Here is a 54,117-nt window from a genome sequence, read left to right on the forward strand (position 1 = left end):
TGATCCGGTGGGCGATACTGGGTTCGAACCAGTGACCTCTTCGGTGTGAACGAAGCGCTCTCCCACTGAGCTAATCGCCCGGACGCAGGCAGAACATTACCCCATGTCAGGGGGTACCCGTGACCGGCGGGGAGCGGTGCGCCCACCCCCCGCCGCACATCACTGCTCCTCGATCTTCCAGGGCATCACGAGGCCGAACTTCCACAGATAGACCCCGGCCAGCGCGACCACGATCACCAGACCGACCGAGGTCAGGATGATGTTCCGCCGCCGCACCTTGGGGTCCAGGGCCCGCTGGGCCGCCTCGGTGACCTTGCGCTTGGTCCAGCGCAGCACCAGCTGGGCCCAGACGAACTCGGTCGCCCAGATCGCCATACCGCCGAAGATCACGACCCAGCCCGGGCCGGGCAGCACCAGCATCGCGGCACCGGCCGCCACGACCGCGAGGCCGACGACGAAGACGCCGACCTGCCAGCTCAAGTGCAGCGCGCGGCGCGCCCTGACGAACTCAGGTGCGCGCGATCCGAGCCCTCGCTCTTCCCGGCTCTCGCTCTCGTCCACCGTCACCCCGTGGGCCGCCACCGCGGCCTCGCCAGACTTGTTACTCCCCGTGTCCATACAGCCAAACACTACCCGAGCAAAACGCATCACCGGAATGGGCGCAGGGCGCGAACGATCTCTCGGCCGGAAGGGTTACGTAAACCCACGCAAAACACTCAGAGGGGTTTACAACGGCACCGTAGGTGGCATGTCGATTTGGCCGACGTGCGAATCCCCGAGCGCACACTGAGCGAAAGGCCCTGGCGCTTATGAACACCACGGTCAGCTGCGAGCTGCACCTGCGCCTCGTTGTGTCGAGCGAGTCCTCCCTGCCTGTCCCCGCAGGCCTGCGGTACGACACGGCCGACCCCTACGCCGTGCACGCCACCTTCCACACCGGAGCCGAGGAAACCGTCGAGTGGGTGTTCGCCCGTGACCTCCTCGCCGAGGGACTTCACCGCCCCACGGGCACCGGCGACGTCCGCGTCTGGCCGTCGCGCAGTCACGGTCAGGGCGTCGTCTGCATCGCCCTGAGCTCGCCGGAGGGGGAGGCCCTGCTCGAGGCCCCGGCGCGGGCTCTGGAGTCCTTCCTGAAGCGCACCGACGCCGCCGTGCCGCCCGGCACGGAACACCGGCACTTCGATCTCGACCAGGAGCTCTCGCACATCCTGGCGGAAAGCTAGGCGAGGCTCGCGAAGCCGCCCGGCGCCGTCGACTCGGGGAGACGGCTCGGGCCCGGACAGCCGCATACGGCTCACACACAACGGCGCCGACACCGCGGGGTTCCGCGGGCGGCGCCGTCGTGCTGCGCGCACGCCGGGCCGGTATCGGCCGAACGGGTGATCGGGAACGACGGCCGGTGTTCGCGCGTTGCACTCGAAGCCATGTGCGGAGCGGGGAGGTGCGGGGTGCGCCGGAGCCACTACCATCGGCCAGCATCGGCGGGCGCCCGCCCGACCCCCAGGCCAGGGAGCGAACTGTGCTGATCACCCACGACACCCGGTGCGCACTCGACACCGTGGTGGATCTGGTGAACTCCGCGCCGGAGGACGACACGACACCGGAGGGGCTGCCGGACGTCGCGGCTCTCGCGGAGTTCGTGCGGCAGCACCAGGTCAGCGAGGTCGGGGTGCTCACGGAGTTCGACCTGGCCGCGGTGCGCAAGATCCGCGGCCGGTTCGCGGCGGTCTTCGCCGCTCCGGACGCCCGCGCGGCCGCCACGCTGATCAACGAACTGATCGCGGCCGCGGGCACCACGCCCCGGCTCACCGACCACGACGGCTACGACTGGCACGTGCACTACTTCGCGCCCGGCGCCTCCGTGGCCGACCACCTGGCCGCCGACTGCGGGATGGCGCTGGCGTTCTTCGTGGTCGCCGGGGAGCAGGAGCGGCTGCGGCGCTGCGAGGCGCCGGACTGCCGGCACGCCTTCGTCGATCTCTCCCGCAACCGCTCGCGCCGCTACTGCGACAGCCGTACCTGCGGCAACCGTCTGCATGTGGCCGCCTACCGGGCGCGGCGCAAGGAGGCCGCAGGCTGAACCGCCCGGGCCGCCCCGCGGCCGGCGGAGCAGCCGCTCGATGCCGTGCCGACGCGGTCCCGACGGGTGACGCCGGGTACCGCGGGTACGGCTCACAGCCACAGCAGGTCGTGCAGGGCAGCCGTGAGCAGCAGACACCCGATCACCGCCAGGAAGATCATCAGCGGTGGCTGGGAAAGGGCGAAGAGGCATCCACGCGGCTCGTCCTGCTGCGGCGCGGCATCGCTCTGTTTCGTGTCCAGCATCTCGCGGCGATGATGACGCATCGGGAGCACCCGACGCGATCAACGCTCACGGAGTGAGTACGAGTTCGCCGATTCCGCGATCTACGGTTCGGGTTGTGACCGCTTCCGGGCGCTCCGGGACGCCCTGTGACGTTTCCGCCGGTCACGCGCGCCTTCACCCGCGGTGCGCCACCGTCATATGCCGTGCTTCTTGAGGATGGCCTCGATATCGCTGAAGTCGTCCCCGCCCCGGGACGCGGGAGCGGGACGGGCCGCCGGGCGGGCTCCCTGGCCCAGGGAGGGCGCGGAAGCCCCGGGTGCCACCGCCTCGGGTCGCGCGGCCTTGCGCTCCTTACGGGTGCCGCCACGCCGGCGCTCCACGGTGCGGGTGGTCGCGAACAGCACCCAGGACAGGCCGAGCACTCCGAAACCGGCCCATGCCGTCGGGCTGAAGGCGGTGTCGGCCAGCCAGTCCACGACGCCGGCCATCACCAGGCCGAGGGGCACGAGCGAGTAGGCGGCGATACGGGCGGCCGCGAGGAAGCGTCTGCGGTAGGCCGTGACCACCGCGATGCCCAGGCCTGCCGCGGAGACGGCGGAGCAGACGGTCTCGGCAATCATCCGGTCCTCCAGGCAGGTGCGGACGCTGTGGCACTTCGTCCCTTCCATCCTGCACCTGCGGGGCCCCGCCGGGCCATGCTCCGGCCGGACATCAGGGACATCTCCGGGTCGGTACTCCTCCGCAGGTGCCGGTGAGCCCTCCTCTTCGCCCTTCGACGCCGGACGGGCCGGAAGGCGGGCCCCGGCCTCGGGCCCCGGCCTCGGGCCCGGGCCTGCTCCGGAGCGTCCTGCGTCCGATTGGGTGGTCGACGGCCCGGCTGGGAGACTGTGACCATGAGTGACTCCTCCCCCGCCCGTCCCGTCGCCCCCGTCCTCGACGTCTGGTGCGAGCTGCAGTGCCCGGACTGCCGAAGCGCCCTCGACGACCTCCGTGCCCTGCGGGCCCGCTACGGCGACCGCCTGGAGCTGCGGCTGCGGCACTTCCCGCTGGAGAAGCACAAGCACGCCTTCGCCGCCGCCCAGGCCGCCGAGGAGGCGCTGGAGCAGGGACGGGGATGGCCGTACGTCGAGGCCGTGCTGGGACGGGTCGAGGAGCTGGACCGCCGGGGAGAGGCCTTCCTCGTCGAGGTCGCCCAGGAACTCGGTCTGGACGCCGAGGAGTTCGACACCGCGCTGATCGACGGACGGCACATCCTGATCGTGGACGCGGACCAGGCCGAGGGCAAGGCGATCGGGGTGACGGGCACCCCGACGTACGTCATCGGCGGTGAGCGCCTCGACGGCGGCAAGAGCCAGGAGGGGCTGCGCGAGCGCGTCGAGGAGATCGCGGACCGGCTGCTGGCCGAGCAGGACGGCTGACCCCGGGTCCCCGGCTCCCGCCCACCGTCAAAGGAGCGGCTTGTACATCGAGTACTGCGTCGTGGCGTAGCCGAGTGAGTCGTAGAGCCGCTCGGCCGGGGTGTTCCCGGCGAACACGTTGAGGCCTATGAGCCGGTTGCCCGCGGCGACCGCCTGGGCCTCGGCGAGCAGCATGAGCGCACGTCCGTGCCCCCGGCCCCGGTGGGCGGCGTCGGCCTCGACGTCGAAGACGTAGGCCCGCTCCCCGCGCACCGACAGCCACAGAGTGCCCACGGGCGTGCCCTCATGTTCCAGGACGCTGAAAAGCATGCCCTCGGTGGCGTGGCCGTCGGGCAGCAGCGCGGCGTGGTCGTTCGCCGCCTTGGCCCGGGCCTCGGCCTCCGGCACCCCGCGCCGGATCCAGTCCCCGGCGTAGTCCTCCTGGCCCTTGGCCAGCCAGGGCCCGAACTCGCCCTCCGTCATGGGCCGGGCCACGCTGCCTTCCGGAAGCGCGGGCGGGGCCTCCGCGAGGGCCTTCTCCATGGTCCGGTTGCGCACGACGTAGCCGAGCGCCGTGGCGAGCCCGAGGGCGGCCCGGGGGCCGGCGGGGACCGTCGCCTCGATACGGCGGCACCCCCAGCCGCGCGCCACCTCCTCCGCGGCGAGCGCGGCCACCGTGCCCCGGCCGCGCCGGCGGTCCGGCTCCTCGATGCGCAGGCTCGTGATCCGGGCCACGGCATCGCCGAAGACGGGATGCGTGCCGAGATGGACCGTCCCGACGGGACGGCTGTTCACGCACACCTGATAGCGGCGCGAACGCGTGCCGTCGGGGTTCTGCTGAAGCGGCTCGGCCGGCCGCAGAGTGGTGGTCATCGAGGGTGTTCTACCCGCCCTCCCGTCACCCACCACCACCCTCAACCGAGGGCCCTGCGAGCCCGCCCCTTCCACTTTCCCGTCACCCACCACCACCCTCAACCGAGGACCCTGCGAGCCCGCCCCTTCTGTCCGCGCCCCGGATCGGCCGAATTCCGGGTCCGTCACGGATCGAGGTCGGCCCCGGAGCGCTCGTCGAAGATCCGCATGGCCTTGGCGGTCACCGGGCCGGGGGCGCCGGGCAGTTCGCGGTCGTCGACGCGGTGGACGGCCTGGACGTCGCGCAGGGTGGAGGTGAGGAAGACCTCCTCGGCCCGCTCCAGGACGTCCAGCGGCAGGTCGGTCTCCCTGGCACCGGTCCACTCGACGGCAAGGGCACGGGTGATGCCCGCGAGACAGCCGGAGGCGACCGGCGGGGTGTGGAGCTCACCGTCGAGCACGACGAAGACGTTCGACCCGGTGCCCTCACAGAGCTGTCCGACGGTATTGCCGAACAGCGCCTCGGAGGCGCCCTGTTCCCGGGCGCGGGCGAGGGCGACGACGTTCTCGGCGTACGAGGTGGTCTTCAGGCCGGTGAGCGCACCGCGCTCGTTGCGCGTCCAGGGGACGGTGACGACGGCGGTGGAGTCGGGGCGGCGGGTGGTCTCGCCGAGGGCGACCACGAGGGTCGGACCGTGCTCGCCGCGATCGGAGCCGAGCGGGCCCTGGCCGCCGGTGTAGGTGAGGCGCAGCCGGCCGAGCGGCATCGGATTGGCCTCCAGGACCGCGGCGCAGGCGCGGCGGACCTCGTCGAGGTCGGGGTCGGGCAGTCCGAGCCCCCGGGCCGACCTGGTCAGCCGGTCGAGATGCCGGGTGAGCGCGAACGGGCGTCCGTCCACGGCCTTCACCGTCTCGAAGATGCCGTCGCCCACCGTCAGTCCGTGGTCGAAGACGGAGACGCGGGCGGACTCGGTGTCCTGCAGCCCGCCGTCGAGCCAGATCTTCACCTCTGGGTCCCTTCACTCGTCTCGTACGTTCCCGACGCTACCGCGAGCAGCCGGGAGGCCTTCAGCTCGGTCTCCCGCCACTCCCCCTCGGGGTCGGAGCCCCAGGTGATCCCGGCGCCGGTGCCGAACCGCAGGACGGCGTCGCCGCCCGCCGTCCGGTCGATCCAGAAGGTGCGGATGCCCACCGCGAGCACGCCGGTGCCGCGGTCGGCGTCGACCCAGCCGACGCCTCCGCAGTACGGGCCGCGGGGCGCCGTCTCCAGCGCGTCGATGATCCGCAGCGCGCTGGACTTGGGCGCGCCGGTGACGGAACCGGGCGGGAAGGCGGCACCGAGCAGCTCGGGCCATCCCGCGCCGGCCCGCAGCTCGCCCCGCACGGTCGACACCAGGTGGACGAGACCCGGGTGCTTCTCGACGGCGCACAGGTCGGGCACGGTCACCGTGCCGGTGTCGCAGACCTGTCCGATGTCGTTGCGGACCAGGTCGACGATCATCACGTTCTCGGCGTAGTCCTTCTCCAGCAGGTCGGCCTCGGTGCGCCCGGTGCCCTTGATCGGCCCGGACTCGACCACGCGGCCCTCCCGCCGCAGGAACAGCTCGGGCGACGCGGTGGCGATCTCCACCCCGTGTCCGGGCAGGCGAATCGTTCCTGCATACGGGGCCGGGTTGCCCCGGGCGAGCAGAGCGGTGAGGGCGTCCACGTCGGCGCCGGACGGCACGGGCGCGGACAGGACGCGGCAGAGGTTCGCCTGGTAGACCTCGCCGGCGGCTATGTGGTCGCGGATCCGGCGCACGGCCGCCGTGTACGCGCCGTGGCCGAGCGAGGACGTCCAGTCGCCGGCCGCCGGCCCCCGCCAGGCCCCCGGCACAGGGGCGGGGACCGGCCGCTCCCGGACCTCCCGGAAGCGGGCGCAGGTCAGCCGGCCCTCGAAGCCGGCGGCGACGGCCCAGAACCCCCTGGAGTCCAGGGCTGCGGGGTCGTCGGTGACGTCGAGGAGTCCGGTGGCGACGCGGTCGCCGAAGCGGGCGAGAGGGGGCAGGTCCAGCACGCGACGAGTCTACGGCGGGCACGGTTCCGGTGACCTGGGCATGTCCGTGAGCAGGCGCGGCGCAGCACGCTGCACAAACGGGTTTTTGTACTGGCCCCGGAATCCGCTAGAGTTCAGTTCGTCGCCGGGACGCGCAAGCCGACCGAAACGACAGGCGGACGTAGCTCAGTTGGTAGAGCGCAACCTTGCCAAGGTTGAGGTCGCGAGTTCGAGCCTCGTCGTCCGCTCGCAGGAAGAGGGGGCTTCCCTGCCCCCTACACTCCTGGTGGAGTGGCCGAGAGGCGAGGCAACGGCCTGCAAAGCCGTCTACACGGGTTCAAATCCCGTCTCCACCTCCAAGGACGATTAGCTCAGCGGGAGAGCGCTTCCCTGACACGGAAGAGGTCACTGGTTCAATCCCAGTATCGTCCACTGGATCTTCGGATCCCGGATCTCCGGATCCTCCGCGCGATTAGCTCAGCGGGAGAGCGCTTCCCTGACACGGAAGAGGTCACTGGTTCAATCCCAGTATCGCGCACGCAGTGCACATGATCCGCTCCACGGAGCGATCGTGGTCCCGAGGACGATTAGCTCAGCGGGAGAGCGCTTCCCTGACACGGAAGAGGTCACTGGTTCAATCCCAGTATCGTCCACACCGTCCGAAGCCCCCCGGTCCTCCGACCGGGGGGCTTCGTCGTGCCTCCGTCAGCTGGAGAAGAGCATGTGCCCGAAGCTCTTGTTGCGGTGGTGACCGTGGTGGCCGTGGCCGGCGTGGGGGGCGCCCCAGGCGGGAGCCGGGGCGGCGGGGTAGGCCTGCGGAGCGGCGGGGTAGGCCTGCGGAGCGGCGGGCGGGGCCTGCGGCGCGGGCTGCGACCACTGGGACTCCAGCCGGGTCAGCGACTCCAGCTCGCCGTAGTCGAGGAAGATGCCTCGGCACCCGCTGCACTGTTCGATCTGGACACCGTTGCGGTTGTAGGTGTGCATCGGGGCACGGCACTTCGGACACTGCATGATCGGTTCAACTCCTCGCCGGTCGTTCCTGCTTCGCGTATCGCCAGGACAGACTCTGCCCGGCTGCAGGTCGGTTGCACCCTACGTCGCGAAACTTCGGCTCAGGCCGACGGGGCGGCGGGGCGGACGGAGCCCATGCGCGCGCAGGCGTCGACCAGCGACTGTTCCACCTCGTCCAGGGGCCGGCCGGCCGCGACGGCCTTGGTGACGGCGCGGGCGGCGGTCTGGGCCGTGAGGGCGCGGGCCGGAACGTCCAGCGCGCTCCAGGGGTCGCCGCCGGACGGTACGGCCGGGCCGCCGGCCGTGCGGTAGGCGGTCAGGAAGCGGTGCCACTCGTCGGGGGCGAGCAGTCCGCAGGCGTACCAGGCCGCCGGACGGGCCAGGTCCCACGCCGGTACGCCCGTGCCGAGGTCGTCGACGTCGATGAGCAGCCAGGGGCCGTTGTGTGCGGGATGGCGTATGAGCTGGCCGAGGTGGAGGTCGCCGTGGCAGAGGGTGGTGGTGTCCGGCATGGAGGCCTCACCGCGGGCCCAGGGCGGGAGGGCGGCCCAGGCCCGCAGGACGGGAGCGGTGGCGGGGTGGTGGGGGGCGGTGGCGCGGAGACGGGCGAGGGCGTGAGCGGCCTTGGCGGGGCCGCGCATGGGAGGCACGGCGGTGGGGGCGGGGGTTCGGTGGAGACGGGCGAGGAGGGCGGCCGCGGCCTCCCAGGGGGCGGCGTCCGGGTCGTCGGGGTCCACGGGAGTGCCGTACGGCCAGTGGGTGACGAGTCGTCCGTGCAGTTCGACGGGTGCCGGGGTGAGTGGGGGGAGGAGGACGCCGGGAAGTCGGGTGGCCACGGTGAGACGGAGGGTCAGCTCGGCGGGGTCGGCGTCGGAGGCGTGGGCCTTGGCGACGGTGCCGGCGTGTCGTACGACGGTGGCGTCCTCGCGGGCGGCGAGGGTGGCGGTGGTGCAGCGGCAGGTACGGGGGCCTGCGTGGGCCATCGCCGTGACGTGGGCGGTCAGGGCGGGGAGGAGGTCCGTGGTCACGGGGCGAGGGTAGCCGGGGGTGGGTTGCGCGGGCCGTGGGCGCCGCGTCGGTCCCCGCCGAAGCCGCAGGCGCAAGATGCGCACCCCGAGGACGCGCGGACAGAGCAATGCCGGCGCAGCTCCCCAGCTGCGCCGGCATTTTGCCGTCCGCCGTACCCCCGTCCCCACGGGGTTTCATGGGTGGATGTCCCCGCCCGGACCGCTCTTCCGGGCCTGGGGTCGCTGTTCAGCGCCCCAGCATCTCGCCCACGGACGACGCCTGTGTGGCCACCGTCTCCCACCCGTCGAAGACGAGGAGGAGCAGGACCGCCAGGGGAAGGGCCATCAGCGTCGCCACCAGCGGATGGCGACGCCCCTCGCCGCGTTCCCGCGTGCGGATCAGTGTCCGCGGTGCCGTGTATGCCATGGTCCCTCTCCTGGCCGTTTCTGTTGTCGTTGACAGCGGCGGGCGTCTGACCTCGGGGGACGAGTGCTGCACCCGCCGCTTGACCTCAAATCTAGGCGCCTGGCCCTCCCCCGGCGTCATGCCCTCGTACCGATTGCCGGGCCTCCCGGAGGATGAGCCACTCCCCGCGGTGTACTCCCCTGGGTGGAGACGGGGTGCTACGCCTCAGGGACATCCCCGAAGGGCCGCCCGCTCCGTCCCGTTTTCTCCGAGCCGTCCTCCCGCGGTACCGGCTGCTCCACCAGCGCGAGCACCCGATTCGCCATGAACCGGGCCGTCCGCACCACGGCCCCGGTTCGGGTGACTTCGCTCACTTCCACCACCCCCCGACGCACCGCCGTCTCCACCCGGCGCCCCGCCCTGCTCGCCACCACCTCGTACGTACGCGTCGTGTCCCCCGCGTCCACGACGATCTCCACACGGTCACCCTTCACGCGATCAATCCCCCTTCGCCTTCGGGTGGTTGGGACCACCGGCCGCGCGAACCAGGCTTGTCCGCACGCTCCCTGACCACTCTTCAAGTCTCCCACCCACCACTGACAATCCACCGCTTCGAGAGGGCGCGGCCTCTGCGCACGGGCGGCCGTGGAAACGTAAGCTGTGGCACGTCACAGGACCGGGCAGCGGGGATGAACATGGCGATGATGCGCCTGAGGCGCGAGGACCCGCGCGTCGTCGGCTCTTTCAGGCTCCACCGACGACTCGGCGCGGGCGGGATGGGCGTGGTCTACCTGGGCTCCGACAGGAAGGGGCAGCGGGTCGCGCTGAAGGTCATCCGGCCCGACCTGGCCGAGGACCAGGAGTTCCGTTCACGGTTCGCGCGCGAGGTCTCGGCGGCCCGTCGCATCCGCGGCGGCTGCACGGCCCGGCTGGTGGCCGCGGACCTCGACGCGGACCGTCCCTGGTTCGCCACGCAGTACGTGCCGGGGCCCTCGCTGCACGACAAGGTCGCCGACGAGGGGCCGCTCGGCGCGGCCGACGTCGCCGCCGTCGGCGCGGCCCTCTCCGAGGGGCTGGTCGCCGTGCACGAGGCCGGTGTGGTGCACCGGGACCTCAAGCCGTCCAACATCCTGCTGTCCCCGAAGGGGCCGCGGATCATCGACTTCGGCATCGCGTGGGCGACCGGCGCGTCGACGCTCACGCACGTCGGCACCGCGGTCGGCTCACCCGGTTTCCTCGCCCCGGAACAGGTGCGCGGCGCGGCCGTCACCCCGGCCACGGACGTGTTCTCGCTCGGTGCCACGCTCGCGTACGCGTCGATGGGCGACTCGCCCTTCGGGCACGGCAGTTCCGAGGTGATGCTGTACCGCGTGGTGCACGAGGAGGCCCAACTGCGCGGCGTCCCGGACGCCCTGGCCCCTCTCGTCCGCGCGTGCCTGGCGAAGGACCCCGAGGAGCGGCCCAGCACGCTCCAACTGTCGCTGCGGCTCAAGGAGATCGCCGCACGGGAGACCCAGGGCCTCGCCGACGTGCGTCCACCGGCCCCGCGCGACGCCGAGACGGAGCGGCCCACCGGACGCCTCGCGGACACCTACCCGGAGCGGGCGCGGCGCCGGCAGGGCGGTCAGGGAACTCCGCCGCCGCGCGGACGCGGTCCCGCGCCCAGGAACAGCGGTTCGTCCGCCTCTTCCGGACGAACCAACCGGAGCGTGCCCCCTTCACGGGGCGGATCACGCGACAGCTCCCCGCGCGGAGGCGCTCCGTCCCGGTCCGGTTCGCGTCCCACTCCGGCGTCCCGCAACACCACCCGGTCCGGTACCGGCGCCCGTCGTCCGGGGCCCCGGACGACCGGGACCGGCCTGCGGCCGGCCAATCCGCGACTGCTCAGGCAGCGGCTGTTCGTGTTCGTCGTCGTGACGCTGGTGGTGGCGCTGGGCATCGCGCTGGTGCAGGGCTGCCAGGGCCCCGGCCAGTGACTCGACGACGACGCCCGGGCCGCTACTCCTGCGGACGCCCCGTGGCCACCGCGTAGAAGGCGACCGCCGCGGCGGCTCCCACGTTGAGGGAGTCGACGCCGTGCGACATCGGGATGCGGACCCGTTCGTCGGCGGCGGCCAGGGCCCGGCCGGACAGGCCGGACCCTTCCGCGCCCAGCATCAGGGCCACCCGGTCCATACGGTGCGGTGCCACCTCGTCCAGGGCCCGGGCCTTCTCGTCGGGAGTGAGGGCGAGCAGCTCGAACCCGGCCTCGCGCACCGTCTCCAGTTCCTTGGGCCAGGTGTCGAGACGGGCGTACGGCACGGAGAAGACCGCGCCCATGGAGACCTTGACGCTGCGGCGGTAGAGGGGGTCGGCGCAGTCCGGGGAGAGCAGGACGGCGTCCATGCCGAGGGCCGCCGCGGAGCGGAAGATCGCGCCGATGTTGGTGTGGTCGTTGACCGACTCCATGACGACGACGCGGCGGGCGGTCCGGAGCACGTCAGCAGCCGTGGGCAGCGGTGTGCGCTGCATGGAGGCGAGCGCGCCGCGGTGCACGTGGTACCCGGTGACCTGTTCGGCGAGCGCGGGGTCGACGACGTACACCGGCGCGGTGGCCCGGTCGATGACGTCGCGCATGGTGTCGACCCACTTCGCCGACAGCAGCATCGACCGCATCGCGTAGCCCGCGTCCCCGGCGCGTCTGATGACCTTCTCGCCCTCGGCGATGAACAGGCCCTCGGCGGGTTCGCGGCGGCGGCGCAGTTCCACGTCGGTCAGGCCGGTGTAGTCGTGCAGCCGCGGGTCACCGGGGTCGTCGACGGTGATGAGTTCGGCCATGTCACGCCGTCCCGCGCGGGCCCACGGCGACGACCTCGCCGATGACGATGACGGCCGGCGGCCTGACCTCCTGGGCGACGACCGTTTCGGCGACCGTGGCGAGGGTGGCGTCGACCCGGCGCTGGGCGGCCGTGGTGCCCTCCTGGACGAGGGCGACCGGGGTGTCGGGGGACTTGCCGTGCGCCACCAGGGTCTCGGCGATCCGGCCGATCTTGTCGACGCCCATGAGGACGACGAGGGTGCCGGTCAGCTTCGCCAGGGCCGGCCAGTCGACCAGGGAGCGCTCGTCGTCGGGGGCGACATGGCCGCTGACCACGGTGAACTCGTGCGCCACACCGCGGTGGGTGACGGGGATGCCGGCCGCGCCCGGAACCGAGATGGAGCTGGAGATGCCGGGGACGACGGTGCAGGGGATGCCCGCTTCGGCGAGCGCGTGGAGTTCCTCCATGCCGCGGCCGAAGACGTACGGGTCGCCGCCCTTGAGCCGGACCACCGACTTGCCCTGCCCGGCGTGCTCGATCAGCGCGTTGTTGATGGCCTCCTGAGCCATGAACCGGCCATAGGGGATCTTCGCCGCGTCGATCACCTCGACGTGCGGCGGGAGCTCGGCGAGCAGGTCGCGCGGGCCGAGCCGGTCGGCGATGACGACGTCGGCCTCGGCGAGCAGGCGGCGGCCGCGCACGGTGATCAGGTCCGGGTCGCCGGGGCCGCCGCCCACGAGGGCGACGCCCGGGGTGCGGGTGCGGTGGTGCGGGGCGACCAGGGTGCCGTCGCGCAGGCCCTCGACCACGGCGTCGCGGATGGCCGCGGTGCGGCGGGGGTCGCGGCCGCGCGCCTGGGTCGTGAGGACGGCCACCGTGACGCCCTCGCTGGAGCCCGTGGCCGGGGTCCACGCCGTCGCCGCGTCGGCGTCGTCCGAGCGGACGCACCACACGCGGTGCGCCTCCGCCTCGGCGGAGGCACGGGTGTTCGCCCCGGTGTCACTGGTGGCGATGAGGGCGTACCAGGCGGTCGTGAGGTCGCCTTCGGCGTAGGGGCGCCGGTGCCAGGTGATCTCGCCGGCGTCCGCCATGGCCTCCACGGAGGGGGTGGCCTCGGGGGACACGAGGTGGATGTCGGCGCCGGCGGCGATCAGGGCGGGGAGGCGGCGCTGGGCGACCTGGCCGCCGCCGAGGACGACCACGCGGCGGCCGGTGAGGCGGAGGCCTACGGGGTAGGCGGGGTGTTCGGCCATGAGGGACGGCTCCTCTTGCGACGTGCGGTGGCCCTGACGTGCGAATTTTAAAGGGGGGTGGGGTTCTGGCGGGCCCGGTGTCCGGTGGGTGGGCAGGGGACGCCGGGTGCCGGCTGTGGGTGGTCGTGCCCACCCTCCCCCATGGCCCGCAGGGTATGGGGGGCGCCCCCATACCCTGCGGAACGACTGCCCACAACCACCGGCACGTCGATGGCGGCACCCGGCGCTGCCCACAGCCGGCCGGGCTACTTCTCGGTTACTCCCGCCGAATCGAAGGTCGCCACCTCGTGCATGGCCCGCGCCGTGCTCTGGACCAGGGGAAGCGCCAGCAGTGCGCCCGTGCCTTCGCCGAGGCGGAGGTCGAGGTCGACCAGGGGGCGCAGGCCCAGTTTGTTGAGGGCGGCGACATGGCCGGGTTCGGCACTGCGGTGGCCCGCGATGCAGGCGGCCAGGACCTCGGGGGCGACGGCCCGGGCCACCAGGGCGGCGGCACCGGCGCTGACGCCGTCCAGGATCACCGGCGTACGCAGCGACGCACCGCCGAGGAGCAGGCCGACCATGGCGGCGTGCTCGAAGCCGCCGACGGCGGCCAGGACGCCGATGGGGTCGGCCGGGTCCGGCTGGTGGAATTCGAGGGCGCGGCGCACGACCTCGGTCTTGCGGGCGAGGGTCTCGTCGTTGATGCCGGTGCCTCGGCCGGTGACCTCCGCCGGGTCGGCGCCGGTGAAGACGGAGATGAGGGCGGCGGACGCGGTGGTGTTCGCGATACCCATCTCGCCGGTGAGGAGGGCCTTGTTGCCGGCCGCGACCAGGTCGCGGGCGGTCTCGATGCCGACCTCGATGGCCTTCTTGGCCTCCTCACGGGTCATCGCGGGCCCGGTGGTCATGTCGGACGTACCGGCGCGGATCTTGCGCGGCAGCAGACCGGGGGTGGCCGGGAGGTCGGAGGAGACGCCCACGTCGACGACGCACACCTCCGCGCCGACCTGGGCGGCGAAGGCGTTGCAGACCGCTCCCCCGCCGAGGAAGTTGGCCACCATCTGCGCGGTGACCTCCTGCGGCCAGGGGGTGACGCCCTGGGCGTGCACCCCGTGGTCCCCGGCGAAGATCGCGACGGCCGCGGGCTCCGGGATCGGCGGCGGGCACTGGCGGGACAGGCCGGACAGCTGGGCGGAGATGATCTCCAGCATGCCGAGTGCCCCGGCCGGCTTGGTCATGCGCTTCTGGCGCTCCCACGCCTCGCCGAGAGCCTTGGCGTCCAGCGGGCGGATCTGTGCGACGGTCTCGGCGAGCAGGTCGTGGGGGTCCTCTCCGGGCAGGGCGCGACGGCCGTACGTCTCCTCGTGCACGACCCAGGACAGCGGGCGGCGCTTGGACCAGCCGGCCTGCATCAGCTCGGGCTCGTCCGGGAACTCGTCGACGTAGCCCACGCACAGGTAGGCGACGACCTCGAGGTGCTCGGGGAGGCCGAGGGCGCGAACCATCTCGCGCTCGTCGAAGAAGCTGACCCAGCCGACGCCGAGGCCCTCGGCGCGGGCGGCGAGCCAGAGGTTCTCGACGGCGAGCGCGGAGGAGTACGGCGCCATCTGCGGCTGGGTGTGCCGGCCGAGGGTGTGCCGGCCGCCGCGGGTCGGGTCCGCGGTGACGACGATGTTCACCGGGGTGTCGAGGATGGCCTCGATCTTCAGTTCCTTGAACTGCTTCGCCCGGCCCTTGGGCAGCGACTTGGCGTAGGCGTCGCGCTGGCGCATGGCCAGTTCGTGCATGCCGCGCCGGGTCTCGGCGGAGCGGATGACGACGAAGTCCCAGGGCTGCGAGTGGCCGACGGAGGGCGCGGTGTGGGCGGCCTCCAGGACGCGGAGCAGCACCTCGTGCGGGATGGGGTCGCTGCGGAAGCCGTTGCGGATGTCGCGGCGTTCGCGCATGACCTTCAGTACGGCCTCGCGCTCGGCGTCGTCGTAGCCGGGGGCGGCCGGGCCGGTGGGCTGTGCGGCTTCCGTGTCCACACCGGCGCCCTGGGTGTCGAGGTCGTCAGGGTTCTGCGCGAGTTCGGCGTCCGCCTCGCGGGGTTCCCCGGTGGGGACGGCCACGCCCTGGGCCGGGGTCGGCGCGAGGTGCGCGGTGGTGGGCACGGTGCCGTCCGCGGGGACGGACTCCCCCACGGGCCGGCCGGGCTCGGGCTCCGGGTGGACGGTGCCGGTCAGAAGGGTGGTGGAGGACTGCTGGGGGCCCTGGACCGGGGCCGCGCCGGGCTCGGACACGGCCGTGTCGATGGCGGGAACGGCGTCGGCGGCCTCGTCGGCAGCACGGGGGGCCGCCGGGCCGACGGCGGCCGGGACCTCGGGAGTGGGAGCCTCCGGGAGGGCTTCGTCGCCCGTCGCCGCGGCAGCGGGTGCGGCGGCTTCGGGCGCGGCGGCTTCGGGCGCGGTGCCGTCCGCTTCCGCGGCGGAGGTCCCGGGGAGTGCGGCGGTGTCGTCGGCGCCCGGCGCGGGGACGCCCGAGGAGGCTTCGGACATCCGGACGTGCTCCGGAGCAAGAGCCTCCGCACCTGGTACCGGAACGGCCCGGGCAGCCTCGGGCCCTTCGGCAGCGCCCGTGCCGACCGCCTCGGCAGCCTGCGGCGCGGCGGCCTCGGCACCCGGCACCTGAACGGTCTGAGATGCCTCAGCCGCCCCGGTGGCCTGCGCTTCGGTGGCCTCGGCACCCGGCAGGTGACCGGTCTGAGGAACCTCGGTCCCCTCGGGGGCCTGCGCGACGGCGGCATCGGCACCCGGCACGTGGCCGGCCGGAGATGCCTCAGCCGCCCCGGTGGCCTGCGCTTCGGTGGCCTCGGCACCCGGCAGGTGGCCGGTCTGAGACCCCTCGGCCTGCTGCGCGAACTCCGGCGCGGCGGCCTCCGGTCCGGGCGGCTGAACAGTCTGCGGAGCCTCGGTCTCCCGGACGTGGTCCGGAGCGGCGGCCACCGCATCTGGTGCCTGGGCGTCCTGTGGCGCCTCCGCCGCCGGGGCCTGCGCCGGCACGGCGGCCTCCGCGCCCGCCGCCTCGTCGGCCTGCAGTGCTGCGGGGGCGAGACCCGGTACCTGGGCGCCGTGGGAGGCATTCGTTCCCGGGGCGTACTCGGAGACGGCAGCCCACGGTGCCTCGGCGACCTGGGCGGGGTCCGGCGCGGCGGGCACGGCGGCCGGTACCCCACCTGCCTGCGGCACCTCGGCCGCCCGTGCGTACTCCGGCGCCGCGGGCTCGGCGGAGGGCGCCTCGGCGGCCGGGGACGCCTCCGGTTCCCGGGTGTGCTCCGGAGCAGCGGGTTCGGCGGACGGTGCGGGCCCGGGTGCGGGTACCTGGGCCGTCTCGGTGGTCTGCGGCGTCCCCGCCCCCTGGGCGGGCTCGGCGGCGGAGGCGCCGGGCAGGCCGTGATCCGCGGACGGAACCGGGACGGGCCCCGGTTCCCCGCCCCCGGCCGGAACGCTCGCCGCAGCCTCGGTGCCGCCGACAGCGGCACCCCCGGTGTCCTGCGCGGCGACCGCGACAGCGGCACCCTCCGTGTCCTGTTGCACCGCCCCCGCCTCCGTGGTGACGCGGGCCACGACCGCCTGGGCCGCGTCCATCGGCTCCGGAGCCGGAACAAGCGTTTCCGCGGCCACCGCCCCCGCGCCCACCGTGGGCTGCGCGCCCCAGGGCGCCGCGGCCTGCGGTACCGCCGCCTCGCGCGCGCGGGGGACGTCGAGGTACTCGGGACCGAGGGTCGGCGGACCGGCCTGGCGGGCCGGCACGTCGGCGGGACCACGGTCGGCGAGGGAGCGCACCGGGCCGGCGTTGACGTGGGGAATGGGCGGGCCGAGGTGCAGCGGGCGGCGCGGCGCGGACTGCTCGGGGAGCCGGACGCCGCCGAGGTCGACCGAGCCGCTGTCGCGGCCGGCCGTCTCGTGCGGGCCCGGCTGATGCACGGTCTCGACGACCGGCTCGGGCGCGGGCGGGGCGATCTCGTTGCCCCATGCGCTCTGCGCGCCGGGCAGCAGCAGGTCTTCGTCCTCGGCGGGGCTGTCGGAGAGGTAGGTGTACGCGTCGGGCGCGGCGACGCCCGGCTGCTCCACCATGCCTGCGCTCTCCGGCAGTCCCTCGCCCGGGACCTGGCCGGTGTCGGTCATGCGTACCCCTCGCCCATCGGTTGGTGCTCCTACGACCAGCTCACCCGGAACGGCGCGCCGACCGCCCCACACTGAAGAACGAGCGTGCGTCCCCAGCGGCACGAACGACCCGTCCGGAAAAGGCGACAAAGCCATTCACCGGCATTGTCGCGGCTGCACGGCCGTCGCGTCAGCTTGATCGGCGACGGTTCCGCTGTGGACTGCGCCACGTTGCGCGTCCTCCGGTCCTGCCGTACCACGACCCACCCCAAAACGGGCGCGTTTTCCGGACATTGACCGACGAAGCGCCGGGCGTCCGGGAGCGGTACAACGATCGGCCAGCCTACCTCGCGTGGTCGGACAATCCGATCACGGGGACGGCAATCGGATCAGTTGCCGCGCGCGGGCAGCACCCCGCTGAGCAGGAACGCGACGCTCCGCTCCTTCTCCGTCCAGGCTCTCGTGTCGAGTTCGACGGACTGCAGCAGGGCGCACTCGACCTGATAGCCGTGCTCCGCCAGGTTCCGCCCGACGAGTTCGGCCCCGTCGCGGGTGGCGGCGTGCGTGACGATGCGCTGCGGACGGCGGTCGGCGACCGCGGAGACGACGGCCGCTCCCCCGCCGCCGACCCGGACGACATCCGGCTCGGGGAGGTTCTCCAGGACGCGCGGGGCGGTGCCGTGCACGATCTGGAGCTGGACCCCGTACCGGCGTGCGGCGGACTCGGTGCGGGTGCAGGCGCGCGGGTCGCTGTCGACGGCGATGACGGCGGCGCCCGCGCGGGCCGCCTCGGTGGCGAAGGCACCGCTTCCGCAGCCGATGTCCCAGACGAGGTCGCCGACCCGCGGTCCGAGCCGGGCGAGTTGGGAGACGCGCAGCGGTTCCCGCTCGCCCTCGCCGAGGTCGCCGCCGTACTCCTCGGCGGGCAGCGACCAGCCGCGGGGACCGGCGGAGGGGTCGCGTCCGGCGAACCAGCCGCCGGACTCACCGGCGCCGGCCCGGCCGCCGACGACGATGACGACATTGGGGTCGCGCCAGGTGTGGTCGGCGGCCTTGTCGGAGGTGACCACGCTGACCTGCTCGCGCCCGGTGCCGAGTTCCTCACAGATGACGAAGGTGCGGTGGACGCCCTCCATGAGCAGACCCAGTTCGGCGGGACCGGCACCGGGTGAGGTGAGAACGGCCACCTTGGTGTGGGCTCGGCATACGTTCACCGCGCGTCGCAGGGTGCGCGGGTGTGCGACGACCACGTGGGCGTCGTCCCAGGGCATGCCGGCGCGGGCGAAGGCCGCGGCGACGGAGGAGACGCCGGGGACGACCTCGACCTCGAGACCGAACTCGGGGGCGCGCAGGGTCCGCACGACGCCGAAGAAGCCGGGGTCGCCGTCGGCGAGGACGACGGCCGTGCCGCGGTGGGCGGCGATGCGGCGGGCGGCGAGGGCGACGGAGCCGAGCCGGATGCGCTCGGCGCCGGGGGGCACCTCGGGGAGTGCCAGATGGTGGGCGGCGCCGGCCACCAGTGTGGCGGCACCCAGCGCGGCGCGGGCCGCTGCGGTCAGCGGCGAACCGTCCCAGCCGATCACCGTGACCCGGTCGGCCATCGTCGTCAGTCTCCTGGGGTTTGCGCAGGTCGTCGTCGGCTGTCCCGCCACGGGGCGGGCTCCGTGAGACTACCCGGTGCGGCCGGGGACCGTGCCGCCGGTACCTCGTGCGAAGGTCAGTTCCAGTCCGTGTACTGGGTGAATTCGCCGGTGTCGGTCAGTTGTCCGTCCGCGCCCTCGATGTCCTCGGGCAGCAGGCTCCATACGATGAAGTCGGTGCGTACGTCGCTCCAGCCGCCGTCCTCGGTGCGGACGTGGGCTATGCAGGCGCCTCTCAGCACGCCCTCACTGATGCAGCCGATCTTCTGGGCGACCTGCTGCGAGGCGGTGTTGTCGGCGGCGGTGCGCAGTTCGACGCGTTCGAACTTCTGGTCGCCGAAGAGCCACTGCGCGGTGGCGAGCGCGGCCTCGGAGGCGTAGCCCTCGCCGCGCGCCCAGGGGGCGACGATGTAGGACATCTCGGTGGACCGTACGTGCCAGTCGGTCCTGGTGAGCTGGATGAGGCCGACCAGGCGCTGGGTGAGGAACTCGGTGACGGCGAGGTCGAGTCCGTGGCCGGCCGCGCGTTCGGCGGGGGCGTACTCGGTGATCCGGGCGCGGGCGGCCTCCTCGGTGAAGGGCCGGGGGACGTCGGTCCAGGCGGCGACCTGCTCGTCGTTCATCATCTCGGCGAGGGCGGGGACGTCGTCCGTGTCGAGGGGGCGCAGCACCAACCGCTCCGTGCTGATGGAGATGTTGGGGAAGGTGCTCGTCATGCGCCGCTCCGTAACCTGAGAGACCGTCGGGTGCTGCTGAACTGCCCAGCATGCAGCATGAAAGCACTGAACCGCACCACGGGGCCCTCCCCTTGCAAGGGAGTGGACCCCGTGGGTGGCGCGGGACCGGATCAGAAGGAGGCGAGGACGGAACCGGCGTACTTGTCCTCGATGAACTTCTTCACCTCGGGGGAGGTCAGGAGCTCCGCGAGCTTCTTCACGCGCGGGTCGTCCTCCTGGCCCTCCTTGACGGCGAGGAGGTTGTTGTTCGGGTTGCCCTCGGCGGCCTCCAGGACGAGGGCGTCCTTCGCGGGCTCGAGGTCGGCCTCGATGGCGTAGTTGCCGTTGACCACCGCGGCGTCGACGTCGTCCAGGGAACGCGGGGTCTGGGCCGCCTCCAGCTCCTTGAACGTGAGCTTCTTCGGGTTCTCGGTGATGTCGGCGGGAGTCGCCGCGGTGCCGACGCCGTCCTTGAGGGTGAGGAGGCCGTTGGCTGCGAGCAACTGCAGGGCGCGGCCCTCGTTGACGGTGTCGTTGGGGATGGCGATCGTCGCGCCGCTCTTCAGCTCGTCGGCCTTCTTCACCTTGTGGGAGTAGAGGCCGAGCGGCTCCAGGTGCACGTCGACGACGGACACGATGTGGGTGCCGTTCTTCTTGTTGAAGTCGTCGAGGTAGGGCTGGGTCTGGAAGAAGTTGGCGCCGACGGAGCCGTCCTCGGTCGCCGTGTTCGGCGTGACGTAGTCGGTGAACTCCTTGACCTCGAGGTCGAGGCCGGCCTTCTCGGCCAGGTTGTCCTTGACGAAGGTGAGGATCTCGGCGTGCGGCACGGGGCTCGCGGCGACGACCAGCGGGCCGGAGGTGTCGGAGGCGGCGTCCTTGTCCGAGCCACAGGCGGTGAGCCCGAGGGTGAGGGCTCCGGCGGCGAGGACGGCGGTGGTGATCTTGGCGGTGTTACGCACGAAAAGTGCCTTTCCTTGGGTGGTGCGACCCCGTGTCGGGTATTACGGGGAGTCTTCGGGGGGTTACGCGACCTTGCTGATGTCGGCCGCGGCGGGCTCCTTGGCCTTCAGCAGCCGGAGCCTGGGCGAGGGGCCGGAGCGGCCACCGCGGCGGTGCAGGGCACGGGCCGCGTGGTCGCCGGCGAACTGGATGAGCGAGATGACCGCGGCGAGGATCGCGACGGTGATCCACATCAGGCCGGTCTCGAAGCGCTGGTAGCCATAGCGGACGGCGAGGTCGCCGAGGCCGCCGCCGCCGACGGTGCCGGCCATGGCCGAGTAGCCGATGAGGGCGATGACCGTGGTGGTGGTGCTGGCGATCAGCGAGGGCAGCGCCTCGGGGACGAGGACCTTGCGGACGATCGTCCAGGTGTTGCCGCCCATGGCCTGCACGGCCTCGACGAGCCCGTGGTCCACCTCGCGTACGGCGGTCTCGACGAGGCGGGCGAAGAAGGGGATGCCGCCGATGGCGAGCGGCACGATCGCGGCCTCGCTGCCGATGGTGGTGCCGGTGACCCAGCGGGTGAAGTTCATCAGGGCGACCATGAGGATGATGAACGGCAGCGAGCGGCCGATGTTCACGATCTGCCCGATGACCTTGTTCACCAGGGTGTTCTGGAGCAGTCCGCCCCTGTCGGTGAGGACGAGCAGGATGCCCAGCGGAAGGCCGCCGACGACGGCGATCAGGGTGGACCAGCCGACCATGACCAGCGTCTCGGTACAGGCCTGTTCGAGCAGCGGCTGCATCTCGGACCAGGTCACTTGGCCCCCTCCTTCACCAGCGCGGGCTGTTCCCGGTCCACGACGTCGATCTGCAGGCCCTGTTCACGCAGGAAGCCGACGGGGACGACGTTGTCCTCGTAGCGGCCGGGCAGTTCGATGCGCATCCGGCCGACCTGGAGGCCGCCGACGGTGTCGATGGCGGCGCCGAGGATCGATATGTCGATGTTGTAGGTACGTGAGAGCTGGGAGATGACCGGCCGGGTCGCGCTCTCGCCGTGGAAGGTGACGTCGAGGACGGTGCGGTCGTCGCCGGAGGCCTCGCCGCCGACCGGGAACAGCGCGGCGGCCAGTTCGGAGCCGGGGGTGGCGAGGAGTCCGGTGACCGTGCCGGACTCGACGATGCGGCCGTTCTCCATGAGGGCGGCCGAGTCGCAGATCGACTTCACGACGTCCATCTCGTGGGTGATGAGCAGGACGGTGAGGCCGAGCCGGCGGTTCAGGTCGCGCAGGAGGTGCAGGATCGAGCGGGTGGTCTCCGGGTCCAGGGCGCTGGTGGCCTCGTCGGAGAGCAGCACCTTGGGATCGCCGGTGAGGGCACGGGCGATGCCGACGCGCTGCTTCTGGCCGCCGGAGAGCTGGGCGGGGTAGGCCTTGGCCTTGTCGGCGAGGCCGACCAGGTCGAGCAGTTCCAGCGCCTTGCGGGAACGTTCCTTCCCCGACTTCCCGAGGATCTCCAGCGGCAGTTCGACGTTGTCCTGCACGGTGCGCGAGGACAGCAGGTTGAAGTGCTGGAAGACCATGCCGATACGGCTGCGCGCCTGCCGCAGTTCCCGGCCGGCCCGGGGTCCGCGGCCGGCGAGCGCGGTGAGGTCCCGGCCGGCCACGGTCACGGTGCCCGAGGTGGGGCGTTCGAGCAGATTGACGCAGCGGATGAGGGAGGACTTGCCGGCGCCGGACTGGCCGATGACGCCGTAGACCTCGCCCTCGCGGACATGCAGGTCGACGCCGTCGAGGGCGGTGACCTCGCGGCCGCGTGAGCGGTAGACCTTGGTCAGGCCCGAGGTGGTGATCACGTGGGTATCCGTCACTGTCGAGTGCGCGGCGCGTCGTGGGCGCCGGGCACGAGGCATTCAGGGTCGAAAGCAGCCGGGCGGCACGGATCTCGGTGTGGCGTGGCGGTGGAGACCGTGGAGAAACGTGCGCGCGGGGACGTGACTCAGTCGCACATGCGGGGCATGCGGGCGGACATGAGCGGGCTCTCGCTTCGGGGCGCGAGGCTCGGATGGTGCGGGGCCCTCTGTCAGGCGCACATTCGACGACACATACACCGAGCACCGGGCGTCAGGGTCGCCTCGGTCGCAGGGATGCGGTCGCTCGTCGTGGTCATGCGATCAGTAAAGCAGACGTTCGCTCCTGACCGGACACGGCTGTCCGTATTCTGGACAGCCGTGGACAGCGGTGCGCGCGCGTCAGGGACGTACGGAGATCTCCACTCCCCCGTCCGTGACCAGTGCGGACAGGGCCGAGAGGTCCTCGACGACGAGGTCGGCGGTCAGTTCGTGGGCCCGGTGGGTTGTGGCCAAGGCCACGGTGGTCATGCCGGCGGCGCGGCCGGCCTGGAGTCCGGCGGGGGCGTCCTCGAAAACGACGCAGTGCGCGGGGTCGACGCCGAGGGTGCGGGCGGCGAGGAGGTAGGGCTCGGGGTCGGGCTTGCCGCGGGTGATGTCGTCGGCGGCGATCAGGGTCTTGGGCAGGATGCCGACGGCCTCCAGGCGGGCCTCGGCCAGGCGCCGGGTGGCGGAGGTGACGACGGCCCAGCGCTCGGCGGGCAGCGCGGCGAGGAGGTCCCTGGTCCCCGGCAGCAGTTCCACACCGCCATGGGGTACGTCCTCGACCTCCAGGTCCTCGATCCGCGCGACGGCCTCCGGCACGACGTGGGCGGGCAGCAGATCGGCGGCTATCTCCGCGGCCGGCCGCCCGTGCAGTTCGACCCGCCCGAACTCCTCGGCCGTGATCCCGTACTCGACGGCCCACCGCGTCCAGCAGCGGTTCACGGAGGCGAGGGAGGAGACGAGGGTTCCGTCGTTGTCGAACAGCAGGGCCTGCGCATGGATGGTCATGCCACCGACCTTACGGGCCCGCCGGACCTTGCCGGATTCCCCGGCCGTGGCGATCATCACGGCATGAGACCCGAGGTGAGCGCCTTCGTGGCGGACGGACCGCTGCCCGACGAAGAGACCGGGGAGGAAGAGGAGATCGATCGCAGGGCGCGGCAGCTCGAGGCGATGTCGCGCCCGCTGAGCCTCGCCGAGGCGGAGGCCCTGGCCGGCTGCTTCGGGCCGGACGACTGCTACGGGCTCGCCTGGACGATGGCCCACCTGATCGAGACCGCCCCGGGTCCGGTGTACACGCCCGCGCCGGCGCTCGAAGTGAGCGCGCACGCGCGGATCCGCGGGTGGGCGGTCGCCGCCGGGCTGGTCGCTCAGGACGCCGGGCCCGATGCTCCCGGGGGCGAGGACGCCGGGGGTTTTCCGGCGTAATAGGGTCGCTGGCATGCTTGATGTCCTGACGGTGGTGACCGGTGTCGCCGCGTTGCTGCTCGGCGCCTGGTGCGGGTGGGCCGCCTACCGTGACCAGCCGACGAAGGACTGGCACTTCATCGGGATGGCCGTGGTCACGCTGCTGGCGCTGGTGCAGCTGGTCGTCGGGATCGCGCAGCTGGCCCGGGGCGAGAAGCCGGAGCAGGGCACGACGGTCTTCGTGGCGTATCTGCTCGGCTCGTTCGCGTGCGTCCCGGCGGCCGGCTTCATGTCGCTGGGCGAGCGCTCCCGCTGGGGATCGCTGACGGTCGCCGCGAGCGGTGTCGTGCTGGCCGTGCTCGAGGTGCGCCTCTATGACATCTGGGGAGGCTGAGATGGCCGCGACGCAGGACGAGCCGACCAGGACGCGGCTGATCGGCGGTCCCGGACTGCTGCTGGTGTGGCTGTACGGGGTGATGGTCGTCGGCGCGGTGTCGCGCTCCGCGTACCAGATCGCCACCGAGTTCGACCGGGCGCCGCTCGCCTACGCGCTGTCGGCGGCGGCCGGCGTGGTCTACGGCTTCATCACCTACACCCTGGTGCGCGGCGGGGAGACGGCCCGCAGGGCGGCGCTGGTGTGCTGCGCCGCCGAGCTCGTGGGCGTACTGACCGTGGGGACCTGGACGCTGGTGGAGCCGTCCGCGTTCCCCGACGCCACCGTGTGGTCGGACTACGGGATGGGGTACCTCTTCATCCCCGTGCTGCTGCCCCTCACGGCCGTGTACTGGCTGCGCACGGCGCGGCCGGGGCAGCGGCCCGCGTCCTGATCAGGCGGTCGTCGCGTAGGCCTGCGCCTGCTTCTCCAGGACGATCATCGGTACGCCGTCGGCGCCCTGGGACGTGCCCACCCGCTGGTAACCGACCTTGCTGTACAGGCTCAGATTGCTCTCGCTGCGGTGCCCGGCGTGCAGACGGAACGTCCTGGCGCCGCGCTCGTCGGCGAGCGCCGACTCCGCGGCCTGAAGGAGACGCGCGCCGATGCCGTGTCCCTGGAGGCGGGGGTGGACGCAGAGCTTGCCGATCGCGGCGGCGCCCTCCTCGGTGATCCTGCCGTGCACCGAGCCGACGATCTCGTCGCCGAGGCGGGCGACGAAGACGCAGTCGGCGGCGACCTCCTCGCGGACCGAGTCGAGGGTCTGGACGAGCGGATCGATGCGGTAGTTGCCGTAGAGCGCCGCCTCGCTCTGGAAGCACAGGTACTGCAACCTGAAGATCTGCTCCGCGTCCTGCCCGGCCGCCGCAGAGATGGTCACGCTCATGCCCATGTGCGCACGCCTCCCGCTCACCTGATCACCTGTCGTCCCCCACTCCTATCCCCGTCCTCAGCGCGCCGCAACCTCCCGTGTGAGCAAACGACGCAGACATCCCAGGCATCTGGAACGTTCCGGGCCGAGACTGCCCTGTGAGATACCCAACTCCCCCGCGATCTCCCGGTATGTCGGGTCGCGCGGGGACAGCAGCGCCTCCATCAGCTCCGGGCAGCGGCCGGGCAGCCGTCGCACGGCGTCCCGCAGGGCGCGGCGACGGGCGGCGGCGAGCACGAGACCTGCGGGGTCGTGGTGGCCGGTGTCGGCGGGATCGCCGGTCAACGCCGCTTCCCGGCGGGCCCTGCGGCGGGTGCGGCGGACCTCCGTACGGACGGCCCGGCGAAGCCAGCCCGGGGGGTCGGGCGGCGGACCGCAGGTGCCGAGGCGCTCCAGGAGGCGGAGCCACACCGCCTGTTCCAGGTCGTCCGGTTCGGCCCCGGAGCCGGGCGCCTCGGCGGCGGCCTCCGCGGTGAGCAGCGGACGCAGGGAGACGACCAGCTCGTACGCCATGACCGGCTCGTGTGTCATACGCACAACGACCCGGCCGCCCCGGACAGGGTTGCCCGGAGCGGCCCGGGATCCCCCTGCCGGGGCAAAGCAGGTCAGCCGTTGACGAAGTCCTCGCGGGCCAGCAGTCCGGTGTCCGGGTTGTCCGTGAAGACACCGTCGATGCCGGTGGCGAAGTACGCCCGGTAGGCGCCGAAGACGTCGCCGTAGGCGTCGGGGTCGGTGCCCTTGCGGAAGTCGGCGGGCAGGAAGGGGTTCTCGTTGCGCAGGGTGTAGGGGTGCAGGATCAGGCCCGCCCGGTGGGCGTCACGGACCAGCGTGGTCGGCTCGGTGAGCCGGCCTGCCGCGTCGCGCGGGATGACCAGGTCGAGGGTGGGGCCGATGCCCTGGGCGTAGGAGGCGATCTCCTTCAGGCCCTCGGGGGTGATGAGGTCGGCGACGGTGCGCGGGTCGCCGGTCTCGACGAAGTCCCAGGGGCGGCTGTTCGCGCCGGACAGGAGCACCACGAGCGGGTTGTCCACGAGCCGGCGCAGCCGCTGGATGCTGGTCGGCTCGAACGACTGCAGGATGACCGGCGAGTTGCGGCGGTCCTTGCCGTGCTTGCGCAGCAGCTTCGCCACCCGCTCCTCCAGGCCGAGGCCGAGGTCGCGGAAGTAGGTGGGGTGCTTGGTCTCGGGGTAGATCCAGACCTGCTTGCCGCGCTTGCGGGTCTGCTCGTCCTGCCAGCGCAGCACCTCCTCGAAGGTGGGGATCTCCCAGCGGCCGTCGTAGAGGGTGTTGTGCGGGCGGTTGGCGGGGATGCGTTCCACGGCGCGCAGCCGCTTCAGCTCGGCGAGGGTGAAGTCCTCGGTGAACCAGCCGGTGACGGAGGTGCCGTCCAGCGTCTTGGTGGTCCGGCGGCCGGCGAACTCGGGGTGGTCGGCGACGTCCGTGGTACCGCCGATCTCCGGCTCGTGCCGGCAGACGACGTGACCGTCCCTGGTGGGCACGAGGTCGCCGGCCTCGACGATGTCCGCGCCCATGTCGAGGGCGAGCTGGTAGGCGCCGAGGGTGTGCTCGGGCCGGTAGCCGCTGGCCCCGCGGTGGCCCACGACGGTGGGGACGGGCAGGCCCTTCAGCCCCCGGCCGCCGCCGTGCCGCGCGTCGGCGGCTCCCGCGGTGCCGCCCAGCCCCAGGACCGTTCCGCCCGCGCCGAGCACCGCCGCGCCGAGGAGGGCCCGCCGCCCGGTTGCGCCCGCCTGTTCGTTCGACTCCCGCGTTCCCATGAGGACCTCTCCTGCTGTCGGCTCGTCCGGTGCGGGGCGATCGTAGGTGCGTGTGGATGACGCACGGGAGACCTCGGGCCGAACACACGGGTGATGTTGCGTGGCGCACGCTCCTCATACGGATGACGTACGTCTGTCGTATTACGGCGGAGATATGACGGCTCGTCCGGTTGGGCCGGACGGACGGGGGCACGCGTGCGGTGTGCGGGTCCGGACGGCTTCCGTCACAGCGTGACCACCGTGTTGCGCGCAGGTCACCGCGGATGAACCCGGGTCAAGAGTGAGTAAGACCTCGGTGAACTCCGCCGAGCCCGGTGTGCGCAACCCCCTGGGCCGCGAGTAATGTCCTCACCTGCACAGACTCGTACGGCATCCGCAGACGTCCGTTTCCCACCGGAGGGCCCGTTGTCCCGCTTCGCGCTCATCAAGGCAGTGCTCGGTCCGATCATGCGCCTGATGTTCCGCCCACAGGTGGAGGGCGCGGAGAACATCCCGGGCGACGGTCCCGTCATCCTGGCCGGCAACCATCTGACGTTCATCGACTCGATGATCCTGCCGCTCGTCTGCGACCGCCAGGTCTTCTTCATCGGCAAGGACGAGTACGTCACCGGCAAGGGCCTCAAGGGCCGGCTGATGGCGTGGTTCTTCACCGGCACCGGCATGATCCCGGTGGACCGCGACGGCGGCCGGGGCGGGGTGGCGGCGCTGATGACGGGGCGCCGGGTGCTGGAGGAGGGCAACGTCTTCGGCATCTACCCGGAGGGCACCCGCTCCCCCGACGGCCGGCTGTACCGGGGCCGCACCGGCATCGCCCGGCTCACCCTGATGACCGGCGCGCCCGTCGTGCCGTTCGCCATGATCGGCACGGACAAGCTCCAGCCGGGCGGCGCGGGCCTGCCCCGGCCGGGCAAGGTGACGGTCCGTTTCGGTGAGGCGATGGAGTTCTCCCGTTACGACGGCATGGGCCGTGACCGGTACGTGCTGCGCGCGATCACCGACTCGGTGATGACCGAGGTGATGCGGCTGTCCGGGCAGGAGTACGTGGACATGTACGCCAGCAAGGCAAAGGCCGCGTAAGCGCTGCGCCGGTTCGGGCGGGGGCTGGGGCTGCGCTTCGACTGCGGGCCGGATGTGGCTGGTCGCGCCCACGCGGCGGAGCCGCACAGGGAAACAGCCCCGCGCCCCTTGGGCCGGCTGTCCAGCCGCCGGCTCACCGGCCCCGCGCTCCAGGGCCGGCTGTCCAGCCGCCGGCTCACCGGCCCCGCACTCTAGGGATGGCTGTCCAGCCGCTGGTCCCGGAGCACGAACCATGCCGCTGCCGCCGCTGCCAGCAGGACCGCCGCTCCTGTGCCCGCCGCCAGGGTGAGGCCGTCGACGAAGGCCTGTCGAGCCGCGTCCAGCATGGGCTCGGCGGTGTGGGCGGGCAGTGCGGACGCCGCTTCCACCGCGCCGCCCAGCGACTCGTGCGCCTCGGCCGGGGTGCCGGCCGGGCCGGTGAAGCCGCGGTAGACACCGGTGACGATGGAGCCGAGCACGGCGATGCCGAGGGCCGCGCCGAGTTCGTACGCCGTCTCGGAGACGGCTGAGGCCGCGCCCGCCTGTTCCTTGGGCACGCTGGAGAGGATCACGTCGGCGGTCACCGTGAAGGAGAAGCCGGCGCCCAGGCCGACCACCAGCAGCGCCGCCCCGAGCAGGGGGTAGCCGGTGGACTGTCCGATCACCGTCAGCGCGGCCAGGGAGAGACCGATGGCCGCCAGTCCCCCGGCGACGACCGTGCGCACCGAGTAGCGCCGGGCGGCCCTGCCCGCGAGCAGTCCGGCCGCCACCGCGCCGATCGCGGCGGGCAGTTCGGCCAGTCCCGCCTCGAGCGGGCGCCTGCCCTGTACGAGTTGCAGATACTGCGAGAGGAAGAACACCAGCCCGGACAGGCCGAGGATGGCCAGCAGATCGGCGAGTACGGCTCCGCTGAACCCACGGTGACGGAACAGCCGCATGTCCAGCAGCGGAACGGGAAGGGTGAGCTGACGGCGTACGAAGCCGTACAGGGCGCCCGCGCCCAGCAGCCCGGCGGCCAGGGCGGACCAAGCGAAGCCGTGGCTCGCGGCCTCCTTCACCGCGTACACGACGCCGACCATGCCGACCAGGGACAGGACGACACTGGTCAGGTCCCAGGGGCCGGGGTCCGGGGTGCGGGACTCGGGGAGCAGCTTGACGCCGACGGCCACCAGGACGGCCATCACGGGCAGGTTGATCAGGAAGACCGAGCCCCACCAGAAGTGTTCGAGGAGGAAGCCGCCGAGGACCGGCCCGACGGCGGTGCCCGCGGAAGCGGTCGCGCCCCAGATGCCGATGGCGAGGCTGCGTTCGCGCGGGTCGTGGAAGAGGTTGCGGATCAGGGCGAGGGTGGCCGGCATCAGGGTGGCGCCGGCGACACCGAGCAGGGCCCGCGCGAGGATCATCGACTCGGGCGTGCCGGCATAGGCGTTGAGCACGGATATCGCACCGAACGCGGTGGCGCCGCAGAGCAGGATCCGCTTGCGGCCGACGCGGTCGCCGAGGCTGCCCATGGAGACGAGCAGACCGGCGATCACGAACGAGTAGACGTCGCCGATCCACAGCAACTGGGTGCCGGTGGGGGCGAGGTCCTCACTGATGTACGGGGTGGCCAGGCCGAGGACGGTCGCGTCGACGGCCACCAGCAGCACGGCGAGCACCAGGACGGAGAGCGCGAGCCACCGGCCCGGCCGCTTCACCGCCTCGGTCGTGGTCTCCGGACGCGGGGCGCCGGTCGTGGTTCCTTCCTTCACGCCGGGCCGTCCTGGCGTCGTGCGCCGCCGAGCAGCAGCTCGGTGATCATGTGGGTGAAGTCCTTGGGGGCGACCCGGCCCTCGGCCACCGCCCAGGCGGCGGAGGCGAGCAGTCCGTAGAGCGCCTCGGTGAGCCAGGCCGGGGTGAGGTCGATGCGGAACTCCCCGCTCGACTGGCCGCGCCGGAACAGGGCGGCGACGCGCTCGTCGATCGCGGCCCAGCCCTCGTTCTGCTCCTCGCCCTCGAACAGCTGGTTCTCGCTGTAGAGGAAGGCGAGCAGCGGGGCGTGCGGTTCGATCGCGGCGACCAGGCGGCGCACGGCGTCGGCGGCGGGCCCCTCGTCGGGCCGGGCCGCGGTCAGGGCGGCCGCGCACTCGGCGATCCCGAGCGCCTCCAGCGCCCGGACCAGCGCGTCCCGCCCGGCGAACTGCCGGTGCAGCGTGGCGCGGCTGATGCCGGCGGCCTTGGCGACCTCGTCCATGGTCGCGGTGGATTTACGGGTCAGCAGGGCGGCGGCACTGCGCAGCACATGGTCACGATCGACAGCCATGAGACGACAGTACCCCATATGAGACATCAATGTCTCATTCAAGGCATGCGAGTCTCATGGTTGCCGAGTGGTGAACGGCCGGTCGGTCAGTGCCAGGGCAGCAGGCCGCGCCGCTCCCAGTAGGCCCCCGGCTCCTCGACCAGGGCGGCGAGGCGGGACAGGTGGTCGTCGGTGAGGTCGACGGCGGCGGCGTGCAGGTTGGAGGCGAGCTGGGCGGTGGTGGCCGCGCCGGAGAGGACCACGCCGGCCCACGGCTGCCGCAGGACCACCGCGAGGGCGACGGCGTCGCAGCCCAGCCCGGTCTCCTCGGCGACGGCCCGCAGCGCCTTCGGGGCGTTCGCGGCGGCGAGCCGGCCATTGGCCATGCCCTCCTTGACGATCACGGTGAGCCCGGCGTCGTGGGCCTCGGCGAGCGCGGGCCCGGCGGAGGTCTCCAGGGCGTTGTACGTCGACTGGACGGTGCGGAAGAGGGGCTCGCCGTCGACCGTGACGGCGAGGGCGGCGCGGATGGCGTCGGCCTGTGCCGGACCACTGGTGGAGAAGCCGACGGTGAGTCCCTGGGCCGCCGCCTCCGCGAGCCGGGCGTGCAGCTCCTTGTCGGTGAGTGCGGGGCTCTCGGGGGTCACCGAGTGGATCTGGTAGAGGTCGAGCCGGTCGCCGAGCAGCGCCTCGGTCTCGACGCGCTGACGCTCGTACGCCGCGAGGGAGTGGTCCTTGACCTCGTGCCGCTCGGCGTCGGTGGACCAGTCGGCGGTGTAGGTGTAGCCCCATTTGCTGCCGATGACGACGTCGTCGACGTCGGGGCGGGCCTTCAGCCAGTCGGCGAGGAATTCCTCGGAGCGGCCGTAGGAGCGGGCGGCGTCGAAGTAGCGGACGCCCTGGGCGTAGGCGGCGTCGAGGAGTTCGTGCGTGCGGGTGTGCAGCGTTTCCACGCTGCGGTTCTCTCCGAGGTCGTCGCTGCGGCCGAGGTTGATGTAACCGGGGCGGCCGACGGCGGCGAGGCCGAGGCCGATGTGGCAGGTGGGGGTTGTCGCTGTCGCCAGTCGGGCGAAGGGCATCGCGGGCTCCGTTCGGTCGGGTCCGGTACGGCTCCTGACCAACGTAACCCGCGATGACCTTGGCTTCGCCCAAGAGCCCGGGTCCTGCGGTTGTTTCGCGGGTGCGGCCGCGTCGTGGTTCTTCACGCGGTTCCCCGCGCCCCTGGGAAGCCGCCCTCAAGGGCGTTCGATCAGCTCTGTCGCTTCGCGTTCGCCCACTCGTGCTGGGCCGCCACGTCCGACTTCACTTCCGCCAGCTGGACCGCGACCGCGCTCGGGGCCGTGCCGCCCCGGCCGTCGCGGGAGGCGAGGGCACCCGGGACGTTCAGGACCGACCGCACCTCCGGGGTGAGGTGGGCGGAGATCTTCGCGAACTGTTCGTCGGTCAGTTCGTCCAGTTCCTTGCCCTCGGACTCGGCGGCCTTGACGCACTCGCCGGCCACCTCGTGCGCGACGCGGAACGGCACACCCTGCTTGACCAGCCACTCGGCGATGTCGGTGGCGAGGGAGAAGCCGGCCGGGGCCAGTTCCTCCATGCGCTCGCGGTGCACGGTGAGGGTGGCCATCATGCCGGTGAAGGCGGGCAGCAGGACCTCGAGCTGGTCGATGGAGTCGAAGACCGGCTCCTTGTCCTCCTGGAGGTCGCGGTTGTAGGCGAGCGGGAGGGCCTTGAGGGTGGCCATCAGGCCGGTGAGGTTGCCGATCAGGCGGCCGGACTTGCCGCGCGCCAGCTCGGCGATGTCCGGGTTCTTCTTCTGCGGCATGATCGACGAGCCGGTGGAGAACGCGTCGTGCAGCGTCACGAAGGAGAACTCCTTCGTGTTCCAGATGATGATCTCCTCGGCGATCCGGGAGACGTTCACACCGATCATCGCGGTGATGAAGGCGAACTCGGCGACGAAGTCCCGGGAGGCCGTGCCGTCGATGGAGTTGGCGACGCTGCCGTGCTCGAACCCGAGGTCCTCGGCGACCGCCTCCGGGTCCAGGCCCAGGGAGGACCCGGCCAGCGCGCCCGAGCCGTACGGCGACACGGCCGTGCGCTCGTCCCACTGGCGCAGCCGCTCGGCGTCCCGGGACAGGGCCTGGACGTGCGCGAGGACGTGGTGGGCGAAGAGCACCGGCTGGGCGTGCTGGAGGTGGGTGCGGCCGGGCATGGCCACGTCCGGGTGGGCCTCGGCGAGGCCGGTCAGCGCGTCCTGGAGGTCGGCGATCAGACCGCCGAGGATGCGGGCGTGGTCCCGCAGGTACATGCGGAAGAGGGTCGCCACCTGGTCGTTGCGGGACCGGCCGGCGCGCAGCTTGCCGCCGAGGTCGGGGCCGAGGCGCTCCAGCAGGCCGCGCTCCAGGGCGGTGTGCACGTCCTCGTCGGCGATGGTGCCGGTGAACGAGCCGTCGGCGACGTCCGCTTCGAGCTGGTCCAGCCCGGCGGTCATCCGGGTCAGCTCGTCCTCGGTGAGCAGCCCCGCCGTGTGCAGCACACGGGCGTGGGCGCGCGAGCCGGCGATGTCGTAGGGCGCGAGCCGCCAGTCGAAGTGGACGGACGCGGACAGCTTCGCCAGGGCCTCGGCGGGACCGTCGGCGAAACGGCCGCCCCAGAGCCGTACGTCACCGCTGTTGCTGCTCACTTGCGTGCTCCTCGAAGGTTCCGGATGTGCCGCCGCCTCCCCACGGTCGTGTGAGGAGGCGGCTGTCGGGCCAGTGCGTGTGAGGGGCCGTCAGGCTCCTGCGGCTTACGCCAGGTCGCGCTTGGCCGCGATCTTCGACGACAGACTGTAGATGTCGATGAAGCCCTTGGCCGCCGCCTGGTCGAAAGTGTCGCCCGTGTCGTACGTGGCCAGGTTGAAGTCGTACAGCGACGACTCCGAACGCCGGCCGGTGACGACCGCGCGACCGCCGTGCAGGGTCATCCGGACGTCACCGTTCACGTGCTGGTTGGCCTCGGTGATGAAGCCGTCCAGGGCGCGCTTGAGCGGGGAGAACCACTGGCCGTCGTAGACCAGCTCGCCCCAGCGCTGCTCGACCTGCCGCTTGTAGCGGGCGAGCTCGCGCTCGACGGTGACGTTCTCCAGCTCCTGGTGGGCGGTGATCAGGGCGATCGCGCCGGGGGCCTCGTAGACCTCGCGGGACTTGATGCCGACGAGGCGGTCCTCGACCATGTCGATCCGGCCGATGCCCTGGGCGCCGGCGCGCTCGTTGAGCTGCTGGATGGCCTGGAGCACGGTGACGGGCTTGCCGTCGAGGGCGACGGGGACGCCCTCCTTGAAGGTGATGATCACCTCGTCGGGCTCACGCGGCAGGGCGGGGTTCTGCGTGTACTCGTAGACGTCCTCGATCGGCGCGTTCCAGATGTCCTCGAGGAAGCCGGTCTCGACGGCGCGCCCGAAGACGTTCTGGTCGATGGAGTACGGGGACTTCTTGGTGGTCGCGATGGGCAGGCCCTTGGCCTCGCAGAAGGCGATGGCCTTGTCGCGGGTCATGGCGTAGTCGCGGACCGGGGCGATGCACTTCAGGTCGGGGGCGAGGGCGACGATGCCGGCCTCGAAGCGGACCTGGTCGTTGCCCTTGCCGGTGCAGCCGTGGGCGACGGTGGTGGCGCCGTGCTTCTGCGCGGCGGCGACGAGGTGCTTGACGATCGTCGGCCGGGACAGCGCGGAGACCAGCGGGTAGCGGTCCATGTAGAGGGCGTTGGCCTTGATCGCCGGGAGGCAGTACTCCTCGGCGAACTCGTCCTTGGCGTCCGCGACCTCGGCCTCGACGGCACCGCAGGCGAGGGCGCGCTTGCGGATGACGTCCAGGTCCTCGCCGCCCTGGCCGACGTCGACCGCGACGGCGATGACCTCGGCGCCCGTCTCCTCGGCGATCCAGCCGATGGCGACGGAGGTGTCCAGACCGCCCGAATAGGCGAGTACGACGCGCTCGGTCACGGGTTTCTCCTCACAGTGCATTCGCTGACATGCATGAGTATGCAGGAGTCCGCATGAATCGTCAATCTGCTCGCGAATCCCGGGCCGGGGTGAACATCGGAAACCCCTTTCGCGTACTTCTCGCCGGACGCAGGCGCCGCGTCGGACCGATCGAGACATCACGACAGACACCCGTGAACCCCGACCCGAGTGAGGCATCCGCATGTCCAGGGCCCTCCCGAAGTACAACAAGCGCCGCGTCGGCCTCATCGGCGGCGCCGCCGCGGTGGCGCTGACCGGCGCGGTGATCGCCGGTACCGCCCTCGCCGGCGAGTCGTCCGGGAACGGCGACGACGCGAACGCCCGGACACTGGCGGGACCGGGCACGGTCTCCTGCCCGGACGTGGCACCCGAGCTGCCCGCGATCCCCGCCTCCGCGCAGGCCGAGGTCGAGCGCAACCTCGGCGACCTCGACCAGCAGATCGCCGAAGCCGACAAGCGACTCGTCGACACCGTCGGACAGGGCGGGCCCGACTTCATCCGGAACGCCATCCTCGGCCCCCTGGAGGACAAGCGCGTCGCCGCCATCAACCGCATCGCCACCGCCATCGGCCGCACCGCCGAACGCCCCTCCGGGCTGGACTCCCTGGCCGCCTGCACGCTCACCAAGTGAGGTGACAGGCGCCGTGGCCGCCCCGTACAAGCGCCGGCCGGGGCGGCCACGGTTTCTCTCCCGACGTCCGACCGTCGGGCAATTCCTTAGACAGGCGAAAGATTTGGCCCCATAATCGTTGGACATGGGAAAGACCTATGAGCGCATAGACGGCCGCCTCCGCACCTTCATCGAGGAACAGCCGGTCTTCTTCACCGCCACCGCCCCACTGTCCGCCGACGGCACGGTCAACCTCTCGCCCAAAGGGCTCAAGGGATCCTTCGCGGTCCTCGACGAGCTCACCGTCGCCTACCTCGACTTCGCCGGCTCCAACGCCGAGACCATCGCCCATCTGCGCGAGAACGGCCGGATCACCCTGATGTGGACCGCCTTCCAGGGGCCGCCCAACATCGTGCGCGTACACGGCCGCGGCGAGCCCGTCTTCCGGGACGACCCCCGCTTCGGGGAGCTGCTCACCCGTTTCCCCGACATCGACCCCTCGCTCCACGGCCTGCGCGCGGTCATCGTGGTGACGGCCGAACTGATCCGGGACACCTGCGGATACGGGGTGCCCTTCATGGCGTACGAGAGCGACCGGGACCTGCACGGGAAGCGGTTCGCGCGGGAGGACGACGCCTCGCTCGACGCGTACTTCACCAAGAAGGAGCACATCGCGACCAGCCTGGACGGACTCCCCGGGCTGCCGTTGCCGCTGCCCCCCTCCACCGGTGAAGCGCGGCCCCTGCCCGGCGACGCGAAGCGCCGCCGCATCATTGGGTAATGGATCCGGCACGCTCGGTGCGTCGCCGGGAACGGCGGCCAGGTTTCCAATGCCCCGAGCGGGTCCCGTACGTGGTCCGGCGGCCGGAAGGACAGTCGCCGGACGGGCATGACCTGTCGAAACTCCAAGGACGGCCGGTTCCGCGCGGGACGGCGTACACGTACCGCCCCGTACGGCGGAGCTCCCGGTGGCGCCAGGACGGCGATGCGGAAGATCCCGCGCCGGGCCGATCCCGCGCGGGCTCCGCCCATCGCGTCGGGACCGGGAGCGGGCGCACGGCGATCACTCGCCACTGAGCCGGGATCTCCTCTGAACGCTCCTGCGTGACGGCACGTATCTGTGGGCCAAGGGTCAAGTCCCCACGGAGGAACCGTGACCACCACGCTCGCCGGCGGCCGTGCCGCCCGCCGCCAGACGATGCGCCGCATCCGTCCGCGCCGCTCCCCTGCCGTTCCCCTGCTGCTCGCCGTCGGTGCGGGCGCGGTGGCCGTGCTCTGGTTGTGGTGGACCAACACGCCGTCCATCGCGGACACCACCGGGAAGATCATCGCCGCCGGCCGGATCACCGGTCTGCTCGCCGGCTATCTGATGGCCCTGGTGGTGCTCCAGATGGCGCGGGTGCCCGCGCTGGAGCGCCGGGTGGGTTCGGACCGGGTCGCCCGCTGGCACGCGATGAGCGGCCGCTACACCGTCAGCCTGGTGATCGCGCACGTCTTCCTGATCATGTGGGGCTACGCCCGCCAGGCGGGCAAGAGCCTCGGCGACATCGTGCAGCAGACCATCACCTCCATCAACACACTGCCGGACATGGGCAAGGCCGCCATCGGCACCGGTCTGCTGTTCGTCATCGCCTTCCTCTCCATCGGCCCGATCCGGCGCCGGCTGCCGTACGACGGCTGGTACCACGTGCACCTGCTGACGTACGCGGCGGTCTACCTGACGTTCTGGCACCAGATCACCACCGGCAACGAGTTCGCCGTCGAGCCGACCGCGAAGACCTTCTGGTACGGGCTCTACGGCGTCGTGACCGCGCTGGTCCTGTGGTATCGGATCATCACCCCGGTGCGGCTGAACATGCGGCACCGGATGCGGGTCGAGGCGGTCATCGAGGAGACGCCGGGCATCGTGTCCGTGCTGATCGGCGGGCGCAGGCTGCACCGGATGGGCGCGGAGGCCGGGCAGTTCTTCCGCTGGCGGTTCAAGGCGCCGGGCATGCGGTTCAGCTCCCACCCGTACTCGCTGTCGGCGGCGCCCCGCCCGGACATGCTGCGGATCACGGTCAAGGCGATCGGCGACCACACCTCCCGGCTGCGCGAGCTGGAGCCCGGGACGAAGGTGTGGGCGGAGGGCCCGTACGGGGCGCTGACCGCGCAGCGCCGCAGCCGGGGCAAGGTGCTGCTGGTGGCGGGCGGGGTGGGGATCACGCCGATGCGGGCGCTGTTCGAGACGCTGCCCGGCGCCTCCGGTGACATCACGCTGCTGTACCGGGCGAACAGCACGCAGGACCTGGCGCTGTGGAGCGAACTGGCCAAGATCGCCGACGAGCGGGGCGCCCGGCTGATGTACGCGGTGAACAGCCCCGACGGGGAGCGCCCCGACATCTCGGCGGAGAGCCTGCGACGGAAGATCCCGGACGTCGACCGCCACGACGTGTTCCTGTGCGGTCCGCCCGGGTTCGCGCAGTCGGTGTACGACGCACTGCGCGACGCCGGGGTCCCCGCGCGCCGTATCCATCACGAGTCGTTCGAGATGTGAGCGACGGGTCATCCAGCCGGGTCATCCACACCATCAGGAGCTTGAGAAGCGATGAGGAAGAGTCACCCCGTCCGGCGTGCCGTACTCGCGACCGCCGCCACCGTGTCCGGCATCGTGCTGCTGCTGTCGCTGAAGCCGGCGTCCGACCCCGGCTCGGCCGCCGCGGCCGGCGGCGCGGCCCCGCCCGCGGCGGCCCAGTCGCCGCAGGGCGGCGCCCAGCCCATCGGGAACGGCACCGTCACCGGTGACGCGGCGCGGACGCAGTACGGCGCGGTACAGGTCCGGCTGACGGTGAGCGGCGGGAGGATCACCAAGGCCGAGGCCGTGCAGGCGCCCAAGGGCGGGCAGAGCGACCAGATCACCTCCCGGTCCGTGCCCAGGCTCAACCAGGCGGCCGTCACGGCGCAGAGCGCGGAGATCGACGCGGTGTCGGGGGCGACCTATACGAGCTCCGGGTACAAGAAGTCGCTGCAGTCGGCGCTGGACAAGGCGCGGGCGGCCGGCGGGTCGTCGGAGTCCTCCGGACCGGGGAACGGCGGGAACGCCGGGAGCGCTCAGGCGCGGACCGTCACCGGGGACGTGGCGCAGACACAGTACGGGCCGGTACAGGTGCGGATCACCGTCAGCGGCGGGAAGACCACCAAGGCCGAGGCGGTGCGGACGCCCAAGGGCGGACAGAGCGACCGGATCACCTCCAACGCCGTACCGAAGCTCAACCGGGCGGCGGTGGCGGCAGGGGACGCGGAGATCGACGCGGTGTCGGGGGCCACGTACACGAGCGCGGGGTACAGACAGTCACTTCAGTCGGCGCTGGACAAGGCCGGTGGCTGACACGGTGGCCGAGCCGGCCGAGGCTCCCGCCGCGGTGCGTCATGCGGAGGAGACGATGGGGACCGTCTTCTCCCTCGACGTCCGCGGCGGGGAACCCGCTGCGGTGCGCGCGGCGCTTCAGGAGGCGGTCGCGGGACTGCACCGGGTCGACGAGGTGTTCAGCACGTACCGCGACGACAGCCAGATCTCCCGGCTGGCGCGGGGTGAGCTGGGCGTCGGGGAGTGCGACGCCGAGGTCGCCGAGGTGCTGGAGCTGGCGGCGGAGGCGGAGCGGGTGAGTGAGGGCTGGTTCAGTCCGCGCTACCGGGGACGTCTCGATCCGACGGGCGTCGTCAAGGGCTGGGCCACCGAGCGGGCGGCGCGGCGGCTCGCCGCGGCGGGGGCGGCGGGGGTGAGTGTCAACGGAGGCGGGGACGTCCAGTTGCTGGGGGCGCCGGGGGCGGGGCGGCCGTGGCGGGTGGGTGTGTCGGACCCGTTGCGTCCGGGCGGTCTCGCTGCGGTCGTCTCCGCGGCCGGGGCCTCGGGATTGGCTGTGGCGACGTCCGGTACCGCGGAGCGGGGGGATCACATCGTCGACCCTCGTACGGGGCGGCCGGCGGTGACCGATCTGGTCGCGGTGACGGTCGTCGCGCCTTGCCTGACGTGGGCGGACTGCTGGGCCACGGCGGCGTTCGCGATGGGCTCCCGGCAGGCGCTCGCCTGGCTGGAGTCCCTGCCGGACGTCGAGGCGCTGCTGATCACGGCGGGCGACGAGGTGCGGTGCACCGGGGGTCTGGCGGGTTGGCTGGGGTGAGCGGCGCTGCTGAGTGACCGGCGCCACGGCTGGGGCACCGGCGTGTCACTCCCCCGCGTTCGCAGGGTGCCGCCGCGCCCGCCCTCCCCCGCTCTCTGCTTCGCGCGAGCGGGAGGTACCCCCATCGCCCTGGGGCACCTCCCCGGCCCTTGAGGCACTGGGGGGAGGCACGACTGCCCGCGGTGGGAGACGCTCGGCGGACGGTGCGGCAGCTCCCTCAGGGGCGCGGGGAACTGGCGACCGGCCACGGACGGCCCGCGGTCGGCGAGCTCACCGCCCCGCCCCCTTCAGTGGCCGTTCTGGGCCAACCTCAGCAAGTGGTCGGCCAACGCCTGACCCCCCGTCGCCTCCCGGCTGATCAGCAGCAGCGTGTCGTCGCCGGCGATCGTGCCGAGGATGTCGTGCAGTTCCGCCTGGTCGATCGCCGAGGCGAGGAACTGCGCGGCACCGGGCGGGGTGCGCAGGACCACGAGATTCGCGGAGGCCTCCGCGGAGATCAGCAGCTCCTGGGAGAGCCGCCGCATCCGCTCCTCCTTCGCGGACTCCCCCAGCGGCGCCCGGGGGGTGCGGAAACCCCCCTCGCTCGGCACCGCGTAGATCAGGTCGCCGTCGTTGTTGCGGATCTTCACCGCGTTCAGCTCGTCCAGATCGCGGGAGAGCGTCGCCTGGGTGACGCTCAGCCCGTCGTCGGCGAGCAGCTTCGCCAGCTGGCTCTGCGACCGCACCGGCTGCCGGTTGAGGATGTCCACGATCCGGCGGTGGCGTGCGGTGCGCGTCTGCGGCACGGCAGGCCCGGCCTGCTGACCCTGGTCCTGCTCCTGGCTCATCGTCGTCTCATTCTCCGGATCGTCCTTCCCCGCCCGCCGTGCCGGCCTGGTCCAGGATGCCGGGCAGTGCCCCGAGGAAGGCGTCCACCGCGTCGTCCCCGAGGTTCAGCGGCGGCATCAGCCGTACGACATCGGGGGCGGGCGCGTTCACGAGGAATCCGGCGTCCTGAGCCGCCTGTTGCACCTGGGGCGCGAGCGGCTCGGTGAGCACGATACCCAGGAGGAGGCCCGCGCCCCGGACACGGTCGATCAGGGCGTGGCCGGATCCCTCGATTCCGTCGCGGAGTTTCTCGCCCTGCCGCTTGACGTTCTCCAGCAGTCCCTCGTTCTCGATGGTGTCGAGAACGGCGAGTCCGGCGGCGCAGGCGACCGGGTTGCCGCCGAAGGTCGTGCCGTGGTGGCCGGGCCCCAGCAGGTCGGCGGCGCGGCCGAAGGCGACGGTGGCGCCCAGCGGCAGGCCGCCGCCGAGCTGCTTGGCGAGGGTGACGACGTCCGGCAGGACGCCCTCGTGGGCCTGGTACTCGAACCAGTTGCCGGTGCGGCCGACGCCGGTCTGCACCTCGTCCAGTACGAGCAGCACGCCCTTGGCGGCGGTGATGGCGCGGACCGCCTTCAGGTAGCCGGGGGGCGGGACGACCACGCCGAGTTCGCCCTGGATGGGTTCGATGACGACCAGGGCCGTCTCCTCGGTGACCGCGGCGTCCAGCGCCTGCGCGTCGCCGAAGGGCACGTGGGTGACATCGGCGGGCAGCGGCTGGAACGGCTCCCGCTTGCCGGGCTGCCCGGTGAGCGCGAGGGCGCCCATCGTACGGCCGTGGAAAGCGCCCTCGGTGGCGACGACGTGGGTCCGTCCGGTGAGCCGGCCGATCTTGAAGGCGGCCTCGTTGGCCTCGGCGCCGGAGTTGCAGAAGAAGACCCTGCCGTCCCGGCCGAAGAGCTGGAGCAGCCGCTCGGCGAGGGCGACGGTCGGCTCGGCCATGAAGAAGTTGGAGATGTGGCCCAGGGAGCCGATCTGCCGGCTCACGGCCTCGACGATCGCCGGGTGGGCGTGGCCGAGGGCGTTGGTCGCGATGCCGCCGACGAAGTCGAGGTACTCCGTGCCTTCGGCGTCCCAGACCTTCGGGCCCTCGCCGCGTACGAGGGGCAGGCGCGGCGTGCCGTAGTTGTTCATCAGCGCGCCCTGCCACCGTGCGGTGAGTTCTGCGTTGCTCACGACTTCCCCTGTTCGTCGGGCACGACCATCGTGCCGATGCCCTCGTCCGTGAAGATCTCCAGCAGGATCGAGTGCTGGACCCGGCCGTCGATGACGCGGGCGGTGGTCACGCCGCCTCGCACGGCGTGCAGACAGCCCTCCATCTTCGGCACCATGCCGGAGGACAGCTCCGGCAGGAGTTTCTCGAGCTGGGACGCGGTGAGCCGGCTGATCACCTCGTCGGAGTTCGGCCAGTCCTCGTAGAGTCCCTCGACGTCCGTGAGGACCATGAGGGTTTCGGCGCCCAGTGCAGCAGCGAGTGCCGCAGCCGCCGTATCAGCATTGACGTTGTAGACATGGTGGTCGTCCTGGCTGCGGGCGATCGACGAGACGACCGGGATGCGGCCGTCGGCGAGCAGGGCCTCGATCGCGCCGGTGTCGATGTCGGTGATCTCGCCGACCCGCCCGATGTCGACGGGCTCGCCGTCGATCTCGGGCCGGTGCTTGGTGGCGGTGAGGGTGTGCGCGTCCTCGCCGGTGAGGCCGACGGCGAACGGGCCGTGCCGGTTGAGCAGTCCGACCAGCTCGCGCTGCACCTGTCCGGCGAGCACCATGCGTACGACGTCCATGGCGTCCTCGGTGGTGACGCGCAGGCCGGCCTTGAACTCGCTGGCGATGCCGTGCCGGTCGAGCGCGCGGCTGATCTGCGGGCCGCCGCCGTGCACGACGACGGGCTTGAGGCCGGCGTGCCGCAGGAAGACGACGTCCTGGGCGAAGGCGGCCTTGAGGTCCTCGTCCACCATGGCGTTGCCGCCGAACTTGATGACGACGGTCTTGCCGTGGTGCCGGGTCAGCCAGGGCAGCGCCTCGATGAGGATCTGGGCCTTGGGCAGCGCGGTGTGCTTCCTCGTCGTACTCATGAGCTGTACGCGCTGTTCTCGTGGACGTAGTCGGCCGTCAGGTCGTTGGTCCAGATCGTCGCGGACTCACTGCCTGCCGCGAGGTCCGCCACGATGTGCACCTCGCGGTAGCGCATGTCCACCTTGTCGCGGTCCTCGCCGACACCGCCGTTCTTGCAGACCCAGACGCCGTTGATGGCGACGTTCAGCTCATCCGGCTCGAAGGCGGCCTTCGTGGTGCCGATGGCGGAGAGGACGCGGCCCCAGTTGGGGTCCTCGCCGTGGATGGCGCACTTGAGGAGGTTGTTGCGGGCGATGGAGCGGCCCACCTCGACGGCGTCGTCCTCGGTCGCGGCGTTGACCACCTCGACCTTGATGTCCTTGCTGGCGCCCTCGGCATCGCGGATGAGCTGCTGACCGAGGTCGTCGCAGACGGTCCGTACGGCCTCGGCGAACTCCTCGTACCCGGGCGTTGTCCCGGAGGCGCCGGAGGCGAGCAGCAGCACGGTGTCGTTGGTGGACATGCAGCCGTCGGAGTCGACCCGGTCGAAGGTGACCCGGGTCGCGTCCCGCAGGGCCTTGTCGAGGACCTCGGAGCCGAGGTCGGCGTCGGTGGTGAGGACGACGAGCATGGTGGCGAGGCCGGGGGCGAGCATGCCGGCGCCCTTGGCCATGCCGCCGACCGTCCAGCCGTCCCTGGTCACCACGGACGTCTTGTGGACGGTGTCGGTGGTCTTGATGGCGATGGCGGCCTTCTCCCCGCCGTGCTCGGAGAGCTGGGCCGCGGCGGTCCCGACGCCGGGGAGCAGCCTGTCCATCGGCAGCAGGACACCGATGAGCCCCGTCGAGCAGACGGCGACTTCGCCCGCGCCCACGCCCAGCACCTCGGCGGCCTTCTCGGCGGTGGCATGGGTGTCCTGGAAGCCCTTCGGTCCCGTACAGGCGTTGGCACCGCCGGAGTTGAGGACGACGGCGGACAGCTGCCCGCTCTTCAGCACCTGCTCGGACCAGAGCACGGGCGCCGCCTTGACGCGGTTGGAGGTGAAGACGCCGGCGGCGGCGCGGCGGGGGCCGTTGTTGACCACGAGGGCCAGGTCGGGGTTGCCGTTCTCCTTGATCCCGGCGGCGATGCCCGCCGCCGTGAATCCCTTCGCTGCCGTCACGCTCACGGCGCAACTCCGATCGTCGTCAGCCCGGTGGCCTCGTCGAGGCCCAGGGCGATGTTCATGCTCTGGACGGCACCGCCCGCGGTGCCCTTGGTCAGGTTGTCGATGGTGCTGATCGCGATGATCCGGCCGGCGGCGGTGTCGTACGCGACCTGGATCTGAACGGCGTTGGAACCGTGGACGGACGCGGTCGCGGGCCACCGGCCTTCGGGCAGGAGGTGGACGAAGGGCTCGTCGGCGAAGGCCTTCTCGTAGGCGGCGCGCACGGATTCGGCGGTGACGCCGGGCTTCGCCTTCGCGGTGCAGGTGGCGAGGATGCCGCGGGGCATCGGCGCGAGGGTCGGCGTGAAGGAGACCGAGACCCGCTCGCCCGCCGCCGCGCTGAGGTTCTGGATCATCTCGGGGGTGTGCCGGTGCCCGCCGCCCACGCCGTACGGCGACATGGAGCCCATGACCTCGCTGCCCAGCAGGTGCGGCTTGGCCGCCTTGCCCGCGCCGGAGGTGCCGGAGGCGGCGACGATCACCGCCTCGGACTCGGCGAGACCTGCGGCGTACGCCGGGAAGAGGGCGAGGGAGACGGCGGTCGGGTAGCAACCGGGCACCGCGACGCGCTTGGACCCCTCCAGCGCGGCGCGGGCACCCGGAAGCTCGGGCAGGCCGTAGGGCCAGGTACCGGCGTGCGGGGAGCCGTAGAACGTCTCCCAGTCGGCGGCGTCCTTCAGCCGGAAGTCGGCGCCCATGTCGATCACGAGCACCTCCTCGCCGAGCTGCTCGGCGACGGCGGCGGACTGGCCGTGCGGCAGCGCGAGGAAGACGACATCATGCCCGGCGAGCACCTCGGGCGTGGTCGGCTCCAGTACGCGGTCGGCCAGCGGCAGCAGATGCGGCTGGAGCGCGCCCAGCCGCTGCCCGGCGTTGGAGTTGCCGGTCAGGGCACCGATCTCGATCCCGGGGTGCGTCAGGAGCAGACGCAGCAGCTCACCGCCCGCATACCCGCTCGCTCCGGCCACCGCCGCGCGTACCACCATGGAAAACCCTCCTCCTGGATGGCATGACTATACGTTTCCATGCACGTTTATGCAATGCGGTCCCGAAACGATCCTGCGGCCGCCGGCGTCAGGGGTCAGAGGTCAGGCCAGGGCCATCAGGGCGGCGGTGATCAGGAGGGGGGTGAGGAGCAGGGCGGCGAGGTGCCCGAGCAGGGCACGGCCCATGCCGAGCACGGCGAACAGCACCACTCCGCCCAGCAGCCAGGAGCCGAAGATCCGCAGCGCCAGGTCCTGCGCGGCGTTCTCCTCCTCACGGGTGGCGGGGTCCCCGATCCCGCCGATCGCCGTCCACAGGAGCACGCCGCCCACCAGGACGTTCCCCGCCACGACGAAGGGTGCGACGGACCTGTCGGCCCGCCGCACCCTTTTCCAGACCCTCACGACGCCCATGGGTACGAGAGCCTAGCCCGCCGGTCTCCCGGCGGGCCGGGTCACCGCTGCTCGATCCGCAGGAACGTCACCGAGTTCGCCGGGAAGGTGTACGTGAACTCGCTGTCGACGCCCCGGAAGGTGGAGGTCACCGGGGTGACCGGGGCGTCCGTCTCCGTGTTGACCGCGTCCGCGTCGGCGGCCAGGGTGGTCACGCGGGCCCGGGAGGAGACCCTCGCGTCCCCGAGGTCGATCGCCGTGCGGGCCTCGGCCGGCCGGGCGTTGACGACCTTGACGATCAGGTCGCCGGTGCGGGCGTCCTCGGTGACCACCTGGCGGAACGGCTCGGCCGGCTTGTCGTCGGTGAAACTGCCCCACTCCCGGCCGTCGAGGTAGAGGGTCACCTGGCGGCCCCGCACCTTGATGTCGATGTCGTAGGCGCGGCCCGTCTCGATCGAGCCGGCCTTGGAGATCAGCGTCGACTTGCCGCCGTCCGAGGCCTGCTCGACGGCGGATTGGGTGTTGTTCCAGCCGCCGAGGTTCCACCAGTAGTGGTTTCCGGTGTCCTTGACGCCGAAGGCGACGAGGAAGCCCTCCTTGCCGGCCTTCTTGGTGGCCTTCACCTGCAGGTCGTAGTCGTGCCAGGCCGGGTCACCGGCAGTGACCAAGGTGTTCTCGGCGGCCTCGTCGGTCTGGACGTACTGGCCGTCCTGGACGCTCCAGCTTCCGCCGCCGCTGTGGGTCCACTTCGAGGCGTCACCGGAGAAGTCGTCGGTCAGCAGCGACGAGCCGTCCGCCGCGGTCACCCTCACGTCGTCGTACGCCGCGCTCGTCGCCCACGTCGACAGGCCGACGGCTCCCGTGATGGGGCCGCTGACGTCCGGCGTGGCGCTCGCCTCCGACGGGACCACGCGGTCGCCGACGTTGGTCATGAACAGCTTCTGGACCTCGTAGTTGGCCGAGCCCCAGGAGGCGTGGTTGTTGAACCAGATCATGTCCGGGGACCACTGGACGTAGTCCTCGTTGGCGAGCAGCGGCGCGTACGAGGCCAGCTTGACGATGTCGGCGTTGCGCTCCAGGCCGGTCATGAACGCGGCTTCGGCGAGACCGTTCTTCCAGGCGTTGCCCTGGGAGGCGTACTCGCCCAGGAAGACCTCGGGGCCGCCGCGGTCGTAGGAGTCGTAGCGGTCGTTGTTCTGCAGGAACCACTGCGGGCTGTTGTAGTAGTGCTCGTCGACCATGTCGACGTCGCCCTCGCGGTTGAGCTGCCAGGCGGTGTCGAAGATCGTGCCGGAGTCGTCGGGGCCGGAGTTGGAGACGACGGTGATGTCCGGGTACTCCGCCTCGATGGCGGTCCGGAACTGCTGGAAGCGGGCGAAGAACTCGTGCGGGAGGTTCTCCTCGTTGCCGACTCCGATGTGGGTGAGGCCGAAGGGCTTCGGGTGGCCCATCTCGGCGCGCACCTTGCCCCAGGTGGAGTTCGCGGGGCCGTTGGCGAACTCGATCAGGTCGAGGGTGTCCTGGATGTGCCGCTTCAGCAGTGCCTCGTCGTCGGTGGCCCTGTTCTGGCCGCAGCCGGTGACGAGGGCGGGGACGACGGGCAGCGGCATCGCGCCGACGTCCTCGGCGAAGCGGAAGTACTCGTAGTAGCCGAGGCCGTAACTCTGGTTGTACCCCCAGAAGTTGGCGTTGGTGGCGCGCTCCTCGACCGGGCCCACGGTGTCCTTCCACTGGTAGGAGCGCTTGCGCTGCCAGTCGGAGGCCTCGCTGTAGTCCTCCATGGAGCCGGTGTTGACCAGGCAGCCGCCGGGGAAGCGGACGAAGCCGGGGTTCAGGGCGGCGATCTTCTCGGCGAGGTCCTCGCGCAGGCCGTTGGGCTGGTTCTTGTAGGTGTCGCGCGGGAACAGCGACACCATGTCGAGGGCGGCGGCGGAGGAGGAGGTGACGGCGAGCCGGCCGCGGTTGCTGGTGCGGGACGCGGTGAACCCGGCCTCGTACTTGGCCCAGCCGCCCTCGACGGCCACCTTGCGGGCCTTCGCGAGCTCACCGGCCGCGTCCTTCAGTGCGACGGTGAGGGTGGTACCGCTCTCGGCGCGGGCCCACACGGAGAAGTCGTACCGCTCGCCCTCTTCCACCCGGATGCCCGTGTTGTAGCCGGAGTTCGTGACCGACGAGCCGGCGCCCAGGGAGAGGTAGTTGCGGTTGCGCTCGTTGAGCCGGCCGTCGTCGTTCACCACCTCGGCCGTGCCGCCCACCGCCCAGGAGGTCAGGGGCGTGTAGGAACCGTTGTCGGCGGTGGAGTACTCGAAGGACCGGTTCTGCACGAGTTCGGCGTACAGACCGCCGTCGGCGGCCCGGTTGATGTCCTCGAAGAAGACGCCGTACATCGTGTCGCCGATCGCCGCGCCCTCGGCGCCCGGGTCGACGGTGATCGTGTAGTCGGCGGTGTCCTCGGCGTGCGCGGGGGCCGGGACGAGGGCGGCGGCCGTCAGGAGCGCGGTGGCGGTGAGCCCGAGTCCGAGACGGGCGCGGTGGCGTGCTGTGCGTGACATGGATACCCAGCGGCTCTCTCTAGGAGTGGGTGACTCTAGGAGGTGTTCGATATATCGATCATTGGTCAGCACTTCGAACGGCAAGATAGGGAGGAGGCAGGAGCACGTCAATGGGTCGTGCGGCAACGGAGACCACGCGGGAACGAGGCGGGATGGGCGAGTTCTGGCCGGTGCCCGACACACTGGGCTACCTGAGCGGCCGCTGGCGGGCGGAACGGACCGTGCGGGACCTGGCGGGCGGCGAGGAGGGACGCTTCGAGGGAACGGTCGTTTTCGGCCCGCTGGAGGGCGGCGGCCTGCTGCAGCACGAGTCCGGCGACTTCACCTGGCGGGGTGTCACCCGGCCCGCCGAGCGGACCCTGCGCTTCCTGCCCGGGCCCGGCGGCACGGCGGACGTACGGTTCGCGGACGGGCGCCCCTTCCACGACCTGGACCTCACCGCGGGACGGTACGTCGCCGACCACCCCTGTTCCGCCGACCTCTACCGGGGCGAGTTCACCGTCCGGGACGCGGACCACTGGCGGACCCTCTGGCGGGTGCGCGGCCCCGCGAAGGACCTGGAGCTCATCACCGGCTACGCGCGCGCTCTCTGAGCGGACACCCCTTCGACGCGCAGGTTCCAGCGGCCCGCCCGGCCGGCGACACCGATCGTCGACAGCGAGCGGACGTCGATGTTCCAGTACGTGGCGGGCGGGGCCTTGAGCACGTACACCAGGGCCGCGCGGATCACGGACGGCTCGGCCACGGCGACGACCCGGCAGCCGTCCTCGACCGGCCGGGTGTCGAGCCAGCCGCCGACGCGGCCGATGAAGGCCGGCAATGACTCCCCACCGTGCGGGGTGGACCGCGGGTCGGCGAGCCAGGCGTCCACGGCCCCCGGCTCCCGGGCCATCGCCTCCCCCAGGGTCAGCCCCCGCCAGCGGCCCATGTCGCAGTCGCGCAGGGCGAGCTGCACCAGTGGCGCGTATCCGAGCCCGTCACCGGTGGCGCGGCTGCGCGGAGCCGGGGAACAGTAGCGCAGATCGGCCGCGGCGAGCGGCAGCAGTTCGTGCGCGACCCGTTGCACCTCGCTCCAGCCGGCCTGGTCCAGCGGCCGGTCGTCCTCGAAACGTTCGGCGAGCACCGAGGAGCTCCCCGCGGCGGCGACGAACGTGACCCGAAGTGCCATGCGGCGATCGTGAGTCGCCGAGGTGCGCGGGTCAAGAGGTGTCACGGAGGCGTCACTCAAGGTACATCCGGCCTTACCGGCTGGTAAGGACGCGCCGGACAAGTGCCCCGAAACGCGCCGTCATCCGTCGACGAGCGCCATCCAGTGGTCGGGCCGCTCCAGCGGCCGGAACCCCAGCTTCGCGTAGACCCCGTGCGCGTCGTGCGTGGCCAGCATGATCCGCTTCAGCCCGCAGGGCCGCAGCTCCTCCCGCACGGCCGCCACCAGGGCCGTGCCGACTCCCTTGCCGCGCACCGACGGGTCCACGTACACGTCGCACAGCCAGGCGAAGGTCGCCCGGTCGGTGACGACCCGGGCGTACGCCACCTGCTCCCCCGAGAGCGTGTCGTGGACGCCGAAGTTGAGCGAGCCCTCGATCGCCCGGTCCTGCTTCTCACGGGAACGGCCCAGGGCCCAGTACGCGTCGGTGGACAGCCACCGGTGCACACGCCCGGCGTCGATCCGGGCGGGATCGGTGGAGATCTCGTAGCCCTCGGGCAGGGGCGGGGAGTCGGTCATGGCCGGATGCTCGCAGGTCGCCCGGGGCTGCGTCGAACCGTTATCCCTGTCGTCCCAGCACCTCGTCGCAGGCGGTGCGCAGGCGCCGTACGCCCTCGGTGATCTCCCCGGTGCCGGCCACCGCCGCGAAGCTCAGGCGGAGGTGGCCGGCCGGGGGCTCGGCGCTGAAGTAGGGGCGGCCGGGGGTGACGGCGACACCCGCGCGCAGGGCGGCGGCGGTCAGGGCGGACTCCGCCGCGCCGTCCGGCAGCCGCGGCCACAGGTGATAGCCGCCGGACGGGATGTGCGGCAGGGCGAGTTCGGGCAGGTGGAGGCGGAGCGCGGCGGTCATCGCGTCCCGGCGGGCCCGCAGCGCGGCCGAGATCGCGCGCAGGTGGCGCGGCCAGGCGGGCGAGCCGACGAGTTCCAGGGTGGCCTCCTGGAGGGGCCGGGGCACGAAGAAGGTGTCGACGATCTGGATGGCCCGCAGCCGTTCCAGGACCGGGCCGTGCGCGGCGAGCGCGCTCACCCGGAAGCTGGGCGAGGTCGCCTTGGTCAGCGAGCAGACGTGCACCACCACCCCGTCGGGGTCGTCGGCGGCGAGCGGGCGCGGCAGCGGGCCCGCGTCCTCGTGCACCAGCCGCCGCACGAAGTCGTCCTCGACCACGAAGGCGCCCGCCTCGCGGGCGATGCGCAGCACCTCGCCGCGCCGGCCGGGGGCGAGCACGGCACCGGTGGGGTTCTGGAACAGCGGCTGGCAGACGAGGACCCGGGCGCCACTCGCCCGGAACGCGTCCGCGAGCAGCACGGGCCGTACGCCGTCCGCGTCCACCGGGACGGGCACCGGGCGCAGTCCGGCCGCGCGGGCGATGGCCAGCATGCCCGGGTAGGTGGGCGACTCGACGAGGACGGGGGCGCCCGGCGGGGCGAGCGCCCGCAGGGCGGTGGTCAGCGCGGACTGCCCGCCCGAGGTGACCAGCACGCCCGCCGCCGTCACCGGCCCGCCGATGCTGCGCGCGAACCACTCGCGCAGCTCCGGCAGCCCTTCCACGGGCGGCCGCCCCCAGGCGCCCGGCCGGCGCCCGGCCCGGGACAGTGCCGCCGCCATGGCCCGCTCCGGCTGCAGGGAGGGGTGCAGATAGCCGCCGTTGAACTCGATCACCCCGGGCGGTGGCGCGGCCAGCGACGCCAGCACCCCGGAGGCGTCCACCGAGCGCGGTACGAGGTCGGCGGCGCCGTCGGCGCTGAGGGCGACCTCCTGCCAGGAGGTGTCCCCGGCGGGAGCGGTGGCCTCCCGGGGCTGCGCGCGGAAGGCGCCGGCGCCGGGCCGGGTGACCACCAGGCCCTCGGCGGCGAGCTGCGCCAGTGCCCGGGAGACGGTCACCGGACTCACCCGGAACCGCTCCACCAGGGCTCGACTGGAAGGGAGCTTTCCATCGGGAGAGTAGCGGTCCAGCTCCTTCCGCAGCCGGTCCGCCAGCTCACCGACACTGCTACGCTCATGCATGAGAGCACAGAGTAGCGCTACTGCCGGTCCGCCGATAGCAGTCACCGCCCCCCGCGACCGCCGCGGCTTCGGCACCCTCCAGGCCGCCCTCGGCGTGATCGCCTTCTCCCTCACCTTCCCGGCCACCGCCTGGGGTCTCGAAGGCTTCGGGCCCTGGTCGCTGGTGGCCGTGCGCAGTGTGCTCGCGGCGCTGATCGCCGGCGGCTGTCTGCTCGCCCTGCGGGTTCCGCCACCGGACCGGAAGCACTGGCCCGGACTCGCGGTGGTCGGCGCGGGAGTGGTGCTCGGCTTCCCGATGCTGACCACCCTGGCACTGCAGACCTCGACCACCGCGCACGCGGCGGTCGTGGTGGGCCTGCTCCCGCTGACCACGGCGCTGCTGTCCGCCCTGCGCGTCGGTTCCCGGCCCTCGCGCCTCTTCTGGGCGGCGGCCCTCGCCGGGGCCGCCGCCGTCGTGGCGTTCACGGTGCAGCAGAGCGGCGGCGCGCTCACCACGGCCGACCTGTACCTGTTCGCGGCGCTCCTGGTGTGCGCGGCCGGCTACACCGAGGGCGGCAGGCTGGCCCGGGTGATGCCGGGCTGGCAGGTGATCGGCTGGGCGCTGACGCTGTGCCTGCCGCTCACCGTGCCCGTCGCCGCGGTCGCGCTGACCGTCGAGCCGGTGACGTTGACCGCCCACAGCGTGACCGGCCTGCTGTGGGTGGCGGCGGGCTCGCAGTTCCTCGGGCTGATCGTCTGGTACCGGGGCATGGCGGCCATCGGCATCCCCAAGGCCAGCCAGTTGCAGCTGGCCCAGCCGCTGCTCACACTGGTGTGGTCGGTGCTGCTGCTGAACGAGCAGCTGACGGTGGCCGCCCCGCTGACGGCCGCGGCTGTGCTCGTGTGCATCGCCGTCACCCAGCGGGCACGCGGTTGAGAGGAGGCCCCGATGCGCGCAACCGAGGGCGACCAGCTTGTCCAGCACGGCAGGGTGGTCGGCCAGCACGACAAGGTCGGAGAGATCGTCGAAGTGATGGGCCAGGGAGGGAACCCGCCCTACCGCGTCCGTTTCCAGGACGGACACGAGGGCGTGTGCTCACCCGGCCCCGACACCGAGATCCGGCACAGGACCCCACAGCACTAGATCAGCGCGGTGGTTCCGCCGGCCGCCGGTAGTGGTCGGCGACCACCCGCGTCATCGCCCCGACCGGGTCGGCCGTCACCTCACGGGCGGCGAAGAAGACGTGCCCGCGCACCTCCGGGTGCTCGGCGGCCAGCGTGAGGTGACGGGACAGCTCGGCCGGATCCCGCCAGGCCGCGGGCTGGGCCGGGTCGCCCGCCTTGTAGAGGGCCTCCCCCGCGTACAGCCGGGTCCCGGAGTCCCTGACGACCTCGGCCCACCAGGGCAGCAGCTTCGCGTAGTCGGCGGCGGCGAAGCCGATGTTCCAGTAGAGCTGCGGGCAGATGTAGTCGATCCAGTTCTCCCGGGCCCAGCGGCGGGTGTCGGCGTGCAGGTCGTCGTACGTCTGCACGCCCGCGCGAGTGTCGGAGCCCCGCTCGTCCACGTCGGCGTTGCGCCACACGCCGAAGGGGCTGATGCCGAAGCGGGTGCCGGGCCTGATCTCCTTGATCCCGGCGGCCGTCTCGCGCACCAGCCGGTCGACGTTGTCCCGCCGCCAGGCCGCCCGGTCCGGGAAGTCGCCGCCGTACGTGTCGTAGGCGAGGTCGTCGTCGAAGGTCTGGCCGGCCACCGGATACGGATAGAAGTAGTCGTCGAAGTGGACCGCGTCGACGGGGTAGCGGCGCACCGCGTCCAGCATCGCCTCCCGTACGAAGGCACGGACCCCGGGCAGCCCCGGGTCGTAGTAGAGCTTCCCGCCGTACGGGACGACCCAGCCGGGGTTGCGGCGGGCGGGGTGGGAGACGGTGAGCCGGGCGGGGTCGGCGTGCAGGGCCACGCGGTACGGGTTGAACCAGGCGTGCAGCTCCAGGCCGCGGGCGTGGGCCTCCGCGACGGCCGTGCCGAGCGGGTCCCAGCCGGGATGGGTGCCCTGGGTGCCGGTGAGGTACTGCGACCACGGCTCATACGGCGAGGGCCACAGCGCGTCGGCCGTGGGCCGCACCTGGAAGATCACGGTGTTGAGGCGGTTGCGGACGGCCGCGTCGAGGTGGGCGAGCAGTTCGGCGCGCTGCCGCGCCGCGCTCAGCCCCGGCCGGGAGGGCCAGTCCCGGTTGGTGACGGTGGCCACCCACATGCCCCGCATCTCGCCGGTCGCCGCGGTCGGCACCGTGCGTGGCCGCGGCGCGGCGGACGCCCGCGGCACCGTCGCCAGCGCGGCCAGCGCCGCCGTCGCGAACATCCTGCGTGACACCCGCCCCATCGCGCCCCCTGAACACCGTCGAACCGCCCGGCCTGACGCGGTCCCGCGTCCAGGATGCCCCACCCCCGCGATCGATCATCGATACTTCGGAGTAACGTGCACGAACGGAGCAGGACCCGGGACCCGGCGACCTGCCACAGCCGTAAGCAGGAGCGAAAGGACCGATGTGACCGACATCGAACGCGTCGGAGTGGTGGGCTGCGGTCAGATGGGTGCGGGGATCGCCGAGGTGTGTGCCCGCGCCGGACTGGACGTCAAGGTCGCCGAGACCACCGGCGAGGCCCTGGAGATCGGCCGTACCCGGCTGTTCAACTCCCTGTCGAAGGCGGCCGAGCGCGGCAAGATCTCCGCGGAGGAGCTGACGGCCACGCAGGACCGGCTGAGCTTCACCACGGACCTCGGCGAGTTCGCCGACCGTGATCTGGTGATCGAGGCCGTGGTCGAGAACGAGCAGGTCAAGACCGAGATCTTCCAGGTCCTCGACCAGGTGGTGACCCGGCCGGACGCGATCCTGGCCTCCAACACCTCCTCCATTCCGCTGGTGAGGCTGGCGGTCGCCACCTCACGGCCCGACCACGTCATCGGCATCCACTTCTTCAACCCGGCCCCGGTGCAGAAGCTGGTCGAGCTGATCCCGGCGCTCACCACCTCCGAGGGCACCCTTAGCCGCGCCCAGGCCTTCACCGAGAAGCTCCTGGGCAAGCACGCGATCCGCGCCCAGGACCGCTCCGGCTTCGTGGTGAACGCGCTGCTGATCCCGTACCTGCTCTCCGCGATCCGGATGTTCGAGTCGGGCATCGCCAGCCGCGAGGACATCGACAACGGCATGGAGATGGGCTGCGCCCACCCGATGGGCCCGCTGAAGCTGTCCGACCTGATCGGTCTGGACACGGTGGCCTCGGTCGCGTACTCGATGTACGAGGAGTACAAGGAGCCGCTGTACGCCGCTCCCCCGCTGCTCCAGCGCATGGTCGACGCGGGCCGGCTGGGCCGCAAGAGCGGCTCGGGCTTCTACACGTACTGAGCCCATGAGGCCCGGCACCTCGCGAGGTGCCGGGCCCTCGGCGTTTCAGGGCCTGCCGTCCCGGCCGAGCCTGAGGTGGTGCAGCAGGAGTAACGCCGCCGCCATGTTGGCGGCCGGGACCTCGCCGGCGGCGACCAGGTCGGGGACCACTTTCAGGGGCACCCACTCCCGGCGGTCCGATTCGAAGTCGTCCACGGGGTGTCCGACGTACTCGCCCTCGTCGGACCAGTAGATGTGATGCCGGGCGTCGGTGAGGCCGTTGGAGGGCTCCACGCTCATCAGGTGGTGCAGCGGCCCCGGCCGCCAGCCGGTCTCCTCCTCCAGTTCCCGCGCGGCGGCCCCGGCGACGTCCTCGCCGTCCTCGACCACTCCGGCCGCGAGTTCCCACCCCCAACTGTCGGTGATGAAGCGGTGGCGCCACAGCAGGAGGGCCT

56 protein-coding genes and 6 tRNA genes (1 of these 62 only partly in view) are annotated in these 54,117 nt (G+C 72.2%); 22 read left to right on the forward strand and 40 right to left on the reverse strand.

Annotation, left to right across the window (positions count from 1 at the left end):
* Positions 1–8: 8 nt before the first annotated feature.
* Positions 9–80 (reverse strand) — tRNA-Val (locus tag ACFXAE_RS26900).
* A 79-nt stretch (positions 81–159) separates the two neighbouring features.
* Entirely contained in the window at positions 160–618 is a 459-nt protein-coding gene (locus tag ACFXAE_RS26905; protein WP_384719331.1) for a TIGR02611 family protein, read from the reverse strand.
* Positions 619–809: 191 nt separating this feature from the next.
* On the opposite strand from ACFXAE_RS26905, the gene ACFXAE_RS26910 reads away from it, so the two are divergent.
* Together ACFXAE_RS26910 and ACFXAE_RS26915 are read left to right on the forward strand one after the other, a co-directional pair.
* The gene (locus ACFXAE_RS26910; protein WP_004002642.1) at positions 810–1,223 is read left to right on the forward strand and encodes an SsgA family sporulation/cell division regulator; all 414 of its coding nucleotides are present in this window, start codon (positions 810–812) and stop codon (positions 1,221–1,223) included.
* Positions 1,224–1,519: 296 nt separating this feature from the next.
* A complete protein-coding gene (locus ACFXAE_RS26915; protein WP_384719333.1) occupies positions 1,520–2,080 on the forward strand; it encodes a CGNR zinc finger domain-containing protein in 561 nt (186 codons plus the stop codon).
* A gap of 92 nt (positions 2,081–2,172) precedes the next feature.
* Here ACFXAE_RS26915 and ACFXAE_RS26920 read toward each other — a convergent pair whose 3' ends face one another.
* Positions 2,173–2,346 carry a hypothetical protein gene (locus ACFXAE_RS26920; RefSeq protein WP_184765717.1) on the reverse strand — a complete coding sequence of 58 codons (174 nt, stop codon included), beginning with the start codon at positions 2,344–2,346 and terminating at the stop codon, positions 2,173–2,175.
* A 153-nt stretch (positions 2,347–2,499) separates the two neighbouring features.
* The gene (locus tag ACFXAE_RS26925) at positions 2,500–2,925 is read right to left on the reverse strand and encodes a hypothetical protein (RefSeq protein WP_384719432.1); all 426 of its coding nucleotides are present in this window, start codon (positions 2,923–2,925) and stop codon (positions 2,500–2,502) included.
* 273 nt (positions 2,926–3,198) lie between these two features.
* On the opposite strand from ACFXAE_RS26925, the gene ACFXAE_RS26930 reads away from it, so the two are divergent.
* Positions 3,199–3,723, forward strand: a complete 525-nt coding sequence (locus ACFXAE_RS26930) for a DsbA family protein (protein ID WP_384719335.1) — start codon at positions 3,199–3,201, stop codon at positions 3,721–3,723.
* Between the two features lie 27 nt (positions 3,724–3,750).
* Here the strand turns inward: ACFXAE_RS26930 and ACFXAE_RS26935 are convergent, their stop codons facing one another.
* The 3 genes from ACFXAE_RS26935 to ACFXAE_RS26945 all read right to left on the reverse strand — a co-directional run bounded on the left by ACFXAE_RS26935 (position 3,751) and on the right by ACFXAE_RS26945 (position 6,610).
* Positions 3,751–4,575, reverse strand: coding sequence for a GNAT family N-acetyltransferase (locus tag ACFXAE_RS26935; RefSeq protein ID WP_384719337.1), 825 nt, complete (start codon positions 4,573–4,575; stop codon positions 3,751–3,753).
* Between the two features lie 164 nt (positions 4,576–4,739).
* A complete protein-coding gene (locus ACFXAE_RS26940) occupies positions 4,740–5,561 on the reverse strand; it encodes an aminotransferase class IV (protein ID WP_384719339.1) in 822 nt (273 codons plus the stop codon).
* Positions 5,558–6,610 carry a chorismate-binding protein gene (locus tag ACFXAE_RS26945; protein ID WP_384719341.1) on the reverse strand — a complete coding sequence of 351 codons (1,053 nt, stop codon included), beginning with the start codon at positions 6,608–6,610 and terminating at the stop codon, positions 5,558–5,560. The genes ACFXAE_RS26940 and ACFXAE_RS26945 overlap by 4 nt, the downstream gene beginning before the upstream one ends.
* Before the next feature lie 154 nt (positions 6,611–6,764).
* Here ACFXAE_RS26945 and ACFXAE_RS26950 point away from each other — a divergent pair.
* The 5 genes from ACFXAE_RS26950 to ACFXAE_RS26970 all read left to right on the forward strand — a co-directional run bounded on the left by ACFXAE_RS26950 (position 6,765) and on the right by ACFXAE_RS26970 (position 7,242).
* Positions 6,765–6,837, forward strand: a tRNA-Gly gene (locus ACFXAE_RS26950).
* A gap of 37 nt (positions 6,838–6,874) precedes the next feature.
* Positions 6,875–6,948, forward strand: a tRNA-Cys gene (locus tag ACFXAE_RS26955).
* A 1-nt stretch (position 6,949) separates the two neighbouring features.
* Positions 6,950–7,021: transfer RNA gene (locus ACFXAE_RS26960), tRNA-Val, on the forward strand.
* Between the two features lie 34 nt (positions 7,022–7,055).
* A tRNA-Val gene (locus ACFXAE_RS26965) sits at positions 7,056–7,127 on the forward strand.
* A gap of 43 nt (positions 7,128–7,170) precedes the next feature.
* Positions 7,171–7,242: transfer RNA gene (locus tag ACFXAE_RS26970), tRNA-Val, on the forward strand.
* 52 nt (positions 7,243–7,294) lie between these two features.
* Here the strand turns inward: ACFXAE_RS26970 and ACFXAE_RS26975 are convergent.
* From ACFXAE_RS26975 to ACFXAE_RS26990, 4 genes are all read right to left on the reverse strand, one after another.
* A complete protein-coding gene (locus tag ACFXAE_RS26975; RefSeq protein WP_384719343.1) occupies positions 7,295–7,600 on the reverse strand; it encodes a zf-TFIIB domain-containing protein in 306 nt (101 codons plus the stop codon).
* 101 nt (positions 7,601–7,701) lie between these two features.
* The gene (locus ACFXAE_RS26980; RefSeq protein WP_384719345.1) at positions 7,702–8,628 is read right to left on the reverse strand and encodes a phosphotransferase family protein; all 927 of its coding nucleotides are present in this window, start codon (positions 8,626–8,628) and stop codon (positions 7,702–7,704) included.
* A gap of 226 nt (positions 8,629–8,854) precedes the next feature.
* Entirely contained in the window at positions 8,855–9,034 is a 180-nt protein-coding gene (locus ACFXAE_RS26985) for a hypothetical protein (protein WP_030867596.1), read from the reverse strand.
* 197 nt (positions 9,035–9,231) lie between these two features.
* Entirely contained in the window at positions 9,232–9,507 is a 276-nt protein-coding gene (locus ACFXAE_RS26990; RefSeq protein WP_384719347.1) for a hypothetical protein, read from the reverse strand.
* Between the two features lie 195 nt (positions 9,508–9,702).
* On the opposite strand from ACFXAE_RS26990, the gene ACFXAE_RS26995 reads away from it, so the two are divergent.
* Positions 9,703–10,989, forward strand: a complete 1,287-nt coding sequence (locus tag ACFXAE_RS26995) for a serine/threonine-protein kinase (RefSeq protein ID WP_384719349.1) — start codon at positions 9,703–9,705, stop codon at positions 10,987–10,989.
* Between the two features lie 22 nt (positions 10,990–11,011).
* Here ACFXAE_RS26995 and ACFXAE_RS27000 read toward each other — a convergent pair whose 3' ends face one another.
* From ACFXAE_RS27000 to ACFXAE_RS27040, 9 genes are all read right to left on the reverse strand, one after another.
* Positions 11,012–11,830, reverse strand: a complete 819-nt coding sequence (locus tag ACFXAE_RS27000; protein WP_384719351.1) for a TrmH family RNA methyltransferase — start codon at positions 11,828–11,830, stop codon at positions 11,012–11,014.
* A gap of 1 nt (position 11,831) precedes the next feature.
* Positions 11,832–13,064 (reverse strand): uroporphyrinogen-III C-methyltransferase, encoded by a 1,233-nt coding sequence (gene cobA / locus ACFXAE_RS27005; RefSeq protein ID WP_384719353.1) that lies wholly within the window; start codon positions 13,062–13,064, stop codon positions 11,832–11,834.
* A gap of 245 nt (positions 13,065–13,309) precedes the next feature.
* On the reverse strand, positions 13,310–17,209 hold the full coding sequence (cobT, locus tag ACFXAE_RS27010) for a nicotinate-nucleotide--dimethylbenzimidazole phosphoribosyltransferase (protein ID WP_384719355.1): 3,900 nt from the start codon (positions 17,207–17,209) through the stop codon (positions 13,310–13,312).
* 368 nt (positions 17,210–17,577) lie between these two features.
* On the reverse strand, positions 17,578–18,789 hold the full coding sequence (gene cbiE, locus ACFXAE_RS27015; protein WP_384719357.1) for a precorrin-6y C5,15-methyltransferase (decarboxylating) subunit CbiE: 1,212 nt from the start codon (positions 18,787–18,789) through the stop codon (positions 17,578–17,580).
* Between the two features lie 116 nt (positions 18,790–18,905).
* Complete coding sequence (locus ACFXAE_RS27020; protein WP_384719359.1) at positions 18,906–19,544, reverse strand: GNAT family N-acetyltransferase; 639 nt, start codon at positions 19,542–19,544, stop codon at positions 18,906–18,908.
* A 131-nt stretch (positions 19,545–19,675) separates the two neighbouring features.
* Complete coding sequence (locus tag ACFXAE_RS27025) at positions 19,676–20,503, reverse strand: MetQ/NlpA family ABC transporter substrate-binding protein (protein ID WP_384719361.1); 828 nt, start codon at positions 20,501–20,503, stop codon at positions 19,676–19,678.
* A 63-nt stretch (positions 20,504–20,566) separates the two neighbouring features.
* Positions 20,567–21,304, reverse strand: a complete 738-nt coding sequence (locus ACFXAE_RS27030; RefSeq protein ID WP_384719363.1) for a methionine ABC transporter permease — start codon at positions 21,302–21,304, stop codon at positions 20,567–20,569.
* A complete protein-coding gene (locus ACFXAE_RS27035) occupies positions 21,301–22,338 on the reverse strand; it encodes a methionine ABC transporter ATP-binding protein (protein WP_384719365.1) in 1,038 nt (345 codons plus the stop codon). The genes ACFXAE_RS27030 and ACFXAE_RS27035 overlap by 4 nt, the downstream gene beginning before the upstream one ends.
* Positions 22,339–22,734: 396 nt before the next feature.
* Positions 22,735–23,385: an HAD family hydrolase gene (locus ACFXAE_RS27040; RefSeq protein ID WP_384719367.1), complete on the reverse strand. Its 651-nt coding sequence runs from the start codon at positions 23,383–23,385 to the stop codon at positions 22,735–22,737.
* Between the two features lie 63 nt (positions 23,386–23,448).
* Between ACFXAE_RS27040 and ACFXAE_RS27045 the strand changes: the two genes are divergently transcribed.
* From ACFXAE_RS27045 to ACFXAE_RS27055, 3 genes are read left to right on the forward strand one after another with little or no spacing between them, the layout of a single operon-like run.
* Positions 23,449–23,805 (forward strand): hypothetical protein, encoded by a 357-nt coding sequence (locus tag ACFXAE_RS27045; RefSeq protein ID WP_384719369.1) that lies wholly within the window; start codon positions 23,449–23,451, stop codon positions 23,803–23,805.
* Positions 23,806–23,818: 13 nt separating this feature from the next.
* Positions 23,819–24,178, forward strand: a complete 360-nt coding sequence (locus tag ACFXAE_RS27050; protein ID WP_384719371.1) for a hypothetical protein — start codon at positions 23,819–23,821, stop codon at positions 24,176–24,178.
* A 1-nt stretch (position 24,179) separates the two neighbouring features.
* On the forward strand, positions 24,180–24,611 hold the full coding sequence (locus tag ACFXAE_RS27055) for a hypothetical protein (protein WP_384719373.1): 432 nt from the start codon (positions 24,180–24,182) through the stop codon (positions 24,609–24,611).
* Here the strand turns inward: ACFXAE_RS27055 and ACFXAE_RS27060 are convergent, their stop codons facing one another.
* From ACFXAE_RS27060 to ACFXAE_RS27070, 3 genes are all read right to left on the reverse strand, one after another.
* Positions 24,612–25,109, reverse strand: a complete 498-nt coding sequence (locus ACFXAE_RS27060; protein ID WP_384719434.1) for a GNAT family N-acetyltransferase — start codon at positions 25,107–25,109, stop codon at positions 24,612–24,614.
* A 57-nt stretch (positions 25,110–25,166) separates the two neighbouring features.
* Positions 25,167–25,679 (reverse strand): sigma factor, encoded by a 513-nt coding sequence (locus ACFXAE_RS27065; protein ID WP_384719375.1) that lies wholly within the window; start codon positions 25,677–25,679, stop codon positions 25,167–25,169.
* Positions 25,680–25,753: 74 nt separating this feature from the next.
* Positions 25,754–26,923, reverse strand: coding sequence for a glycerophosphodiester phosphodiesterase (locus ACFXAE_RS27070; RefSeq protein WP_384719377.1), 1,170 nt, complete (start codon positions 26,921–26,923; stop codon positions 25,754–25,756).
* 342 nt (positions 26,924–27,265) lie between these two features.
* Between ACFXAE_RS27070 and ACFXAE_RS27075 the strand changes: the two genes are divergently transcribed.
* Positions 27,266–28,000: a lysophospholipid acyltransferase family protein gene (locus ACFXAE_RS27075; RefSeq protein ID WP_384719379.1), complete on the forward strand. Its 735-nt coding sequence runs from the start codon at positions 27,266–27,268 to the stop codon at positions 27,998–28,000.
* A gap of 191 nt (positions 28,001–28,191) precedes the next feature.
* Here ACFXAE_RS27075 and ACFXAE_RS27080 read toward each other — a convergent pair whose 3' ends face one another.
* The 5 genes from ACFXAE_RS27080 to ACFXAE_RS27100 form a co-directional block, all read right to left on the reverse strand.
* On the reverse strand, positions 28,192–29,730 hold the full coding sequence (locus ACFXAE_RS27080; protein WP_384719380.1) for an MFS transporter: 1,539 nt from the start codon (positions 29,728–29,730) through the stop codon (positions 28,192–28,194).
* Positions 29,727–30,281 (reverse strand): TetR/AcrR family transcriptional regulator, encoded by a 555-nt coding sequence (locus ACFXAE_RS27085; protein WP_384719382.1) that lies wholly within the window; start codon positions 30,279–30,281, stop codon positions 29,727–29,729. Before ACFXAE_RS27085 ends, ACFXAE_RS27080 begins: the two co-directional genes overlap by 4 nt.
* An 86-nt stretch (positions 30,282–30,367) precedes the next feature.
* Positions 30,368–31,339, reverse strand: coding sequence for an aldo/keto reductase (locus ACFXAE_RS27090; RefSeq protein ID WP_384719384.1), 972 nt, complete (start codon positions 31,337–31,339; stop codon positions 30,368–30,370).
* Positions 31,340–31,509: 170 nt separating this feature from the next.
* A complete protein-coding gene (gene argH / locus ACFXAE_RS27095; RefSeq protein WP_384719386.1) occupies positions 31,510–32,943 on the reverse strand; it encodes an argininosuccinate lyase in 1,434 nt (477 codons plus the stop codon).
* Between the two features lie 105 nt (positions 32,944–33,048).
* On the reverse strand, positions 33,049–34,242 hold the full coding sequence (locus tag ACFXAE_RS27100; RefSeq protein WP_384719388.1) for an argininosuccinate synthase: 1,194 nt from the start codon (positions 34,240–34,242) through the stop codon (positions 33,049–33,051).
* Between the two features lie 202 nt (positions 34,243–34,444).
* Between ACFXAE_RS27100 and ACFXAE_RS27105 the strand changes: the two genes are divergently transcribed.
* The 5 genes from ACFXAE_RS27105 (at position 34,445) to ACFXAE_RS27125 (ending at position 39,033) form a co-directional block, all read left to right on the forward strand.
* Positions 34,445–34,894: a hypothetical protein gene (locus ACFXAE_RS27105; RefSeq protein WP_384719390.1), complete on the forward strand. Its 450-nt coding sequence runs from the start codon at positions 34,445–34,447 to the stop codon at positions 34,892–34,894.
* 124 nt (positions 34,895–35,018) lie between these two features.
* Positions 35,019–35,654, forward strand: a complete 636-nt coding sequence (locus ACFXAE_RS27110) for a pyridoxamine 5'-phosphate oxidase family protein (RefSeq protein ID WP_384719392.1) — start codon at positions 35,019–35,021, stop codon at positions 35,652–35,654.
* A 372-nt stretch (positions 35,655–36,026) separates the two neighbouring features.
* Positions 36,027–37,409 (forward strand): ferric reductase-like transmembrane domain-containing protein, encoded by a 1,383-nt coding sequence (locus ACFXAE_RS27115; RefSeq protein WP_384719394.1) that lies wholly within the window; start codon positions 36,027–36,029, stop codon positions 37,407–37,409.
* 51 nt (positions 37,410–37,460) lie between these two features.
* Entirely contained in the window at positions 37,461–38,240 is a 780-nt protein-coding gene (locus tag ACFXAE_RS27120; RefSeq protein WP_384719396.1) for an FMN-binding protein, read from the forward strand.
* 55 nt (positions 38,241–38,295) lie between these two features.
* Positions 38,296–39,033, forward strand: coding sequence for an FAD:protein FMN transferase (locus ACFXAE_RS27125; protein WP_384719436.1), 738 nt, complete (start codon positions 38,296–38,298; stop codon positions 39,031–39,033).
* 287 nt (positions 39,034–39,320) lie between these two features.
* Here the strand turns inward: ACFXAE_RS27125 and ACFXAE_RS27130 are convergent, their stop codons facing one another.
* The 7 genes from ACFXAE_RS27130 to ACFXAE_RS27160 form a co-directional block, all read right to left on the reverse strand.
* Complete coding sequence (locus tag ACFXAE_RS27130; protein ID WP_384719398.1) at positions 39,321–39,860, reverse strand: arginine repressor; 540 nt, start codon at positions 39,858–39,860, stop codon at positions 39,321–39,323.
* A 7-nt stretch (positions 39,861–39,867) separates the two neighbouring features.
* Entirely contained in the window at positions 39,868–41,073 is a 1,206-nt protein-coding gene (locus ACFXAE_RS27135; RefSeq protein WP_384719400.1) for an acetylornithine transaminase, read from the reverse strand.
* The gene (argB, locus tag ACFXAE_RS27140) at positions 41,070–41,972 is read right to left on the reverse strand and encodes an acetylglutamate kinase (RefSeq protein WP_384719402.1); all 903 of its coding nucleotides are present in this window, start codon (positions 41,970–41,972) and stop codon (positions 41,070–41,072) included. The genes ACFXAE_RS27135 and argB overlap by 4 nt, the downstream gene beginning before the upstream one ends.
* Positions 41,969–43,120 (reverse strand): bifunctional glutamate N-acetyltransferase/amino-acid acetyltransferase ArgJ, encoded by a 1,152-nt coding sequence (gene argJ, locus ACFXAE_RS27145; RefSeq protein WP_384719404.1) that lies wholly within the window; start codon positions 43,118–43,120, stop codon positions 41,969–41,971. Before argJ ends, argB begins: the two co-directional genes overlap by 4 nt.
* Positions 43,117–44,145, reverse strand: a complete 1,029-nt coding sequence (argC, locus tag ACFXAE_RS27150) for an N-acetyl-gamma-glutamyl-phosphate reductase (protein WP_384719406.1) — start codon at positions 44,143–44,145, stop codon at positions 43,117–43,119. The genes argJ and argC overlap by 4 nt, the downstream gene beginning before the upstream one ends.
* 102 nt (positions 44,146–44,247) lie before the next feature.
* Positions 44,248–44,556, reverse strand: a complete 309-nt coding sequence (locus tag ACFXAE_RS27155) for a hypothetical protein (RefSeq protein WP_384719408.1) — start codon at positions 44,554–44,556, stop codon at positions 44,248–44,250.
* 41 nt (positions 44,557–44,597) lie between these two features.
* Positions 44,598–47,087, reverse strand: a complete 2,490-nt coding sequence (locus tag ACFXAE_RS27160) for an alpha-L-arabinofuranosidase C-terminal domain-containing protein (protein ID WP_384719410.1) — start codon at positions 47,085–47,087, stop codon at positions 44,598–44,600.
* 152 nt (positions 47,088–47,239) lie between these two features.
* Here ACFXAE_RS27160 and ACFXAE_RS27165 point away from each other — a divergent pair, with 152 nt between their 5' ends.
* Positions 47,240–47,680, forward strand: coding sequence for a DUF6314 family protein (locus ACFXAE_RS27165; protein WP_384719438.1), 441 nt, complete (start codon positions 47,240–47,242; stop codon positions 47,678–47,680).
* Here the strand turns inward: ACFXAE_RS27165 and ACFXAE_RS27170 are convergent.
* The 3 genes from ACFXAE_RS27170 to ACFXAE_RS27180 form a co-directional block, all read right to left on the reverse strand.
* Positions 47,662–48,255: a histidine phosphatase family protein gene (locus ACFXAE_RS27170; RefSeq protein WP_384719412.1), complete on the reverse strand. Its 594-nt coding sequence runs from the start codon at positions 48,253–48,255 to the stop codon at positions 47,662–47,664. The two genes, ACFXAE_RS27165 and ACFXAE_RS27170, sit on opposite strands and share 19 nt — an antisense overlap.
* Positions 48,256–48,375: 120 nt before the next feature.
* Positions 48,376–48,813, reverse strand: coding sequence for a GNAT family N-acetyltransferase (locus tag ACFXAE_RS27175; RefSeq protein ID WP_384719414.1), 438 nt, complete (start codon positions 48,811–48,813; stop codon positions 48,376–48,378).
* Between the two features lie 40 nt (positions 48,814–48,853).
* Positions 48,854–50,299 (reverse strand): PLP-dependent aminotransferase family protein, encoded by a 1,446-nt coding sequence (locus ACFXAE_RS27180; protein ID WP_384719416.1) that lies wholly within the window; start codon positions 50,297–50,299, stop codon positions 48,854–48,856.
* Here ACFXAE_RS27180 and ACFXAE_RS27185 point away from each other — a divergent pair.
* Entirely contained in the window at positions 50,298–51,215 is a 918-nt protein-coding gene (locus tag ACFXAE_RS27185) for a DMT family transporter (protein ID WP_384719418.1), read from the forward strand. The two genes, ACFXAE_RS27180 and ACFXAE_RS27185, sit on opposite strands and share 2 nt — an antisense overlap.
* 12 nt (positions 51,216–51,227) lie before the next feature.
* Positions 51,228–51,422: a DUF1918 domain-containing protein gene (locus ACFXAE_RS27190; RefSeq protein WP_384719420.1), complete on the forward strand. Its 195-nt coding sequence runs from the start codon at positions 51,228–51,230 to the stop codon at positions 51,420–51,422.
* A 1-nt stretch (position 51,423) separates the two neighbouring features.
* Here the strand turns inward: ACFXAE_RS27190 and ACFXAE_RS27195 are convergent, their stop codons facing one another.
* On the reverse strand, positions 51,424–52,638 hold the full coding sequence (locus tag ACFXAE_RS27195) for a glycoside hydrolase family 10 protein (RefSeq protein WP_384719422.1): 1,215 nt from the start codon (positions 52,636–52,638) through the stop codon (positions 51,424–51,426).
* A 187-nt stretch (positions 52,639–52,825) separates the two neighbouring features.
* Here ACFXAE_RS27195 and ACFXAE_RS27200 point away from each other — a divergent pair, with 187 nt between their 5' ends.
* Positions 52,826–53,683 (forward strand): 3-hydroxybutyryl-CoA dehydrogenase, encoded by an 858-nt coding sequence (locus ACFXAE_RS27200; RefSeq protein WP_384719424.1) that lies wholly within the window; start codon positions 52,826–52,828, stop codon positions 53,681–53,683.
* A 45-nt stretch (positions 53,684–53,728) separates the two neighbouring features.
* Here the strand turns inward: ACFXAE_RS27200 and ACFXAE_RS27205 are convergent, their stop codons facing one another.
* On the reverse strand, positions 53,729–54,117 hold the 3' portion of the coding sequence (locus tag ACFXAE_RS27205; protein WP_384719426.1) for an NUDIX hydrolase. Its footprint extends 157 nt past the window's final position; only the last 389 of its 546 coding nucleotides appear in the window; the start codon falls outside the window, past its right edge — the gene reads right to left on this strand; the stop codon is at positions 53,729–53,731.

This window comes from Streptomyces sp. NPDC059454 (genome assembly GCF_042749965.1).
In the GTDB taxonomy this organism is placed as follows: Bacteria; Actinomycetota; Actinomycetes; order Streptomycetales; family Streptomycetaceae; genus Streptomyces.

What these genes read in the sequence shown, in the direction of transcription:
- ACFXAE_RS27060 (WP_384719434.1), bottom strand. Translation starts at nt 25,109, where the DNA reads ATGGGCATGAGCGTGACCATCTCTGCGGCGGCCGGGCAGGACGCGGAG.
- ACFXAE_RS27175 (WP_384719414.1), bottom strand. Translation starts at nt 48,813, where the DNA reads ATGACCGACTCCCCGCCCCTGCCCGAGGGCTACGAGATCTCCACCGAT.
- cobT (WP_384719355.1), bottom strand. Translation starts at nt 17,209, where the DNA reads ATGACCGACACCGGCCAGGTCCCGGGCGAGGGACTGCCGGAGAGCGCA.
- ACFXAE_RS27065 (WP_384719375.1), bottom strand. Translation starts at nt 25,679, where the DNA reads ATGACACACGAGCCGGTCATGGCGTACGAGCTGGTCGTCTCCCTGCGT.
- ACFXAE_RS27090 (WP_384719384.1), bottom strand. Translation starts at nt 31,339, where the DNA reads ATGCCCTTCGCCCGACTGGCGACAGCGACAACCCCCACCTGCCACATC.
- ACFXAE_RS27130 (WP_384719398.1), bottom strand. Translation starts at nt 39,860, where the DNA reads ATGAGCCAGGAGCAGGACCAGGGTCAGCAGGCCGGGCCTGCCGTGCCG.
- cobA (WP_384719353.1), bottom strand. Translation starts at nt 13,064, where the DNA reads ATGGCCGAACACCCCGCCTACCCCGTAGGCCTCCGCCTCACCGGCCGC.
- ACFXAE_RS27125 (WP_384719436.1), top strand. Translation starts at nt 38,296, where the DNA reads ATGGGGACCGTCTTCTCCCTCGACGTCCGCGGCGGGGAACCCGCTGCG.
- ACFXAE_RS27075 (WP_384719379.1), top strand. Translation starts at nt 27,266, where the DNA reads ATGTCCTCACCTGCACAGACTCGTACGGCATCCGCAGACGTCCGTTTC.
- ACFXAE_RS27000 (WP_384719351.1), bottom strand. Translation starts at nt 11,830, where the DNA reads ATGGCCGAACTCATCACCGTCGACGACCCCGGTGACCCGCGGCTGCAC.
- ACFXAE_RS26985 (WP_030867596.1), bottom strand. Translation starts at nt 9,034, where the DNA reads ATGGCATACACGGCACCGCGGACACTGATCCGCACGCGGGAACGCGGC.
- ACFXAE_RS26935 (WP_384719337.1), bottom strand. Translation starts at nt 4,575, where the DNA reads ATGACCACCACTCTGCGGCCGGCCGAGCCGCTTCAGCAGAACCCCGAC.
- ACFXAE_RS27195 (WP_384719422.1), bottom strand. Translation starts at nt 52,638, where the DNA reads ATGTTCGCGACGGCGGCGCTGGCCGCGCTGGCGACGGTGCCGCGGGCG.
- ACFXAE_RS26975 (WP_384719343.1), bottom strand. Translation starts at nt 7,600, where the DNA reads ATGCAGTGTCCGAAGTGCCGTGCCCCGATGCACACCTACAACCGCAAC.
- ACFXAE_RS26910 (WP_004002642.1), top strand. Translation starts at nt 810, where the DNA reads ATGAACACCACGGTCAGCTGCGAGCTGCACCTGCGCCTCGTTGTGTCG.
- argC (WP_384719406.1), bottom strand. Translation starts at nt 44,145, where the DNA reads ATGGTGGTACGCGCGGCGGTGGCCGGAGCGAGCGGGTATGCGGGCGGT.
- argB (WP_384719402.1), bottom strand. Translation starts at nt 41,972, where the DNA reads ATGAGTACGACGAGGAAGCACACCGCGCTGCCCAAGGCCCAGATCCTC.
- ACFXAE_RS27155 (WP_384719408.1), bottom strand. Translation starts at nt 44,556, where the DNA reads ATGGGCGTCGTGAGGGTCTGGAAAAGGGTGCGGCGGGCCGACAGGTCC.
- ACFXAE_RS26995 (WP_384719349.1), top strand. Translation starts at nt 9,703, where the DNA reads ATGAACATGGCGATGATGCGCCTGAGGCGCGAGGACCCGCGCGTCGTC.
- ACFXAE_RS27190 (WP_384719420.1), top strand. Translation starts at nt 51,228, where the DNA reads ATGCGCGCAACCGAGGGCGACCAGCTTGTCCAGCACGGCAGGGTGGTC.
- ACFXAE_RS27180 (WP_384719416.1), bottom strand. Translation starts at nt 50,299, where the DNA reads ATGCATGAGCGTAGCAGTGTCGGTGAGCTGGCGGACCGGCTGCGGAAG.
- ACFXAE_RS26920 (WP_184765717.1), bottom strand. Translation starts at nt 2,346, where the DNA reads ATGCGTCATCATCGCCGCGAGATGCTGGACACGAAACAGAGCGATGCC.
- ACFXAE_RS27085 (WP_384719382.1), bottom strand. Translation starts at nt 30,281, where the DNA reads ATGGCTGTCGATCGTGACCATGTGCTGCGCAGTGCCGCCGCCCTGCTG.
- ACFXAE_RS27045 (WP_384719369.1), top strand. Translation starts at nt 23,449, where the DNA reads ATGAGACCCGAGGTGAGCGCCTTCGTGGCGGACGGACCGCTGCCCGAC.
- ACFXAE_RS27120 (WP_384719396.1), top strand. Translation starts at nt 37,461, where the DNA reads ATGAGGAAGAGTCACCCCGTCCGGCGTGCCGTACTCGCGACCGCCGCC.
- ACFXAE_RS27040 (WP_384719367.1), bottom strand. Translation starts at nt 23,385, where the DNA reads ATGACCATCCATGCGCAGGCCCTGCTGTTCGACAACGACGGAACCCTC.
- ACFXAE_RS27020 (WP_384719359.1), bottom strand. Translation starts at nt 19,544, where the DNA reads ATGACGAGCACCTTCCCCAACATCTCCATCAGCACGGAGCGGTTGGTG.
- ACFXAE_RS27170 (WP_384719412.1), bottom strand. Translation starts at nt 48,255, where the DNA reads ATGGCACTTCGGGTCACGTTCGTCGCCGCCGCGGGGAGCTCCTCGGTG.
- ACFXAE_RS27185 (WP_384719418.1), top strand. Translation starts at nt 50,298, where the DNA reads ATGAGAGCACAGAGTAGCGCTACTGCCGGTCCGCCGATAGCAGTCACC.
- ACFXAE_RS27110 (WP_384719392.1), top strand. Translation starts at nt 35,019, where the DNA reads ATGGGAAAGACCTATGAGCGCATAGACGGCCGCCTCCGCACCTTCATC.
- ACFXAE_RS26925 (WP_384719432.1), bottom strand. Translation starts at nt 2,925, where the DNA reads ATGATTGCCGAGACCGTCTGCTCCGCCGTCTCCGCGGCAGGCCTGGGC.
- cbiE (WP_384719357.1), bottom strand. Translation starts at nt 18,789, where the DNA reads ATGGCCGACCGGGTCACGGTGATCGGCTGGGACGGTTCGCCGCTGACC.
- ACFXAE_RS27050 (WP_384719371.1), top strand. Translation starts at nt 23,819, where the DNA reads ATGCTTGATGTCCTGACGGTGGTGACCGGTGTCGCCGCGTTGCTGCTC.
- ACFXAE_RS27055 (WP_384719373.1), top strand. Translation starts at nt 24,180, where the DNA reads ATGGCCGCGACGCAGGACGAGCCGACCAGGACGCGGCTGATCGGCGGT.
- ACFXAE_RS27105 (WP_384719390.1), top strand. Translation starts at nt 34,445, where the DNA reads ATGTCCAGGGCCCTCCCGAAGTACAACAAGCGCCGCGTCGGCCTCATC.
- ACFXAE_RS27165 (WP_384719438.1), top strand. Translation starts at nt 47,240, where the DNA reads ATGGGCGAGTTCTGGCCGGTGCCCGACACACTGGGCTACCTGAGCGGC.
- ACFXAE_RS26930 (WP_384719335.1), top strand. Translation starts at nt 3,199, where the DNA reads ATGAGTGACTCCTCCCCCGCCCGTCCCGTCGCCCCCGTCCTCGACGTC.
- ACFXAE_RS27070 (WP_384719377.1), bottom strand. Translation starts at nt 26,923, where the DNA reads ATGGGAACGCGGGAGTCGAACGAACAGGCGGGCGCAACCGGGCGGCGG.
- ACFXAE_RS26905 (WP_384719331.1), bottom strand. Translation starts at nt 618, where the DNA reads ATGGACACGGGGAGTAACAAGTCTGGCGAGGCCGCGGTGGCGGCCCAC.
- ACFXAE_RS27160 (WP_384719410.1), bottom strand. Translation starts at nt 47,087, where the DNA reads ATGTCACGCACAGCACGCCACCGCGCCCGTCTCGGACTCGGGCTCACC.